Genomic DNA, 52,297 nt, shown 5'->3' with positions numbered 1-52,297 from the left:
GGGGGTTGGAGAAGCCGTTATTTTAGGTGTGCTGGCGGCGTTTCTGGCGGTTTTTCCCATAGGTGCCCCGTTGGTATGGATACCTGCTGCCCTATGGCTGTTTGGTATGCACCACCCGGGAAAAGGCATTTTACTGCTGCTATATGGTGTTTTGATTATCTCGGGGGCAGATCATCTTATTCGCCCGCTGTTTATTGCACGCGGCAGTAAGCTGCCCTATCTGCTGACAGTGCTGGGCGTTATTGGCGGCCTTCTGGCTTTTGGTGGCGTAGGTATTTTTCTGGGGCCAATTCTGCTGGCTATTGGCTTTACACTCACAACAGAATTTGCAGCGGATGAAGCCGCACAACCTCTTGCGCAGGATGAAAAAAGGACTCTGACATCATGAGGCGTCCACTCTCTCGGCTGGTTGAGTTTGCGCGTCGCAAGTCAGCCCATTCCTTTGTTGCCTGCGATATGGAGGGCGTGCGGGTTATCAGCTGGAACCTGCTGCGCCGCACTGGGGCAACCGTGCATGACATTGCCGCCCTTATCGAGGCTGAAAAGCCCGATGTGCTGCTTATGCAGGAGGCCACGGTAGAAATAGACGTGCTGCCAGATGTAATTGGTGGCCACTATGCGCGTAACCCGCAACCGGGGCGTATTCATGGGGTGGCATGTTGGAGCCGTATTCCGTTTGCACGTGCGCCCAGAGCCTGCACCATTCCTTCTGGCCCGCTGTTTAAGCGCCATGCCCAGATTATTGAGTATGAGAAGTTTTCCCTGGCCAATGTGCATCTGTCTCATGGGCAGATGTTAAATCGTAAGCAGTTGCGGCGCTTGGCCACCCTGCTTTCTCCCCCATGTGCCATTTTGGGGGATTTCAACCTGTTGGGCCCAACATTGGTGCCGGGCTTTAAGGATGTTGGGCCTAAGGCCCCCACACATCGGATGGTGGATTTGCTGCCTATTAGAATTGATCGGTGCCTGGTGGAAGGCATGCAGTGTTTAAGCGCACGTGTTCTGCCGGTTTTTGCCTCGGATCATCGGCCTATCGCCGTTACTTTACGGCCTTTGATCGGGCTGTAATTTTTACAGATAGGGCATGAACAATCTGGCAAATGCATCCCGGATCTGGATGATCTTGTTACGGTTATCCAGATCATAATGTGTGAGCCGTTTGTTGCGGTGCTTGGTGATAAAATCATCCAGCATTTCGGCCAATACGGTATCGTAGATTTCCATATTGATTTCAAAATTCAGCCTGAGGCTGCGAATATCAAGATTGGAACTTCCCACACAAGACCATGCGCGATCGACCACCATTAACTTGGAGTGGTTAAAGGGTGGATTGGCCAACCAGACGCGCACGCCAGCATTCAGCAAAGGTGCAATATTGGCGGCACATGCCCAATCCAGCGGTAGATGATTGCTCTGGTGGGGGATAACAAGATCAACCTGCACACCACGAAGGGCCGCCAGCCCCAGTTCGGACATAAGGCGTTGCCCCGGCAGAAAATAAGGTGTCATCAACCTTACGTTTTTGCGGGCCAGCGTAATGGCCTGCAACATGGTGTATTCTATTTTTTCCAGATCCGTATCCGGCCCAGCCGTAACAATACGTGCTAGCGATTCACCCGTGCTTTTGTGTTCCTGAAAATACAGATCACCATGTAGGCGTTCCTGCGTGGTAAAATACCAATCCCACGCGGCGGCCTCGGCCAACTGGCGCACCACCGGGCCTTCCACTTTAAAATGCGTGTCCGATACCGGGTGCTTGGGTTTGCGGGAAACCATGTTTTCATCCGCAATATTCAGCCCGCCTAAAAAGCCAATACGCCCATCTACCACCAGAATTTTACGGTGATCGCGCAAATTGATGAAAGGCATCCGCCACGGCAGCAAAGAATGCATAAAGCGCGCACACGGCACCCCTGCCCGCCGCAACCGATGGTAAAGGGGAGAAAGAAAATAGCCGCTACCTATGCCATCAACCAGCACACGCACCTGCACGCCACGTTTATGGGCGGCAACCAGTTTATCTGCAAACAGGCCACCAACTTTGTCATCTCTAAAAATATAAGAGCACAGCAGAATGCTTTTGCTGGCCTTGTCGATGGCATCCAGCATATGCGGGTATGCGCCATCTCCATCATGCAATGGAATGATGGAATTACCACCGACCAGAGCACGACTGCTTAGCTTGCCTACCATAAGGGCTAATGGCGCAAACTGGCCTTCTAATTCCCTGTTCCAGGATGAAGGCTGGTCTATTTCCAACCGGCGGGGGGAGCGATCTCCAACCAGCTTTTTGGCCAAGCGGGTGACGCGATTGATGCCAAACATCAAATAAAGGGTTGTGCCCAGCAGCGGCATAAAAACACATGCGCCTATCCACCCGATAGCAGATGCCGTGTTGCGTTTTGTAAGAAGAATGTGCAACCCGACAGAAACAACCAGCACAAACCTGATAACTGTAAGCACAAGCGTAAAAGGTGAAATGGACAAGTCTGGCAACATGATAGGTAAAATGCTCACACAAAATGGGCTGGGCTATAAGATACCGAACAAAGTGGCTGCAAAACAGGGGCCAGCATTTTTGCAGAAACAAAGAAACGGCAGTGTTGCTTACACGCAAGGTGTGGCTGCCGAACAGCAAGCCTGCGACTGGCTGGAGCAGGATGGATGGACCGTGCTTTTACGCAGAGCCCGCACCCATCGGGGTGAAATTGATATTGTGGCCAGTAAAGCAGCAGTTTTGTGCTTTGTGGAAGTAAAAAAACGGCGTTCTATAGAAGAAGCCTTGGTAAGTTTACAGCCAGCGCAACAGCGGCGCTTGTTCCGCGCGGCGGAATGTCTGCTGCAAAAGCACCCTTATTGGCAATATGAAGAAATGCGTTTTGATCTGTTTGTGTTTGATGATGCAGGCAGAATGGAACGGTTGGAGAATGTTATCCGCCAAATGTAAAAAAGGCGCTTCTGCAACAGGAGCGCCTTTAAAACATTCGTGGATGTAAAAGAGAAAAAATCAGGTGCGGTGGCGGTGTTTGACACTATGTGCAGAAACCGCATGCGCCGGATGGTAGCTTACAAGCCGCACCATGCTATGGGCCTTGTCATGCTGGGCTGCGGCCAGAACAACACGGTGTGAAGACTTGGCTACAGCAACATGGCGAACATGATGCACAACCGGTGGCGGCGCTGCTGTAAGCGCCGCAAAAGTCAGCTTGCTGGCTTCCAGATCAGAAATGATGCGTTCTGCCCGAGCAGAGGAAGAAGTGGTGACCAACCCTACGCCAAGTGCTGTAAGAGCAAGAGCGCCACGTACAACCGCAACTCGTTTCATTAATCTGATCCCAACCTGTTTCTCTTTTCTTTAGGGACTATACAGGCCCACCCCCACTTGACAACCCAAAAATCAGGCTGGAGCGTTACAAGGAATGTTTTTTTCCTTGAACAGGTTCTGCAGTTCACCAGACTGATACATTTCGGTGACAATATCGCACCCGCCAATGAATTCCCCTTTTACGTAAAGCTGAGGAATTGTCGGCCAGTTTGAGAAATCCTTAATGCCCTGACGGATGGCCGGATCAGCCAGCACGTTTTCGGTTTTGAAAGGCACGCCAAGGTGCTGGAGAATCTGCACGACGCGCGCAGAAAAACCGCACTGAGGGAAATCGGCATCCCCTTTCATGAACAGCATCACGGGGTTGGCTTCAATGTCCTGCTTGATGCGCTGCTGTGCTGTATCTGTCATGGTCTGATATCCTTAAAGCTAAGTGATTAGGGAGCAGAAGTTGTAAGCGCCAGCGCATGCAGCTTGCCGCCCATGTGGCCCTGCAGGGCCTGATAGACAAGCTGATGCTGCCGCACGCGTGAAAGGCCCCGGAAGGCTTCGCTCACCACGGAACAGGCATAATGATCACCATCCCCTGCCAGATCATCAATCTTGATCTGGGCATCCGGAAAAGCCTGCCGGATATAGGTTTCGAGTTCTGTGGCGGACATTGCCATCGGTCTGCTTCCTTCCCGCTTGTTTTGTTAGTTGCCCATCAGCGTCGGGAAAAACGCTTCATGGGCCGTTTTCAGGCGTGCTGCGGATATGGTGACGCCGCTGGGCAGAATCAAATCATTTCCGCCTGAGCGGGCAATAATACGTGCTGGCACACCAGCAGCCTGAGCGCGCTCGCAAAGGGCTTTGCCGTCTGCCACACACGCCAGATAGCGGGCCTGATCTTCACCAAACCAGAAGGCTTCTGGCCGAATGCCGGAATCTGGGCTTTCCAGTTCACACCCAATGCCGCTTGCCATCACCATTTCTGCGGCGGCAACCATAATGCCACCATCAGCAATGTCATGGCATGCGGTAATGGTGCCATCCAGAATGGCGCTGCGCACAAAGTCACCATTGCGTTTTTCAGCAGCCAGATCGACCGGCGGCGGCGCACCTGCTTCCTGACCAAGAATTTCACGCAGCCAGATGGTCTGGCCAAGTTCGCCCTTGGTTTCACCAATCAGCACCACCTCAGATTCCGGCTGCATGCCAAGGCCAACAGCCTTGTTCACATCATCCAGAACGCCCAATGCACCAATAGCAGGTGTGGGCAGAATGGCGGTGGTGGAGCCATCGGGGTTTCGTGTTTCGTTATAAAGAGACACGTTGCCGCTCACGACCGGGAAATCCAGCGCTGAACAGGCTTCCCCCATCCCTTCAACCGCAGCCACAAACTGGCCCATGATCTCGGGTTTTTCCGGGTTGGCGAAGTTCAGGTTATCCGTTACGGCCAGCGGGCGGGCGCCGGTGGCTGTAAGGTTACGCCATGCCTCGGCAACAGCCTGTGCGCCACCCGTTTTGGGGTCTGCCTGACAGTAACGCGGGGTGCAATCTGTGGTGATGGCCAGACCGATGTCTGTATCTTCCACCTTCACAATAGCCGCATCCGCAGCACCCGGACGGCGGACTGTCTGCCCTCCTACGGTGCTGTCATACTGGTTCCATACCCATGCGCGGGAGGCCAGATCTGGCGAACCCACAAGCTTGAGCAACGTGGCATCCAAAGAAAGCGGTGCATGCACGCCTTCCAGCGGAGCCGGTGCCTTGGGTGGTGTTGCAGGACGATCGTAAATGGGGGCCTGTTCTGCCAATGGGTCTAGCGGAATATCGGCTTCCAACTGCCCTTTGTGCTTGACTACAATGTGGCCGGTATCTGTCAGATGCCCGATAATGGCAAAATCCAGTTCCCATTTTTCAAAGATCTTGCGGGCCACGTCTGTCCGGTCAGGGCGCAGCACCATCAGCATGCGTTCCTGGCTTTCAGACAGCATCATTTCATAAGCCGTCATGTTCGGCTCACGCTGTGGCACGGCATCCAGATCAAGCTCGATACCTACACCGCCCTTGCCTGCCATTTCCACGGAAGAGGATGTCAGGCCAGCCGCGCCCATGTCCTGAATGGCCACAATGGCATCTGTTGCCATCAGCTCCAGACAGGCTTCAATCAGCAGCTTTTCAATGAAGGGGTCACCCACCTGCACCGTGGGGCGCTTGGAAAGTGCATCTTCATCAAACTCGGCGGAAGACATGGTGGCACCATGAATACCATCGCGCCCTGTGCGGGAGCCCACGTAAACAACCGGGTTGCCAACACCTGCCGCTGCGGACAGGAAGATGCGGTCCTTACGGGCCAAACCAACCGTCATGGCATTGACCAGCGGGTTGCCATCATAAGCCGGGTGGAAGTTAATTTCCCCGCCTACAGTCGGCACGCCAACGCAGTTGCCATAGCCCCCAATGCCACGCACCACGCCATCAATAACGCGACGGGTAACCGGGTTTTCCGGGCTACCAAAACGCAGGGCGTTCAGGTTGGCAATGGGGCGTGCGCCCATGGTGAACACATCGCGCAGAATACCACCAACACCCGTGGCCGCACCCTGATAGGGCTCGATAAAGGATGGGTGGTTATGGCTTTCCATCTTGAAGATGGCAGCATAGCCCTGCCCAATATCCACCACGCCAGCATTTTCACCGGGACCATGAATAACCCATGGTGCCTTGGTTGGCAGCGTGCGCAGCCACTTGCGGGAAGATTTATAGGAGCAGTGTTCCGACCACATCACAGAGAACACGCCCAGCTCTGTCAGGCTGGGGGTGCGGCCCATAATGGACAGCACACGGCCGTATTCCTCGGATGTCAGCCCGAATTCACGGGCAAGGGATTCATCAACGGTTACAGGCTTATTCACCGGACTACAGCCTCCACCAGACCTTGGAACAACGGCAGACCATCTTCACCGCCCATCAGAGGATCAACCAGATCTTCCGGATGAGGCATCATGCCGCAAATGCGTTTGTTTTCGCTGAGAATGCCCGCAATGCTGTTAACGCTACCATTGGGGTTGCTGGCGGCATCATCCGCCTGCACGTTGCCTTTGGCATCGGCATAGCGGAACGCCACAAGGCCTTCGCCTTCAAGCCGCTCCAGCGTGGCGATATCTGCCGTGTAATTGCCATCACCATGGGCCAGCGGGGTGCGGAAAACATCCCCCTTTTTCCACTTGTGAGTGAAAGGCGTGTTTTCTGCTTCCACCTTCAGGTAGCAATCTTGAGAGAGGAAGCGCAGGTTAGCATTGCGCAACAGTGCACCGGGCAGAAGCCCCGTTTCCGTTAAAATCTGGAAACCATTACACACACCCAAAACATGGCCGCCCTTCTGGGCAAAGGCTTTGATAGCCCCCATGATGGGAGAATGCGCGGCCATGGCACCACAGCGCAGATAATCGCCATAGCTAAAACCACCAGGCAGCACGACCAGATCGGTATCTCCCAGATCTGTTTCATGGTGCCAGATCATGCGCGGGGCCTGCCCTGTAACGCGCTTGAGGGCAATGGCCATATCGCGCTCCCGGTTCGTGCCGGGGAATACGATAATTGCTGCTTTCATTTTTTCACACTGCACGGATAAGAGGCATGCAGGGCGGCAAAAACGCTTTCACCAACCGGCTTGTCCAGTGTTTCAGAATGCGCTTTCAGCCAGGCGAGAACCTTGGAACGCATAACGGGCATGGTTTCTGTGGTAGGTACACAAAAACCTGCAGGTGCAGATGGATCACCCTCGTTCCGATCATTGATCTTGGAAAGAGAGACACCATCCGTCAGGCCGCCAATATAGGCATCGCAAATGCCAGCACTAGTAGCGCGCGTGCAAAGGCGGGCAAAGTTGCCTGCCTTCATAGGCGCAATGCGCTGGGCATGGGCAAAGCCCGGTGCCGCGCATGCCAAGGCCAGAGTTACAAGGAGGGTGCGCTTCATTCCACCACCTCTACAGAGTAATCTTCAATTACCAGATTGGCCAGCAGATCACGCGCCATGGCATCGGCCTTTTTCTGGGCTTCCTCGGCTTTCGCGCCGGGGAGATCCAGCTCAATCACCTTGCCCACGCGCACATCCTGTACGCCGTCAAAGCCGAGTGTCTGCAATGCGTGGCTAATAGCCTTGCCCTGCGGATCCAGAACACCGTCCTTCAGCATGACGGTTACACGTACCTTCATTTTCAAGCTCCCGTTGCCACCAGCGTGGTTACTGGACCGTTTCCGGCCCCTTCATATCTCCGCCTGCCCCGTTTTCTGGCAGGATACCCATGCGGCGCGCCACTTCCTGATAGGCTTCTTTTACGTTGCCCATATCGCGGCGGAACCGGTCTTTATCCAGTTTTTCGTTTGTGTGCATATCCCACAGGCGGCAGTTATCTGGCGAGATTTCATCTGCCAGCACAATCTGCATATCTTCGCCTTCCCAGATACGGCCAAACTCCAGTTTGAAGTCTACCAACTGGATGCCAATACCGCTGAACAGGCCGCACAGAAAATCATTTACCCGCATGGCCATGCCGGTAATTTCTTCCATATCGTGCGGGCAGGCCCAGCCGAAGGCGATGATGTGGTCTTCTGAAACCAGAGGATCACCCAGCGCGTCATTCTTGTAATAGAATTCCACAATCGGGCGTGGCAGGCGCTCCCCTTCGGGAATATCAAAGCGCTTGGAAATGCTGCCAGCGGCAATATTGCGCACAACCACTTCCAACGGAATGATTTCCACTTCCTTTACCAACTGCTCACGCATGTTGATGCGGCGGATAAAGTGCGTGGGAATGCCGATTTCCTGCAACCGCAGCATCAGAAATTCACTGATACGGTTGTTCAGAACGCCTTTCCCGGTAATTACGCCGCTTTTTGCGCCGTTCCCTGCTGTGGCATCGTCCTTGAAATATTGCACAAGGGTGCCAGGTTCGGGGCCTTCAAAAAGGATTTTGGCTTTACCTTCATAAAGCTGACGCCGACGGGCCATGATGATCCTTACCTGTCGAAAAAGGGTAAAGCCAGTTCGGGCAGAACTGGCTGTTGTTCAAGGGGCCAGCCAGTATGGCCCCTTACATGCTAGGATATGGTTCATAGCAGGCTTCCGGGTAGGAAGATATATCCTGCTATGACAGGGGAGCCTGCTTACTGGCGGGGCCCTGTTTCACCAAAGATCTTTTCGTACTGCGTATCCAGCGCCTTCAGGTGCTGGCGGCTATCCATTGCTGCATCCAGAACGTCGGGGGAGATACGGCCAGAGATTTCCGGATCTGCATCCAGATTTTCACGGAAGGTCTTGCATTCCGGCGTGCCCAGTTTGGTCCATGTTTCCATGGCGTTACGCTGCACGATCCGATAGGCATCCTCGCGAGAAAGACCCGCTTTGGCCAGTGCCAGCAGCACTTCGCCGGAATGTACAACACCGCCAAGGCTTTCAATGTTGGCGGCCATGCGGTCTGGATACACCAGCATTTTGGAGATCATGCCAGACAGACGCACAAGGGCAAAATCCAGCCCGATGGTGGCATCCGGGCAGATGTTCCGTTCTACGGAAGAATGGCTGATATCGCGTTCATGCCACAGGGCTACGTCTTCAAGCGCCGGAATAACGGCGGCACGTACCAAGCGGGCCAGACCTGTCAGATTTTCTGTCAGCACCGGGTTGCGCTTGTGCGGCATGGCGGAAGAGCCTTTCTGGCCCTTATGGAAGAATTCTTCTGCTTCACGCACCTCAGAACGCTGGAGATGGCGCACTTCAATGGCCAGACGTTCAATGCCGCTGGCAATAACGGCCAGAGCACAGAAGTAAGCGGCATGCCGATCACGCGGGATAACCTGCGTGGAAACGGTTTCCGGCTTCAGGCCCAGACGTTCTGCCACATAGGATTCAACGCGCGGGTCCAGATGCGCATAGGTGCCTACAGCACCAGAAATGGCACAGGTGGCAATTTCAGCACGTGCAGTTTCAAGCCGTTCTTTGTTACGGGCGAATTCTGCGTAATGGCCAGCCAGCTTCAGCCCGAAAGATGTGGGTTCGGCATGAATACCGTGGCTGCGGCCAATGGTGAGGGTATGTTTGTGTTCGAAAGCGCGTGTTTTCAGCGCATCCAGAACACCATCCAGATCTTTCAGCAGCAGGTCTGTTGCCTGCACAAGCTGCACGGCCAGACAGGTATCCAGCACATCGGATGATGTCATGCCCAAATGCACAAAGCGGCTTTCCGGGCCAACCTTTTCTGCCAGCCATGTCAGGAAGGCAATGACGTCGTGCCGGGTTTCGGCTTCAATTTCATCAATGCGGGCCAGATCAGCATCAGAGAAGGCGGCCATGGCGGCATCGCCTTTTTCGCGCACAACCTTGGCGGCTTCCTTTGGCACGGTGCCATATTCAGCCATGGCTTCACACGCCAGCGCTTCAATTTCAAACCAGATGCGATAGCGGTTTGTGGGAGACCAGATGGCGGCCATGACGGGGCGAGTATAACGCGGCACCATAACGCAGAATTCCTTAACCAAAACAATAAAGCCAACAGGTGGCGTCTCTCTAGCGGATTTCGTGCCTTTCGTCTGCCCGCAAAGCGGAAAACTTTGACTTTTTGTGTTCCTTCCCGAAACTGCCGCCTTTTCGGGCGCATTTTGCGCCCTGTTTTTCGAATCGGAGCTCACGTGAACGGCTTTCTGGATTCCTTCAGCCTGACAGCATTTGTCGCCTTTTTGCAGGTTGTGCTTATTGATGTGACACTGGCGGGGGATAACGCCGTTGTTATTGGTATGGCGGTGCGGTCTCTTTCTGGCGCACAACGGCGGAAAGCCATTTTTGCCGGTGTAGGGCTGGCGGCTGTTATCCGTATTCTGCTGGCACTGGTGGCTGTAAGGCTGCTGGAAATTGTGGGCCTTACGCTGGCCGGCGGCTTTTTGCTGCTTTGGGTATGCTGGCGCATGTACCGCGAAATGCGGGAAAGCCATGCAGGTGATGATGCAGGCCCTGCGCCACCAGCCAGCTTGGGGAAAGCGATTTTCCGTATCCTGATTGCTGATTTGTCCATGAGCTTGGACAACGTGCTGGCTGTTGCCGGTGCCGCGCGGGAACATCCGGGTATTCTTATAGCCGGTCTGGCGCTTTCCGTGTTGCTTATGGGGCTGGCGGCTTCTGTTATTGCCCGCCTGCTGGATAAATATAAATGGATTTCCTGGGTTGGCCTGCTGATTGTTCTGGCCGTTGCTATTGAGCTGATTGTGAAAGGTGGTGGCGAAGTTTGGGGGCATTTGCCCCACTGATTGGAGGCTGGTGCGGAAAGCACTTGCCAAGGCGCGGGAAACGCGCTGATTCTGCGGTATGAGACGTTTTGCGATTTCGTACCGATACCGCCTTGTGGCTGCTGTTTCTCTGGCGTGTGTGGGGCTGAGCGCCTGCTCGTCCTCCTCGCCAGAGCAGCAAGGAGCCTCTGAAAACCGTTTGGCATGGCCAACGGAGCAACAGGCCGCCCAAGGCACACCCCCTACAAGTGATGTTGCCAGCCGGTTGACGGTTTGGCTGGGGTTGGTGAAATCCTCGCAGAACAGTACGCAGGCTTATGCTGATTTTCTGCAAACACGTCCGGTGTGGCCCCGTTGGCAGTTGCTGACATCACGCATGCAACTGGCATTGGCCAGGGAAGCAGATCCGGCAGTGCTGGCCCGGCTTTGCGCCACACAAAATCTGACATACGGCCCTGCCCTTGCGCAGTGTGCCACGCAGGTTCCGGCCTCGGCAGATTTAAGCAAACGCTTGAATACAGAAGCCGCACAGGCTTGGGTAAATGGCAATGATGCCAGCTCCGCTGCCACGGCGCTGCAAAGCAACTTTGCATCTGCCATAACGCCAGAACGTTCTTGGTCGCGGTTTGATCGTGAAGAGAAAAATGGGTTGGTCGCGGCAGCCAAGCAAACCCTACCCTACCTTTCTGCCCAAAAGCAGCCGCTGGCGCAGGCCCGCCTGGCTTTTCGTGCGGATGATCCGGCAGCAGAAACACTGGCTGCTGCCCTACCCGCTAATCAGCGGTCTGACCCGTATCTTATTCTCGATCATGCACGCTGGCTGCGTAAACAGCAGCGTTATGATGAAGCCGTGGCGTTATGGAAAAGCGCTGGTGTAGATGCCGAACGCAGCACACATGGTGCCTCATTCTGGCGGGAACGAGATACGCTGGCGCGTGAACTGATTCAGGCTGGTCGTGCTGCCGATGCTTTTGCCGTGGCCAATGATACCGCGACCACACCAACAAACAGGCTGGATGCACAGTTTCTTTCCGGTTGGATTGCCCTGCGCCTGCAGCATGATCCGGCCACAGCGGAAACTTTTTTTCGTCCGCTCGCACAGTCCTCAGCCCTTATTACGCGTAGCCGCGGCTTTTACTGGCTTGGGCGGGCACGTGCTGCCGCAGGAGATTCTGCTTCGGCCCATGCAAATTGGCAGCAGGCAGCGGCCCTGCCCGGCACATTTTATGGGCAAATGGCAGCCGCTGCACTGGAAGGCCGCAACAATGTGCTGCTGGACCCCGCCAATGTGCCAGAGGAAACGCGCACGCGCCTGAAAGCCGAGCGTGACCCGGAAACAACCACATCAGAAGATGTTTACGTTTCAGGCAGTGAGCTGGCACAGGCAGCCCAGATCCTTGTTTCATGGGGAGATCGCCCCCATGCGCGAGATTTTATGAACATGCTGGAACAGCAGGTTACAAGTACGCCGCAGCGCCTGGCACTTTCTTCCTTGTCTGCACAGTTGGGTTTGCCGGATATAGCTGTAACAGTCTCCCGCCATGCTGGCCGAGATGGTGTATTTCTGCTGCGCTCTGGCTGGCCTCTGCCTTATACGCCGCCATCCAGCACTTTGCCTGCGGGCGTTGCGCTCGGTTTGATGCGGCAGGAAAGTAACTTTAATCCTGATGCAGTGAGCCCTTCCAATGCTATTGGGCTTATGCAGCTTAAACCTTCCACTGCAGGAGATATGCTGCGTGTAACGGGCTTACCGGCCTCTGCTGCAACGGCTGCCGGGCTGCATGATCCGGAAAACAACATGCGTTTGGGCACCGCTTATCTGGAACATATTCAGTCCCGCTTTGGGGCTGTGGTGCCGTATATGGCCGCAGCTTATAATGGTGGGCCTACCCGTTTGGCACGCTGGCTGAGCACCGCTGGCAATCCAGCCCAGAACGGTGCTTCGGCCGAAGAGATGATCGACTGGATTGAGAGTATTCCCTATTCCGAAACGCGGAATTACGTGCAGCGTGTGTGGGAAAACATGACCATCTATGTGGCATTGGGGAACCAGTAAAATGGATATGGCACGGCTGATAGCAACATTTGGTGGGTGTGGGCTTTCTCCCCGCGCGCCGGGTACGGTTGGTTCTTTGGCGGCACTGGTGGTGGGGTTGCCTTTGTTAAAGCGCCCGCGACTTTTGGTGGCAGGTATTGCTGCTGTAACCGTGGTGGGCTGGTGGGCCACAAAACGCAGCGGCAAAGGCGAAGATCACAGTTGGATTGTGATTGATGAAGTGGCTGGCATGTGGATAGCCCTGCTGGCATGCCTACCTAAAACAGAGGAACAGGCCCATGAAAAATGGTTCTGGATGTACCCTCTGCTCTCGTTCGCCTTTTTCCGCTTATTTGACATTACAAAGCCCGGCCCGGTGGGTGTGCTGGATAAGCGGCACGATGCCACAGGTGTGATGGGAGATGACGTAGTTGCAGGCGCCATGGCGGCGTTATGTGTAAAAGGCGTGCGTACGGTTATGGCGCGCGCATCACACTAAGCGGAAGGTTTTGGCAATGTCTGCCGCTCATGCCGGTTTTTCAGAACTCTCTGTGCTGGCTGCTGCTGAACGCACCCTCACCCGCTTGCGGCAAGTAGATGGACATGTGGTTACGGCAGAAAGCTGCACAGGTGGCTTGGTTGCAGCCATGTTGACGCATTTTTCTGGTTCTTCCGATGTTACGGAAGGCGGGTTTGTAACGTATTCCAATACCATGAAGCAAAAGGTGCTGGGGGTTCCGGCCAAAATATTGGAAAAGCATGGGGCTGTAAGTGCGCAAACCGTGGAAAAAATGGCTGAAGGGGCATTAGAGGCCTCTCCGCTCGCGACTGTTTCTGTCGCCATTTCGGGTATTGCTGGGCCGGATGGAGGATCAGCAGAAAAACCCGTAGGACTTGTATGGTTTGCAACGGCCATGAAAAACGGCGCTGTTATCTCGGACAAGCAGGTTTTTTCAGGCAGCCGGGAAGATGTGAGAGCGCAAGCGGCATTGCATGCGTTTGAGCTGATTTTACAGCGTTTGGGCTAATGCTTACAAAAAATACTGCTGCCGAAACAGATGCCGGCAGCAGCACGTACGTTCAAATTACTGAACAGGAACAGGAGCCGGCAGCGGAGCATTTGTTGGCACCGTAGCGGTAGGCGCTGTGGGCAGAGCTGGCGCTTTTACGCCTGTGCCTGCAGCGACCGGAGCCGGAATGCCAGATGCAGAAACGCCCGGTGCAGTAAGAGCCGGTGCAGATGGAGCTGTTACGGCAGGAGCTGCGCCAGCAATGGCAGGCACCTGATTGTTCTGTGCAGCTGCCAGGCTTTTGGCGTTCAGATCTGCTGTTTCAGCATCACCATTGTTCTGTGCGGCTTTTTCACCTGCAGCACATTTGCCTTTCAGGCAATGTTCATGGTGATGGTGCGCATGCATGCCATGATGCGTTGCGGTTTCAGCAGCCATAGCTGGCGCAACAGCCAGAGTTGCAGAAGATGCCAGCAGAGCTGCCGCAAAAAGTTTTTTCATATGGATATATTCCTTCAATAAGGTTGAATCGCCTTTTCACAGGCAATTCCCATATTCCACAACAGGTTACAGAAAATTGCCTGCATGCATCATAAGCAGGGTTTCAACCGAAACAAAGGAATAAACCAAAGAAAATACCCACTCCCCCCTCAGGTGGCGGGGTGCTCACTGGTACAGGCTGTTGCCGTATTGGTGACTGGCGTTTGTGGCGGCCCGTATACTTCCCGCGCGCGTTTGATAAAGGCAGAAACCATCAGCCGTGTGGCTTCTGTAAACACAACACCAATAGCCGCCTGTAAAATGCGTGAACGAAACTCAAAATCTACAAAAAACTCTACAAGGCAGCCTTCAGGCGTTGCTGTGAATTTCCAGATATTGCGCAAATACCTAAAAGGCCCGCGCTCATACCGAACGGTAATGGATGATGGACGGTCCAGAGTCACGCGCGATGTAAAACTTTCCCGGAACGGGCCAAAACCAATGGTTAAGTCCGCAACAAGTTCTGTGGCGGTGCGAGTGCGCACTTTGGATGCAACACACCAAGGCAGAAACTTGGGATACTGGCCAACATCGGCAACAAGATCAAAAATCTGATCCGGGCGATAAGGTAAAACACGCTTTTCTGCGTGCTGTGGCATTACTGATCCTCCTTCAGGCGGGCATTGCGTGCATCACGCAGTGCGGCAAAGTCGGCATCGGCATGGTAGGAGGAGCGCGTAAGCGGGCTGGAACTTACCTGTAAAAAACCTTTTACGCGTGCCATTGTGCCGTAATCCTCAAACTCTGCCGGGGTAACAAAACGTGCAACTGGGGCATGTTTGACTGTAGGCTGGAGATACTGGCCCATTGTAATAAAATCTACATCTGCCACGCGCAGATCATCCATGACCTGAGCGAGTTCCATTTTTTCTTCCCCCAAACCAAGCATCAGCCCGGATTTGGTAAAGATGGATGCATCAAGCTGTTTAACCCGATCCAATAACCGCAGAGACTGGTAATAACGCGCCCCCGGCCGAATGGTCGGATACAAGCGTGGCACGGTTTCCAGATTGTGGTTGAAAACATCAGGCCGTGCTTCAACAACCACTTCTAACGCGTTCTTTTTGCGTAAAAAATCTGGTGTCAGGATTTCGATTGTTGTTTCTGGTGCCGCTGCACGGATGGCGTGAATAACGCGGGCAAAATGGTGTGCGCCCCCATCTTCCAGATCATCCCGATCTACCGATGTAATAACAACATGCCGTAGGCCAAGGCGTGCCACGGCTTCTGCCACACGGGTGGGTTCATCCGCATCCAACGCATGCGGCAGGCCGGTAGTAACATTGCAGAAAGCGCAGGCCCGGGTGCAGATTTCCCCCATGATCATCATGGTGGCATGGCGCTGAGACCAGCATTCCCCAATGTTGGGGCATGCGGCTTCCTCACACACGGTTACCAGTTTGTTGCTGCGCATCAACGCGCGTGTTTCGTGGTAAACTGGGTGGTTAGGTGCCTTAACGCGTATCCAGTCCGGTTTGCGGGCTATGGGGTTGTCTGGCCGGTGTGCTTTTTCTGGATGACGCAGCTTGTTGGGGCTGCTGCCTCCTGTTCGATGATCAATCACAACGCGAATAGACATATCTTTGCCCGCTTTTGCCAAGGGTTACCACAGAACTGGAACGCTCCTGTCGTGGCGTCAAGGCAGGAACGCTCCAGATAGTGCTTTGGCAACATCAAACCCTTGAGATGATACACCAAAACTAGAAGTGAAGCGCCCCGCCATAAGCGGCCAGAACGGCTTCGTGCATGGATTCAGAAATGGTGGGATGAGGGAAAATGGTTTCCATCAGCTCGGCTTCAGTCAGCTCTGCTGTGCGGGCAATCACAAAGCCCTGGATCATTTCCGTAACTTCCGCACCAATCATATGCGCGCCCAGCAGTTCGCCTGTCTGGGCATCAAATACGGTTTTCACCATGCCTTCAGGCTCACCCATGGCAAGTGCTTTACCGTTAGCCATAAGCGGGAATTTGCCAACGCGCACCTTGTAACCGGCTTCCTTGGCACGAGCTTCTGTATACCCAACAGAAGCCACCTGAGGCCGACAGTATGTGCAGCCCGGAATTTTTGTAACATCAATAGGATGCACGGTTTTACCAGCAATGGCTTCAACACACATAACAGCTTCATGGCTGGCTTTGTGTGCAAGCCACGGGGCTCCTGCCAGGTCACCAATAGCGTAAACACCGGGTTCACCCGTGCGGCACAGATCATCCGTGACCACATGTGTGCGGTCTACTTTGATCTTGGTGCCTTCCAGCCCGATATTTTCAACGTTGCCGACAATACCCACGGCAGAAATAACGCGGTCTACGGTAATGGTTTCCGTTTTGCCGCCTACTTCCACTGGCACAGTTACATCGTTCTTGCCCTTTTTCAGCGCCCCAACCTTGGCGCTGGTGAGAACGCGCATGCCCTGTTTTTCAAATTCCTTGCGGGCCAAGGCGCTGATTTCTTCGTCTTCCACGGGCAGAATACGCGGCGCAACTTCCACCAGCGTTACTTCCGAACCCATGTTGCGATAGAAGGAAGCAAATTCCGTACCGATAGCGCCAGACCCAATGACGAGCAGCCGCTTGGGCAGTTCATCTGGCACCAAGGCTTCCCGGTAAGACCAGACAAGCTTACCGTCTGCTTCCAGCCCCGGCAATGCACGCGCACGTGCACCTGTAGCCAGAATAACGTGCTTGGCGGTAAGGGTTTGTGGTGCACCACTTTCCGGCTGCACCAGCACCTTGCGCTTACCGCCAGCAGCAACGCCATTCAGCTTGCCAAATCCTTTAAAAACAGGAACTTTGGCTTTTTTCAGCAGGTGCTGCACACCAGATGCAAGCTGTTTGGAAACAGCACGGGACCGTGCAACAATTGCTTTAAAATCAAAGCTTACGCCATCAGCTTTAAAGCCATATGTGCCCAGATCATGCAGTAGATGGTTGATCTCGGAAGCACGCAGCAAAGCCTTGGTGGGAATACAACCCCAGTTCAGGCAGATGCCCCCAAGGTGGTTGGCTTCCACCACTGCAACGGAAAGCTTAAGCTGTGCTGCCCGAAGTGCCGCTACATAACCGCCCGGCCCACCGCCAATAACGATGATATCAAAATCAGTCTGGCTCATAATATGCCTGATCCTCAGAAAGCCGTGCGGTTAGAGAACGAGTGAAAGCGGAGATTCAACCGCTGTGCGGAAAGCAGAAAGCCAACGCGCAGCCGCCGCACCATCCACCACACGGTGATCCACCGAGAGGGTAACGGTCATGACTGTAGCAATAGCCAGCTCATTCCCTTTTACCACAGCCTGTTTTTTACCTGCTGCAATAGCCAGAATGGCAGCCTGCGGCGGGTTAACAATGGCGGCAAAGTCTTTCACGCCGTACATCCCCATGTTGGAGATGGAGAACGTGCCACCCTGGAATTCTTCCGGCTTCAGCTTGCCAGCGCGGGCGCGGGCAATCAGATCCTTGGCTTCCTGACTGATATCTTTCAGGCTCTTGCGGTCTGCCTGTTTGACAATAGGCGTGATCAGCCCATCATCCAGAGAAACCGCAACCGAGATATCTGCATCTTCGTGCAGGATCATGGCATCTTCGGTGTAAGACGCGTTTACTTCCGGGACCTGCTTAAGGGCAACGGCAGAAGCCTTAATGAGCATATCGTTTACAGACAGCTTGAAGGCATCAGCCCCTTCTGCTGGAGACATGGCATTAAGCTGCGCACGCAAAGCAAGAAGTGCATCCAGTTCTACATCTATGGAGACATAGAAGTGCGGAATGGTGGCTTTGGATTCACTCAGGCGGCGTGCAATAACCTTACGCATAGTGGTGTGCGGCACCGCACTGCTGCCACCTGATGCAGGCAAGGCAGAAGCCACCTGCCCTGCACTTGGGGCTTTGTTAAGAGCGGCTTCCACATCCCGTTTAACAATACGGCCATTTGGGCCAGTGCCTTGAATGGCTGCCAGATCAATATTCTTCTGGCGTGCAATGCGCCGCGCCAGTGGAGAGGCCACAACCCGGCCAACAGGCTTATCTGCCCGCTGTGCAGGTGCGGCCTGCGCTGCCACTGGTGCAGAAGCAACAGGTTGCGGCACAGGGGCTGGCTCAGCAGACGCCACGTTTTTAGGCGTGGCGATGTTATCTGGCACCGCCTCACCTTCTTCCACCAGAATGGCGATAGGTGTGTTGACCGCAACACCTTCTGCGCCTTCCTGAATAAGGATGCGGCCCAGAATACCTTCCTCAATGGCTTCTACTTCCATTGTGGCTTTGTCGGTTTCAATCTCGGCCAGAACATCACCGCTGTTTACGGTGTCCCCTTCCTTTTTCAGCCAGCGGGCCAGTTTGCCCTCTGTCATGGTAGGAGAAAGGGCGGGCATTAAAATTTCAGTCGCCATCTGTCATTCCCTCACATCAGGCCAAGTGCGGCTTTAACCACATCTTCAGGCTGTGGCAGGGCCAGTTTTTCCAGATTGGCGGCAAACGGCATAGGCACATCCACACCCGTTACACGGGCCGGTGGAGCATCCAGCCAATCAAACGCATGTTCGATTATCTGCATGGCAACTTCTGCGCCAATGCCTGCAAACGGCCAGCCTTCTTCTACTGTAACCAAGCGGCTGGTTTTCTTTACGCTTTCTACAATTGTATCTGTATCCAGCGGGCGCAGGCTGCGCAGGTTGATAACTTCTGCCTCAATACCCTGTTTGGCCAGCTCAGCCGCAGCATCCAGTGCCGTGGTGACAGCAATGGAGAACGCAACAATTGTAACATCCGAGCCAGTACGTTCGATCTTGGCCTTGCCGATGGGCACAATGAAGTCTTCATCAATCGGGCATGGGAATTTGCGCCCGTAAAGAATTTCGTTTTCCAGCACCACAACAGGGTTCGGGTCGCGGATAGCAGCGCGCAGCAGGCCTTTGGCATCGGCGGAAGACCAAGGCACAACCACTTTCAGGCCCGGAACATGGGCGTACCAGCTACCGTAGCACTGAGAATGCTGTGCACCCACGCGAGATGCCGGGCCGTTTGGCCCGCGGAACACAATGGGGCACCCCATCTGGCCGCCAGACATATACAGCGTTTTGGCTGCGGAATTGATGATGTGGTCAATAGCCTGCATGGAGAAGTTCATGGTCATGAACTCCACCACGGGCTTGAGGCCAGTAAGGGCAGCACCCACGGCCATGCCAGTAAAGCCATGCTCAGCAATAGGCATGTCAATTACGCGCTTTTCGCCAAATTCCTGCAACAGGCCTTGGGAGATTTTGTAAGCACCCTGATATTGGGCAACTTCTTCACCCATCAGGAACACGTCTGGATCACGCTGCAATTCGGCGGCTAGAGCATCACGTAGCGCTTCACGCACAGTGATTTCCTGCGTCTCACCCCAGTCTTTTTCTTCTTCAACAGGGGCAGATACCGGCGCGCTTACAGGGGCCGAGGCTACAGGCTGTGCTACGGGTAGAGCTTCTGCGGAAGCTGCACTTTTAGGCGTGTCGATGTTATCTGGCACTGCCTCACCTTCTTCCACCAGAATGGCGATAGGTGTGTTAACGGCAACGCCTTCTGTGCCTTCTGCTGTAAGAATACGGCCTAGAATACCTTCTTCAATGGCTTCTACTTCCATTGTGGCTTTGTCGGTTTCAATCTCGGCCAGAACGTCACCGCTATTTACAGCGTCCCCTTCCTTTTTCAGCCAGCGGGCCAGTTTGCCCTCTGTCATGGTAGGAGAAAGGGCGGGCATTAAAATTTCAGTCGCCATGTTTATGCTCAAGCCTCCAGAACAACATCCGTATAAAGTTCGGCCGGATCTGGTTCCGGGCTGGTCTGCGCAAATTCCGCAGAGTCGTTCACGATGCCCTTGATCTCGGTTTCCATGGTTTTCAGTTCTGCTTCTGTCACGCCAGAATCCAGCAGGATGTGTTTAACGTGTTCAATAGGATCACGCGTTTTGCGGACTTCATCCACCTCATCTCGCGTGCGGTATTTTGCCGGGTCAGACATGGAATGGCCGCGATAGCGGTATGTCATCATCTCCAGCAGGTAAGGCCCCTTCCCTTCACGGCAATGCTTTACGGCTTCTTCTGCTGCCGCATATACGGCGGCAACATCCATGCCATCCACCCGCTTGCCGGGAATGCCCCATGGCTCGCCATTTTTGTAGAGTTCGTGCGATGCAGATGCCCGCTCAACAGCGGTGCCCATGCCGTAACGGTTGTTTTCAATAACAAAAATACAGGGGAGCTTGAGCAGAGCAGCCAGGTTGAAGCTTTCGTAAACCTGACCCTGGTTGGCTGCGCCATCACCAAAATAAGCTACGGAAACTTCATCCGTATCACGGTATTTGTTGGCAAATGCCAGCCCGATACCCAAAGAAACCTGAGCGCCAACAATGCCGTGGCCACCGTAAAAGTTCTTCTCGCGGGAGAACATATGCATGGAGCCACCCTTACCGTGGGAATACCCGGTAGAACGGCCCGTAAGCTCTGCCATCACGCCACGGGGGGTCATGCCAGCCACCAGCATCTGCCCATGGTCTCGGTAAGATGTAATCAGCTTATCGCCATCTTTCAGGCTCATCTGGATACCAACCACCACAGCTTCTTGCCCAATATACAAGTGGCAGAAACCGCCAATCAGGCCCATGCCGTAAAGTTGCCCGGCTTTTTCTTCAAAGCGGCGGATCAGAAGCATGTCATAGTAGGCTTTAAGAAACTGGTCTCGTGTTAAGGAAGGACCGTTATTTCCTGCCTTACCGACCTGTTTGGCGTTCGTTCCCATGCGTGATGAACCTTCTGCGATATGTAAACAGTTCGTAATAAATGGTGCGTAACAGCGGCATCAGTTTCCGGATATTTAGGTATTTCCTAAAGCTCCAGTAAAACCGCATGGTGTTTCGCGTGATTCATTATGCAGCGTTGTAGTCTCCTGAGCGCCCTCCACTTTTGTGGAGGAGCTTTATATTTTCTATCTGCATGCCGCGGTCAACTGCTTTGCACATATCGTAAAGTGTAAGGGCCGCGGCAGACACGGCGGTTAACGCTTCCATTTCCACCCCGGTTGCGCCGGTTGTTGTAACAGTTGCGGTAATCTCGATCCTGTTATCATTCGGCGCCAGATCTACAGTAACACTGCTCAGGCTAAGCGGATGGCAGAGCGGGATAATATCTGCTGTTTTTTTGGCGGCCATAATGCCAGCAATACGGGCCGTTGCCAGAACATCACCTTTTGGGGCCGCGCCTGAAAGGATCATTTCCAGTGTTTGGGGCTGCATAATAATTGCCCCGGTGGCAACAGCCTTGCGACGTGTGGCAGCCTTGGCGGAAACATCCACCATATGCGCATGCCCTGCCGCATCCAGATGTGTGAGTGCTGGAGAGGGCACGTTAGGCCAGCCCCAGAAGTTTTTTGGCGGCATCGCCCGGGTGAGGATCTCGCAGGAGGGATTCACCCACCAGAAAGCCTGTTACACCGATGCTGGAAAGCTGCACGATATCTTCATGCGTTTTGATGCCGCTTTCAGACACGATAATCCGATCTGGCGGCACAAGCGGAGAAAGCTCCCGCGTGGTGTCTAAGCTGGTTTGAAGTGTTTTGAGGTTGCGGTTGTTGATACCGATCAGGAAGGTATCCAGCGCAAGGGCGCGGTTGAGTTCTTCCTCATCATGCACTTCTACCAGCACATCCATATCCAGCCCTTTGGCATGGTCAACCAGTTCCAGCGCCATTTCATCGGACAGAATGGACATAATCAGCAGAATGCAATCTGCCCCGATCATGCGGCTTTCATAAACCTGCCACGGATCAAGGATAAAATCCTTGCGCAGAACTGGAAGGGAGCATGCAGCCCGCGCCTTGCCCAGATCTTCGTTATCCCCATGAAAGCAGGAGCTTTCGGTCAGCACGGAAATACAGGCTGCACCGGCTTGCTCATATTCTGCGGCAATTTCTGCGGGATCATAGGTTTCACGCAGGATGCCGGCAGAAGGAGAAGCCTTCTTGATTTCTGCAATCAGGCCAACGGCCCGGTCCGCAGCTTTTTCCTTCAGCGCCCGGCCAAACCCGCGCGGTGCCTCTTTGGTTTCCTGCGCTTTTGCCGTGATTTCCTTAAGGGACATCAGGGTGGAGCGATGTTCAACTTCCAGCTTGGTGCGTGCGCAGATGCGGGAGAGAACATCCGGCAGTTCGTCAATCTTGCTGGCAAGAGTGTCCGAAGCAGAAGCTGCCGAGGACGCGAGTGGTGTATCGTTCATGATTATCCTGTCATGTCTCAGGCGCGTGCATCCGGGGCGGAAGCGCGCAAACCATTCAGCACTGCCAGAGCCGTGCCATCATCCAGTGGGCGTGCGGCCTGTACCACACTTTCCCGCAAGGCCTGCGGATCAATGCGTCCGTCCCGCAGGAGTGTTACCCGCCCTGCCACATGGAGTGCGCAGGCGGCGTTCAAAACCACTGTATCACGATATGCCCCGGGTGCGCCATGCAACAAAGCTTCCAGAGCTTGTGCATTATATTGGGCATCTCCCCCCAATATGGTGCTAACGGGGGCATGGGCAAGGCCAGCCATTTCCGGCGTAATGGAAAACGGGCAGATGGCACCATCTTCTAGCGCTACAACCTGTGTTGGGCCAGCCAGTGTAATTTCATCAATACCGCCCTGCCCGTCTGATGGCAGGCCGCACACGGCCCAGACTTTCTGGGAGCCCAGATTTTTGAGCACATTGACCATCGGCTCTAGCCATGCGGGTGAGAACACACCCACAAGCTGCCGTTTAACACCTGCCGGGTTTACCAAAGGCCCCATCAAGTTAAACAGCGTGCGCACCCCAAGGGCTTTACGCACCGGAGCCGCAAAACGCATAGCGGGATGATGATGCGGGGCAGACAAAAAGATGGCCTTATGCGCCTGCATCTGCTCCGCCAGAACTTCAGCTTGGGCAGAAAGCGGCACACTCAGCGCGGCCAGCACATCAGACGCGCCGGACCGGGAGGAAATGGCCCTGTTGCCATGTTTGGCAACAGGCACACCAAGCGCACCCAACACAAAGGCCACAGCGGTGGATACATTCAACGTGCCGTAATTGTCTCCGCCGGTGCCGCATACATCTATTGTATCGGCAGGCATGGCGGGCACGCTGTGCATACGGGCCCGTAAGGCTGTTACACCACCAAGCAGTTCTTCCTGCGTTTCACCGCGCACGCGTAAGGCCATAAGAAAAGCCGCAATGCGCTCTGGCGCAATCAGGCCATCCATAATCACGCCAAAAGCGGCTTCTGCTTCGGCTGCGCTGAGTGCTTGTCCCTCAGCAACGCGCGCCAGAATGGAGGAAAAAAACTGTTCACCTGCCTGCTGAGACGTGGTCTCCTGAGTGGTAACAGACATCAGGCAACGGCCTGTTTTTCTTTCCAGGCAGCAGCGATGGAAAGAAAGTTTTTCATCAGATCGTGGCCATATTCCGAGGCAATGCTTTCTGGGTGGAACTGCACGCCCGAAATAGGATACTGCCGGTGGCGCACGCCCATAATCACGCCATCTTCTGTCCATGCCGTAACTTCCAGAGCATCTGGAATGCTGGCGGGTTCAAGCGTGAGGCTATGGTAGCGCGTGGCATTGAATGGGTTGGGTAGCCCTGCAAAAACATCTTGCCCGTTATGGAAAACGGGGCTCACCTTGCCGTGCATGGGCGTAGGTGCGCGTACGACTTCTGCGCCAAACACCTGCCCAATGGCCTGATGCCCCAAGCACACCCCAAAAACAGGCACCTTACCGGCTGCGGCAGATATCAGATCACAGCAAATGCCTGCTTCATTGGGGGAACATGGACCGGGAGAAAGCACAATGGCTTCTGGCTTGAGGGCCAGAGCATCTTCCACACTCAGGGTATCATTGCGGCGTACGTCACACTGCACACCCAGTTCACCCAAGTAGTGAACGAGGTTGAAGGTGAAGCTATCATAATTGTCGATCAGAAGGATCATGGCCGAATGATGACCTTATGTGCTGTTGGGGTCAAATAAGAATGGAACAGAAGCGGCATTAGGACCGCCCTGCCCTTGCCTGTTCCAGCGCAGCTTCTGCAGCGCGGAATACAGCGCGGGCTTTATGGCGTGTTTCTTCATATTCTGTTTCGGGCACACTGTCTGCCACCACGCCACAGCCTGCCTGCACATGCATTTGCCCGTCTTTTACAACAGCCATACGCAGCCCGATACAGGTATCCATATTGCCACCAGCACCAAAATAGCCAATGCACCCGGCATAGGTGGCGCGGCGGGTGCGCTCGACTTCATCAATAATTTCCATGGCGCGGATTTTAGGCGCCCCCGTAAGCGTGCCTGCGGGAAACGCGGCCACAAGAGCATCCAGCGCTTCCAGTTCCGGTTTTAGCGTGCCCTGCACGTTGGAAGAGATGTGCATGACGTGGCTGAAACGCTCAATGACGAATCGTTCCGTCACTTTCACCGTGCCGGGAATGCTCACACGGCCTACATCATTACGGCCAAGGTCTATCAGCATCAGGTGTTCGGCCAGTTCTTTCTGATCGGCCAGAAGGTCTTTTTCAAGGCGCAGATCTTCCTCGGCCGTTTTGCCGCGTGGGCGTGTGCCCGCAAGTGGGCGTACCGTCATGGTGCCGTCCTGCAAGCGCACCAGAATTTCGGGCGAGGACCCGACAAGTGAGAACTCACCAAAATCCAGATGAAACAGGAATGGCGCCGGATTGATGCGCCGCAGCGTACGATACAGCGCCAGAGATGGCAGCGGAAACGGCGTGGAAAAACGCTGGCTGGGCACAACCTGAAAGGCATCGCCGGCGGCAATATAATCCTGAATACGCTCCACAGCCTGACAGAACTCATCCTTGCTGAATGAAGAACGCGGTTCGGCGGGTTCGGGCAGGTTTTCCGGGGATTTAGGCAAAGGCGGAAGCGCCCCTGCCAGACATTCTCGCGCACGGCGGAGCAGGTCTTGCGCTTTATCCCAAGCTTGTCCTGCGGTTTCATCTTTTTGCGGGCGAACCGGTGCGGCTAGAATGAGTTCGTCACTCACCGTGTCAAACACAGCAAAAAGCCCGGGACGCATAAGGATGGATTCAGGCAGGTTCAGATCATCCGGGGGCGCATCTGGCAGATGCTCCATCTGGCGCACCATGTCATAGCCCAGATACCCAAACAGACCCGCAACCATGGGGGGTACGCCCTCGGGCAGTTCCAGACGTGTGGCGTGGATAAGCGCACGCAGGCTTTCCAGCGGTTTTTCTGTAAGAATGCGTGGAGCACTATCCGGTTTTTCCGGGGTTTCATCCAGCGTGATCTGCCCGTTATGGCAGGTCCAGATGATATCCGGTTTGAGGGCGATAACAGAATACCGCCCGCGCGATGTGCCGCCTTCCACACTTTCCAGCAGCAGAGTGTTTTTGCCAGTGCCGCCATCAAAGCGCGCAAGGCGCAGATAGGCTGAAACCGGCGTAAGCAGATCCGCAGCTTCTACAGAGAACACAACAGAAGGCTGACCTTGCGCCCAAGCAGCTTCACATTCCTGCCGAGAGGGTGAAGGCGCAATGCGTGCGGTAATGCTCATGGCGTGGCTTCTCCTCCAAATCCGGCAGCAGACAGTGTGGCCATCACGGCGCGTTCGTTAATATGGGGCGGCGTGCGCTTGCTTAATGCTTCAACATAACTGGCAACCAGATCATCGCTATCGGCCTGTGCCAGAGAGTCTTTCAGGCGCTGCACGCCATCAGCAGGAGCTGGTGGGTTGGGCACGAACAGTTTTGTCACAACAGCCACAAGGAAGTGACCATCATCTTCCGCCATAACTGCCTGTCCGGGCTGCATGCGCGGCAGATAGTCCATTAGTGCGTCTGGTATGTTTTTGTTGGGCTTGGCGTAGGAGAATGCTGCATCCCGCGTCATCTGTGCGCCCGGTGCGTTTGTTGTGCCCAGAGCCTGCTTGTTCTTGGTTGCCAGATACAGGTTTGTTGCCTGCTCATTTGCTGCATGCTTGCGGGCTTCGGCCTGCCATGCGGCCAGAACATCTGCATGTGCCTGCTCAAAGGTGCGTGGTGCTGCGGGTGTTGCGGTATCTACTTCCACAGCAAAGCTGCTGTTGTCTGGTCCATCAACAAGCGTTGCACGAGCACCGGGTTTTTGCGTGAAAATCTGGTGGATAATGGCTTCACGCAGCTTGCCTGATGCTGGCAGCGGTGCGGGTTCCTTATCCGCAGTCATGCCCTGTGCATCCAGCGTGCCTGCGGCAGCAACGGCACCCAGATCAGCCGGAATGGCATCTAGGCCTTTACCTGCAAGAGCATCCTGCAGTTTGCGTTTGCGTTCACCTGCAACAGATGGTGCAACGGCGGACCGATACTGTGAGAGGATGTCTTTTTTTGCATCCTCATACGGCGTGCTGTGCGGGGCCGTTATTTTGGTGACGCGAAAAACAGCCCATCCGCTTTCTGTTTTAAGTGGACCACTTACCTGCCCTTCAGGCGCCTGAAAAACAGCCTGCCGCAATGTGGCGGAAGGAATGGTGGATGGGCGCGCATTTGGCATTTCTACCGCAGCTGCATCTTTTGCGCTGTTCTGGATAGCCTGCCAGTTGCCCCCTACTTTCCACGCATTGGCAATGGCGGTTGCCTGCGCCTGATCTTGCAGAGTGATTAGCTGAATATCGCGTGTTTCTGGCACATCGTAGCGAGATTTCTGCTCATCATAAATGCGCTTGATGTCAGCTTCACCCAGAGTGATGCTGTCTGCCACCGTTTGCGGGGAAAGCACCACAATTTTGGCGTGGCGCAGTTCTGGCGTGCGGAACATCCACGGGTGGTTGTTGTAATAACGCTGGAGCACAGCATCATCTGGCGCTTTGGGTGTGGGCTGTGCATCAAACGGAATGCTCACAAAATCTACCACGCGCGTTTTTGCACCGTAGGTTAGAAAACGCTGGAGCATTGTGTCGGACACGCTGCCAGCCTGTGCCAAAGGCTGCAAAATGGTGCGGGTTGTCAGATCATTGCGCACCATGTCCAGAAAGCGCTGTTCGGTCAGCCCGCGGTCACGCAGTTTCTGATTGAAGCTGGCGCGGTCAAACTGGCCATTGGCCCCTTTGAAATAAGGAAGTGAGAACACTTCATCCCGCACAGCCGAATCAGGCACGGCCACTTTCAGTTTCTGTGCAGTGTTCAGCAGTTCTGCCTGCCCAATCAGGCGGTGCAGAATCTGGTAGGCAACCTGCCGCTGCATGGCCAGAGGAATTTGCGATGGATCGGTAACCCCCATCTGGCGTGCAATGGTTGGCAGTTCAGATTGTAGGGCTGTGGCCAGATCATCGGCAGAAACCTGCTGTTGCCCCACTTTGGCAACAACATCCGTTTCTTCCCCCATATAGCCCATAACATCGCCTATTCCCCAGCCGACAAACGCCAGAAAAATGACAATTGCAGTCACCCGGCCCAGCCAGGACTCAACAAAAACGCGACGTAGATAGGAAATCATGACCCGATGGATCCACAGCTATGCTTAAAAAACATCATACCACAAAAGGGTATGCACAGGCGCGGCACCATAAGGGTAGCTGCGGTGCTTGACCAGACATAACCGTGCCTGCACGCCAGACAGGCAAGAATAAGCCACCTGCTCTCTTGCCCCAAAGGGTGCGTCTATGGTTTAGCCTTCATGGAAGAACCATATTGTAAAACGCGCGTGCCCGTTGGCATGGCGCGCTACAGGCAAGGAGCAGGGCATGACCAGACAGATTATTGTCGGCAACTGGAAAATGAATGGCCTAAGCCGTGATTCGCAGGAACTCGTCAAGGCTATTACCAGCGGCCTGCCCGCCAACAGTGCGGATGTTGTGGTGTGCCCGCCCTTTACCCAGCTTGGGCTGCTGACAGATATGCTCAAACCCACACCCGTAAAACTGGGTGCACAGGATTGCCATCAGGAAGTTTCTGGCGCGCATACGGGTGATATTTCTGCCCCCATGCTGGCCGATCTGGGTGTGTCCTACGTTGTTCTGGGCCATTCAGAACGCCGTCAGGAACACGGTGAGCTGGATGAAACGGTGCGTGAAAAAGCCATGGCTGCCGCCAAAGCCGGGCTAACCCCTATTGTCTGTATTGGTGAAACAGAAGATCAGCGCGAAACTGGTGAGCACTTTGATGCGCTGGGTTGGCAGATCAAGGGTTCCCTGCCCGATGGTTTTAACGGTATTCTGGCATATGAGCCCATCTGGGCCATTGGTACGGGCCTTGCTGCCACCACCGATCAGATAGCCGAAACCATGAAATTCCTGCGTGAAGAATTGGTGCGGCAGTTTGGAGAGGCTGGAAAAGTCATCAAAATCCTGTATGGAGGGTCCGTAAACGCCGGGAATGCGGCCACCATCCTGCCCATTCCTGAAGTGGCGGGTGCGCTTGTTGGCGGCGCCAGCCTTAAGGCGGACGCGTTTCTTTCCATCGTCAGTGCAGCATCTGCTGCCTGATTTGCTGTTCTGATCTGGAATCTGACATGACCACAGCCCTGCTGATCCTGCATTTCTGTGTGACCATAGCCCTGATTGGCGTTGTGCTAATTCAGCGGAGTGAAGGCGGTGGCCTTGGAATTGGCAGCAGCCAGGGCATGGGGGCTTTCATGTCCGGCCGTGGAACAGCCAACCTGCTTACGCGCACAACGGCTGTGCTGGCTGGTGTGTTCATGCTGCTTTCCCTGTTGCTGGCCATGCTTTACAAAGGCTCTGTTACGGGTGAAGGGCACGATATTCTGGCCCAGCCCCCGGCAGCCACCACGCCCGCACCAGTTGCCCCGGCAACAACGGCTCCGGCTCCGCAGCCAGCTGCTCCGGCGCATCCGTAAAATGCAGGTTTCTCTCTCCTTTCCGCCTTGTGTGAGGAGAGAGCCCTTTTATCCCTTCAGCTCCGCATGTCCTGTGGCATGCGGTAGTTTGCGTTTGTCCATCTTTACCCGCCCGGCCTTGTCCGTGTAGGAAGTCTGCTCATGACCCGCTTTGTTTTTATCACCGGTGGTGTGGTATCCTCTCTTGGCAAAGGCATTGCATCTGCTGCCCTTGCTGCCCTGTTGCAGACGCGTGGCTACAAAGTGCGCCTACGCAAGCTTGATCCCTACCTGAACGTTGATCCCGGCACCATGAGCCCCTACCAGCATGGGGAAGTGTTTGTGACCGAGGATGGCGCTGAGACAGACCTTGATCTTGGCCATTATGAACGCTTCACAGGGGTGAACGCTTCCAAGGAAGACAACACCACAACAGGCAAGATTTATTCAGATGTTATCGCGCGTGAACGGCGTGGTGATTATCTGGGCGCAACCGTGCAGGTTATCCCGCATATTACGGATGCCATTAAAGATATTGTTGTGGCCAATACGGATGATCTGGATTTCGTGTTGGTGGAAATTGGCGGCACAGTTGGCGATATTGAAAGCCTACCGTTTCTGGAAGCTATCCGTCAGTTGCGCAATGATCTGGGTCCGGATCAGACCATGGTTGTGCACCTTACGCTGCTGCCATGGATCCCTTCTGCGGGTGAGCTGAAAACCAAGCCAACCCAGCATTCCGTTAAGGAATTGCAGAATGTGGGTATCCAGCCGCAGATTCTGCTGTGCCGGTGTGACCGCCCCATTCCGCCAACAGAGCGGCGCAAGATTGCCAATTTCTGTAACGTGCGGCCAGAAGCCGTTATTGCCGCACGGGATGTGGACACCATTTACTCCTGCCCCCTCTCCTACCATGCAGAAGGTATGGATACCGAAGTGCTCCGTTACTTCGGTCTGCCGCATGCAGAAGAGCCTGATCTGACAGGGTGGGAAAAGATTGTAGATGCCATCCGCCACCCGGATAACGAGGTGCGTATTGCAGTGGTTGGCAAATACACAGCCCTGCTGGATAGCTACAAATCCCTGAACGAAGCCTTGCTGCATGGTGGCATTGCCCACCGCACCAAGGTTGTTCTGGACTGGGTGGATGCCGAGGTTTTTGAAAAAGACCCTGCATCACTGGAAGCCAAACTGGGCGATGTAGATGCCATTCTGGTACCCGGCGGGTTTGGTGAGCGTGGGTCTCAGGGCAAGATTGAGGCCATTCGCTTTGCGCGTGAAAAAGGTATTCCGTTCCTTGGAATATGCTTTGGCATGCAGATGGCGGTTATTGAATGTGCCCGTAATCTGGCAGACCTGCCCAATGCATCCTCCACCGAATTTGGCTATACGGAAGAGCCTCTGGTAGGCCTGATGACCGAATGGGCACGTGGCAACGAACGCCTGCGCCGGAGCGAAGGCGGAGAACTAGGCGGCACCATGCGTCTTGGCGCCTACCCTGCCAAGCTGATTGAAGGCTCTCGCGCGGCAGAAGTGTATAATGCAACTTCCATCCGCGAGCGGCATCGTCATCGGTATGAAGTGAATATCCATTATAAGGATCAGCTTGAAAAAGCCGGGATGAAGTTCTCTGGTCTTTCACCAGATGGCATTTTGCCAGAAGTGGTGGAATACCCAGATCATCCGTGGTTCATTGCAGTGCAGTATCACCCGGAACTGAAGTCTCGCCCATTTGCACCGCATCCGCTGTTTGCCGGTTTTGTTGGCGCTGCGCTGGAGAAGGCTAAAAAAGCATGACGCAGGCATTGGGTTCAGATTTCCAGCTTGGGTCTTTGTACATCGGGAACGATCAGCCATTTGTGCTGATCGCCGGGCCGTGCCAGATTGAATCTGCGGCCCATGCCATGGAAACAGCCACAGCGCTGAAGGAAATCTGCCAGAAGGCTGGTATCGGGCTGATTTACAAAAGCTCGTTCGACAAAGCCAACCGCACCAGCATTTCCAGTGCACGCGGCATTGGCATGGCAGAAGGGCTGGATATTCTGGCAAATGTGCGCAACACGCTGGATATTCCGGTGCTGACAGACGTGCACGCGCCAGAACAGTGTGCGCCTGTGGCTGAAGCTGTGGATGTGCTGCAAATTCCCGCTTTTTTGTGCCGACAGACAGATTTGCTGCTAGCCGCCGGGAAAACAGGCGCTGCGGTGAATGTGAAAAAAGGCCAGTTTCTTGCCCCGTGGGACATGAAGCACGTAGCCGCCAAAATTGCCTCTACCGGCAATAATCGCATCATGCTGTGCGAGCGCGGCACCAGCTTTGGTTATAATACGCTGGTAAACGATATGCGCGGCCTGCCCATTATGGCCCAGACCGGTTACCCTGTTGTGTTTGATGCCACACATTCTGTGCAGCAGCCCGGTGGCTTGGGGGGCGCATCTGGTGGCCAGCGTGAGTTTGCCCCTGTGCTCTCTCGTGCTGCTTTGGCAATTGGTGTAGCGTCTCTGTTTATTGAAACGCATGAGAACCCGGACCAAGCACCGAGCGATGGACCTAACATGCTGCCAATTAAAACCCTGCCTGCTTTGCTGGAGCAGTTTAAACAGATTGACGCTCTCATTAAGGGGTAAGCAGCCAGCTTGCTTTCCAGCAAAAAGCCGCAACCTGATTTTTCAGGCTGCGGCTTTTTTTGTAGCTTCTGCAAGGGAGAGATAAATTCTCTCCCTTGTTTATGCAGGTATTAGACGTCCAGATTGGCAACCTTAAGTGCGTTGCCGACAATGAAGTCACGACGCGGTTCAACAATATCGCCCATCAGGGTGGTGAAAACATCACCCGCTTCTTCCACATCGCCTACGCGTACCTGCAACAGTGTGCGCATAGCCGGATCCAGCGTGGTTTCCCAAAGCTGGGCATCATTCATTTCGCCCAGACCTTTAAAGCGGTTGATGGTCAGCCCACGGCGGCCCTGTGCCAGCAGTCGGGCGTAAAGATCAGCCGGGCCGCTAAGCTGGTGCTCGGTGGTATCGTTTTTCAATGCTACGCCTTCTGCAAAGTCTTTTTGCAGGCGGTTTGCTTGCATGGTTAGCCAGCGGGCATCGTTACTGGCCAGCATAGTTGGGTCAATGCGGTACACTTCCCCTACCCCACGCACATTGCGGGCCAGTTCCACACCGTCCGCACTTGCAACGGCTTTCCAGCTTTTTTCATTTTCAGCAGATGCGGTATCAAGGCGCTGCTGCAGTGCTGGCATCCGTTGCTGAAGCTGCTCCACATCCGTTGTCAGCGCGCCAGCCAAGGCTACCTGTTCGATAATCCAGGATGGGATGCGGTTGGAAAGGCGGTTAATAGCCTGCGCTGCCTGCCGGATGAATGGAAGATCAGCAGCCAGTTCTTCACCACTTACTACGCGTTTATCTGTATAAACAAAGCTGGCATTGTTCAGGGCCTTGTTGAGCAGATATTGCTCAAGTGCTGCATCGTCTTTCAGATAGGTTTCTTCATTCCCGCGTTTGGCACGGTAAAGCGGTGGCTGGGCAATATAGAGGTAACCGCGCTCAATCAGTTCCGGCATCTGGCGGAAAAAGAAGGTCAGCAGCAGTGTACGGATATGAGAGCCGTCCACGTCAGCGTCAGTCATGATGACAATACGGTGGTAGCGGAGTTTCTCAATAGAGAAGCCACCCTGCTCTGGTTCACCACGGCCAATGCCTGTGCCCAATGCGGTAATAAGTGTGCCAATTTCGGCAGAACCCAGCATACGGTCAAACCGGGCGCGTTCCACGTTCAGGATCTTACCTTTAAGCGGCAGAATAGCCTGAAAGCGTCTGTCACGCCCCTGTTTGGCGGTGCCACCTGCGGAATCACCCTCCACAATAAACAGTTCAGCTTTGGCGGGGTCACGCGCCTGACAGTCTGCCAGCTTACCGGGGAGTGATGAAACGTCCAGCACCCCCTTGCGGCGTGTCAGCTCACGTGCCTTGCGCGCGGCTTCACGCGCAGAGGCTGCATCCAACACCTTGGAGATAACAATTTTTGCTTCTTTGGGGTGGGTTTCAAACCAGTGGCTGATAATGTCCGCGGCCGCGGCATGCACAACCGGCTGCACTTCGGAAGAAACCAGCTTATCCTTAGTCTGGGATGAGAACTTGGGGTCTGGCACCTTAACGGACAGGACAGCCGTCAGTCCTTCACGCATATCTTCCCCTTGCAGGGAATGCGCATCTTTTTTGGCAATGCTTTCGGCATATTTGCCAACAACGCGCGTAAGCGCCTGACGGAAACCTGCCAGATGGGCCCCACCATCGCGCTGCGGAATGTTGTTGGTGAAGCACAGCATGGTTTCATGGAAGCTATCGTTCCATGTCAGTGCAAACTCTACCTTAATGCCGTTATCCGGGTTTTCCAGACTGCCAGTAATAGGTGGCGCAAACAGCGAAGTGCGAGACCGATCCAGCCAGTTTACAAAAGCTTCCAGCCCGCCTTCGTAAAAGAATTTTTCTTCCCGCACGGGGGTAACGCGTGCATCACGCAGCACAATTTCCAAGCCGGAGTTCAGGAAGGCCAGTTCACGCAGGCGGCGTTCCAGAATGGTGAAATCAAAATCCGTTTTGGGGAATGTTTCACTGCTGGGTTTGAAGGTAACTTCCGTGCCAGAGGGCTCGGAAGAAGGGCCAACTATTTCCAGCGGGGCATCACGCTCACCGTGCTGGAAGCGAATGAAATGTTCCTGCCCGTTACGCCAGATGCGCACTTCCATCCATTCGGAGAGTGCATTCACCACAGCGGCACCCACGCCGTGCAGACCACCAGAAACCTTGTAGGAGTTCTGGTTAAACTTGCCGCCAGCATGCAGGCGCGTCAGCACCACTTCCGCAGCGCTGATGCCTTCTTCAGCATGCATATCTGTGGGAATGCCGCGCCCGTTATCACGCACGCTAACGCTGCCATCTGCGTTGAAAGTGACGACGCAGCGAGATGCAAAACCAGCCTGAGCCTCATCCACTGCGTTATCAATAATTTCAAACGCCATGTGGTGCAGGCCGGAACCATCATCCGTATCACCAATATACATGCCGGGCCGTTTACGGACAGCATCCAGCCCCTTCAGCACAGAGATCGACGCGGCATCATACTCTTCGGAAACGGCAGATGGCGTGGGCTGAGAGAGGTCGGTCATAAGAACGGTACGCTCCGTACAGGAAAGAACAAAAAACCTTTTATTCTTATACCCTGATCAAACCTCTGGGGCCAGATTGAGCAGCATGTTTTATGGGCTTGAGGGCAAAAAAGCTCCGTTTTTCAGGGTTTCAAACTGGGCAGTCTGCTTAAGGGGGGCAAAAGGCGCCTGATCTGTGCCGGTGAGCAGCACGGTTGTGCGAAAATCCTGCACAATTTCCAGTAATGAGGCCCGGCGCGCGGCATCCAGATGCACCAAAGGTTCATCCAGCAGCAAAATAGGTGGTTGCCCCCGATAGTCTGTGACAAGCCGGGCATGTGCCAGCACAACGCCAATAAGCAAGGATTTTTGCTGGCCAGTGCTCGCCAGTGCGGCCGGTTGTCTGGATGTGAGATCTTCTAACAGAAAATCACTGCGATGCGTGCCAAACGTGGCACGGCCACGTGCGGCATCATCTTCGCGCAAGTCGGCGAGTTTTTCTCGTAGCCAGTCCTCTACAGCCAGTGCCGGAGATGTTTCCAGTTTTTGAGCTACAGCGCATTCCAATGTCGCAATAGCAGCGGGGAAAGCACCCAGACCATTTTGGGCGTAATGGCAGATCTGGCGCACGGTTTCCTGCCGAGCCGCGGCCACAGCCACAGCATGCCGCGCCATGGAGGCCTCCAACCCAGAGAGCCATGAATGTTCGGAAAAGCGTGTTTGCAGCAGCCGGTTACGTTGTGTCATGGCGCGATCATACGCAGCCAGTTCCCGCGCATGGTGGGGCGTAACTGCCATAACCAGACGGTCCAGAAAGCGCCGCCTGCCGGACGCGCCTTCACTAAACAACCTGTCCATTTGCGGGGTAATCCACACAGCAGCAAGCGTATCTTCCCACGCCTCCTGCCCCCGGATCTGCCGCCAGTTTAATAAAAAAACGCGGCGGGGCCTCTCCTGCCCGCCCTGTGTGCCGGTGCCGAGTTCAAGAAACTCATCTTCAGTTTCAATGCGCGCAGAAACACCCCAGTTGGTTGCACCCATGCGGCCGAATTGTGTAAGGGGTGCCGCCCGCAGCCCTCTGCCCGGAGAGAGAAGAGAAACTGCTTCCAGCAAATTGGTTTTGCCGCTGCCGTTTTCGCCTGTCAGCACCAACAGGCTTGCATCGGGAGACCATACAAGCCGTTCGTAATTGCGAAAATTGGAAAGCGTAAGTTTAAGAAGCCGGGGCATGCCACGCTGCTTCTGTTGGCCAGCCTGCATTTTGGCAGTGCAGGCTGGCCGTAAGTGTTAAAGCAAAAAAACGGATCACACGCGCATCGGCATGAGAACATACAGTGCGGATGGGCTATCTACATCGCGCACAATGGTGGGGGATGCGCTATCTGCAAACGCAAATTCCACCTCTTTTTCCACCTGATCAGTAATGTCGTTCAAATAGCGTGCCTGAAAGCCGATTTCCAACCCTTCTGCATCGTAGGAAATGCGGTTGTCATCCAGTTCTTCCTTGGCTACCCCCTGCTCTGCACTGCTGGCAGACAGAGTGAGCAGGCCGGGTTCTAGCGTTAGTTTGACCGGGCGAGAGCGTTCCTGGCTAATTGCGGCAACACGGGCCACGGCATCGGCAAAGTCTTTTTTGCCAACCCGCAAAATGCGTGTGTTGTTGCGCGGGATAACACGTTCATATTCAGGGAACGTGCCGTCAATCAGCTTGGATGTGAGTGTAACAGGCCCTGCCGTAAACTGGATACGCGTTTCAGAAAGCGCAATTTCCACTTCTTCCGGCGCTTCATCAATCAGCTTGCGTACTTCGGCCACTGTTTTGCGCGGAACAATAACGCCCGGCATCCCGGCGGCACCTGCAGGCAAATCAGCTTCTACACGGGCCAGACGGTGTCCGTCAGTTGCCACGGCGCGCAGCTTGGCTTCGCCATCCACTTCTGTGCCATGCAGGAAGATACCGTTCAGGTAATAGCGGGTTTCTTCGGTGGAAATGGCAAAACGCGTGCGGTCTATCAGCGAATGTAGTGTGGTTGCAGGCAGTTTGAACCGATGCGGGAAATCCCCTGCGCCCATGGATGGAAAATCATCCACGCTCAGCACGTTCAGGCGGGTAGCATAGCGGCCAGCACGCAGCAGAAGCGGGCCTTCGCTATCGGCCTGATCCAGCTCTACATCCACGCCATCGGGTAGTTTGCGCACAATTTCGTACAGAACGGCTGCTGGTGCAGTTGTAGCCCCTTCCCGCGTGATCTTGGCGGGAACTTCCTCAACCACTTCAATTTCCATATCCGTGGCTTTCAGGCTGAGCTGTCCGTTAGCTGCCTGAATAAGAACATTGGCTAGAATGGGTATGGTGTTACGCTTTTCCGCAACACTCTGGATATGGGCCAATGCCTTAAGCAGTGTTGCGCGTTCCGCCGAAAACTTCATCTAACCCTCTTTCCTGCAAGACAGGGCCTCTGTTTTGCAAGAGGCATCCGCTTTTTCCACCCCGAAAAGTAACAGGTGGGCATTATCAGTCAATCCCTTTGGAATCTCTACGTTTTCAGCTTTCCAGCATCCGCCGCAGGAGTTCCACATCTTCTGCAAAAGCTGCATCCAGCCCCATAAGTTCCGTAACGCGATTTACCGCATGCATAACGGTTGTGTGGTCACGATTACCGAACTTGCGCCCAATTTCTGGCAAAGAGCGGCTTGTAAGCTGCTTGGCCAGATACATGGCAACCTGCCGGGGGCGTGCAACATTGCGCGCCCTACGGGCAGATGACATGTCTGTGAGGCGGATATTCCAGTGTTCTGCCACTTTTTTCTGGATTTCCTCAATCGTCACACGGCGGTCGTGCGCCTTGAGGATATCGTGCAGCACTTCCTGCGTAGCTTCCAGCGTAACCGGCCGACCAAACAGGTTGGCATGCGCGATCAGGCGGTTGAGCGCGCCTTCCAGTTCACGCACGTTGGACGTGATTTTGTGTGCCAGAAACTCCAGAACCTTACCGGGCACCACAACGCCAGAAGCCGCTGCTTTTGATTCCAGAATGGAAATACGCAGTTCAAACGTGGTGGCGTGAATATCTGCCACCATGCCGCAGCCCAAGCGCGTGCGCAGCCGATCTTCCAGCCCTGAGAGATCGGATGGAGATTTATCAGCCGAAACCACAATCTGCCGTCCGGCATCAACCAGCGCGTTAAAGGTATGGAAGAATTCTTCCTGCGTGTTGTCCTTGCCGATCAGGAACTGCAAATCGTCAATCATCAGCACATCGACGGAACGCAGCTGTTCCTTGAACTCGATGGTGGATTGAGAACGGATGGCCGCAATAAACCGATACATGAACTTTTCGGCAGACATGTAGGCCACAGACACATTGCCGCTCTGGATCAGTTCGGCCCCGATGGCGTGCATCAGGTGTGTTTTACCAAGCCCAACGCCGCCATAAAGAAACAGTGGGTTAAACCCAACGCTGGAGGGTTTTTCTGCAACGCGGCGGGCGCAGGCATAAGCAAATTCGTTCGGCTTGCCCACCACGAACGTATCAAACGTAAAGCGGCTATCCAGCGCGGTAACCAAATCACTCCGCACTTCTGGCGCGGTACGTGCTGCTGGGGTTGCCTCTTCCTGTGCGGGTGTTGCGGCGGCGGTGCTGGGCACATTTTCCAAAGGTATGGGCGCAGGATCACCGGCGCGGGCAACCTGTAGCTCTACCCGGCGGATGCTGGGGATTTCCTGATTCCACAGTTCACTCAGGCGGTCACCATACTGGCTTCTCACCCAATCGCGCAAAAAGCGCGTGGGCAAAAGCAGGGTGATTTCATCGCCATCAATCGGGCCCAGCGCAATTTTGGTCAGCCAGGTGCGGTATTCAACTTCGCCAACTTCGCCCTTCAGGCGGGCGCAGATACGCAGCCACGATTCCTCAAGCCCCTTGCCGTCTTCAAGCCGGGAAAAGGCGCTTTCGTCATCGTCCACTCCGATTGTCATTTTTGCTCCCGAGCGGTCATTAAGGCGCGAATGGGTTCACGCAATTCACAAAACTGGCGGCAAGTGTGCTGCCGGTGCTGTGCAACATCTGTAACGGCCTTGGCGGCCTATGGTGCAGGCTTGCTTTTATCTTGCGGAAAGATAGCCCGAACAGCGCCAAGCCATCCAGCAAGGTAAAGCAGTGAGAGCAAATGGAGCAATCAATATTTCATGCTGCCAGCCCTGCTTGCACTTTATCCAGCCAAGGTGGTGATAAAAACAAAGCCGAACCATCTGGGTGATGATTCGGCTTTATCTCAAAGCGTCAGATGGCCACCATTTAGGTGGCCCCGCACTTTCCTCAGGCCGGAGCCAGTGCTTTCACACGGGCAGACAGGCGGGAAATTTTGCGGGCCACTGTGTTGTGGTGGATAACGCCCTTGGTGGCCGCACGCTGGATTTCTGGCTGAGCAAGGCGCAGTGCTTCGCGCGCAGCGCCATGATCACCAGCTTCAACTGCGGTTTCTACTTTCTTGATGAAAGTACGCATGCGGGATTTGCGGGCGGTGTTACGAGCAGTCCGCTTCGCGGTCTGCCGGATGCGCTTACGCGCCGAAGCGATATTCGCCATGAGTTTCTATTCTGTCCAGCACTTAAGAAAGATTAAAAGGGCAGACACGCCGGAACGCGCTACCCAAAAGAGTAAGCGGTGCTGTAATGCACCTAAGCGCCTTCCGTCAAGCTTCTTCCGTGCCGACCACTAGGATTTTACCCGTTTTTCTGCCTTTGGGGACAAAAAAATGTGGATCGTCCGGCTTGTGTTATCTGCTGCACGCCAGAACATGCAGGGGTGCCGGGGCAATTGGGGCATGGTTTGCCCGTTTGCCCATATACCCGCCATGCGTGCTGGAAGTATCCTAGCCCGCCTTCTGGCCGCACATAATCTTTCAGGCTGGAGCCACCCGCTTCTATGGCCTCTTCCAGCACATCTCGTATGGCTTGCGCCAATTTGCGGGCTTTGGGGGCTGTAAGATTACAGGCCGGCATGGTTGGGGCAATGCCAGCCCGAAACAGGGCCTCGCACACATAAATATTGCCCAACCCGGCCACAACCTTCTGATCAAGCAGAAAAGGTTTGATAGGCATCCGCCTGTTCTTACTGGCGGCTAATAGGGTTTTGGGGGTAAAATCAGGCTCAAGGGGCTCAGGCCCCATGCCTGCCAGCAATGGGTAGGTATCTTCCTGATCTGTGGGAACCAGATCCAACATACCAAACCGGCGCGGATCTATGTACCCGCAACGCTTTCCGTCCTGCAGAATCAGCACGACGTGTTCATGCGGTAACGGCTCGGTTGGAGAATCGAGAAGCACACGCCCAGACATGCCCAAATGCCAGATTATGGACATTCCACCAGACAGGCGCATAAGAATATATTTGCCCCGGCGACGAAAGCCTTCTATCCGGCGGCCTTTGATTGTTTGTGAGAAATCGGCAGGAATCCGCCATCTCAGGTCGTGACGGCGCACAATTGCTTCTTTGATGGTACCGTTTTGCAGGGCAATCTGCATCCCGCGCATTACGGTTTCTACTTCAGGGAGTTCCGGCATGGCTAAAAAGCAGGGTATAGGGGAACCCCATGACCGACAACAGCTTTACGCCCTCCCCCGCTTCTTCTGACGCAACAGTGGAAGAAACGGATTTCGGCTTCCGTTCCGTAAGGAAGGAAGAAAAGAAAAACCTTGTTCGTGACGTGTTCGATAGCGTTGCTGGCAAGTATGACGTGATGAATGACATCATGTCCCTTGGCATCCATCGGGTATGGAAGCGTATTTTTGTAACAGAGCTTGGCCCGCAGCCCGGCATGTCTTTGTTGGATCTGGCCGGCGGCACGGGTGATATCACCTTTGGCTGGCTAAAGGGCGGCGGCGGCTCTGCCATCATGACCGACATCAACAGCAGCATGCTGTCTGTTGGGCGGGACCGGGCCATTGATCGTGGTTTTGTGTCTGATCTCTCCTTTTGCGTTGTGGATGCAGAAGCCATTCCGCTGCGTGATATGTCAGTAGATCGGGTTTCCATCGCTTTTGGCCTGCGTAACTGCACAGATAAAATGGCAGTGTTGCGTGAAGCGCGGCGCGTGCTCAAGCCTGGCGGACGCTTTCTGTGCCTCGAATTTTCTCGCGTTCAGGTAGCAGCTCTGGCCCCTATTTATGATGCATGGTCTTTTAAGGTGCTGCCTGCCATGGGCAACCTGATTGCCAAGGACCGTGACAGCTACCAGTATCTGGCAGAAAGCATCCGCACCTTCCCGGATCAGGAAACACTTGCAGAGATGTTCCGTGAGGCCGGGTTCTCTCACGTGCGGTATCAGTCTCTTTCCGGCGGTATTGCAGCCATTCATTCAGGCTGGCGCGTATAAGGCCAAAGGGTATGGATGTGGCTTTGCCTTCTCGTTCCATTCTGCTCATTGTGGGCGGCAGTATTGCTGCCTTCAAGGCGCCGGAGTTGGTGCGCCTGCTTAAAGGTGCGGGTATGCAGGTGCGCTGCGTGCTGACGGAAGGTGGAAGCCAGTTTGTAACGCCCCTTACCCTGCAAGCGTTAACTGAGGAGCCGGTTTATACAGACCTGTTCTCTTTAACGGCTGAGCAGGAAATGGGGCATATTGCACTTTCCCGCTGGGCAGATCTTGTTCTTGTCTGTCCTGCATCTGCCAATTTGCTGGCGCGCATGGCGGCGGGTCTGGCGGATGATCTGGCCAGCACGCTTTTATTGGCCACAGATGCGCCTGTTATGGCTGTTCCCGCCATGAATGTGAGAATGTGGGAGCACGCCGCCACGCAGGATAATGTGGCCACGTTGCAGCAGCGCGGTGTGCACGTTGTGCCGCCCGCCATTGGCCCTATGGCGTGTGGTGAGTTTGGTGCAGGCCGTATGCCAGAACCCGCCGATATTCAGGATGCCGTATTGGCCTTTTTTCGCCATCAGCAACAACAGAATGGCCCCTTGGCGGGTAAATCTGTTCTGGTAACGGCTGGCCCTACGCATGAACCGCTTGATCCTGTGCGGTATCTGGCTAACAGGTCATCTGGTAAGCAGGGTTATGCCATTGCAGCAGCATTGGCAGACCTTGGGGCAACAGTTACGCTGGTAAGTGGCCCAACTACGCTACGCGCTCCTGCCGGTGTTACATATGTTGCGTGCGAAACGGCTTGCCAGATGCTGGAATGCGTTAAGGCCGCCGCTCCGTTTGATGCTGCAGTCTGCACTGCAGCGGTAGCAGATTGGCGGCCTGAGGTGCAGGCTGGGCAAAAGATTAAAAAAATCAGCCGCGATGACGTGCCCGCTCCTATTCGGCTGGTAGCTAATCCGGATATTCTGGCCGAAATTTCGGCTCCCGGTCCGCAACGGCCCGCCCTGGTTGTAGGGTTTGCAGCGGAAACAGAAAAGGTTGAAGCGCACGCAACTGCCAAGCGCCAGCGCAAGGGATGTGACTGGATTGTTGCAAATGATGTAAGTGCTGGCACAGGTATTATGGGGGGTGATAGGAATCAGGTTGTTCTGATAACCGCCCAAGGAAGTGAACGCTGGCCGCATATGCCAAAGGAAGAAGTTGCACAAAGGCTTGCTTCCCGCATGGCAGATTGGTTTACAGAAACCTGATAGACTGTTTTTGAAATTTTTATAGAGGCTTGTTTATGTCTGCACCCATTTCTCCTTCGGCTGATCTTAGTGTGCAGGTGCAACGCCTCCATCATGCACAGGGCCTTCCCCTACCCACCTATGCCACGGCAGGTGCCGCGGGGATGGACCTGCTGGCCGCAGTAGCAGAACCCGTGGTGTTGCTGCCTGGCGCACGGGTGCTGGTGCCAACAGGGCTGCGTATTGCTCTGCCCCGTGGGTACGAACTTCAGGTGCGCCCTCGCTCTGGTCTGGCTCTTAAGCACGGCATCATTCTCCCCAACTCTCCCGGCACAGTGGATGAAGATTATCGCGGAGAACTGGGCGTTATTGTGCTGAATGCCGGGCAGGCTCCATTTACCATTGAACGCGGCATGCGTATTGCGCAGGCCGTTGTGGCACCCGTAACGCGGGTGGTATGGGCCGAATGTGATGAGTTGGATGAAACACAGCGCGGCGCAGGTGGGTTTGGCAGCACGGGAACCGGAGTGCCATGAACAGAAGCTGGATGAACCTTGTACCTAGGCCACAAGGTTCGTCTTCTCTGCCTTTACGTTATCTGAACAGCGCAGATGCCCTGCTGCTTTTGTGTCTGGCTGCAGCGGCAATAGCGCTTGGGGCGGCGGTAAGGCACATGCTGGGGCCATTGGTGGCACCCGCCAGCATGCCCATACATCTGGATATGTGGTACCTGCCCGGTTACGCGTTGCGTACAACCATACGCATGTTTGCGGCTTTGGCGTGCTCATTGGTGTTTACGTTTGTGTATGCAACGCTGGCCGCAAAAAGCAGGCGTGCAGGACAGATTTTGGTGCCGCTGCTGGATGTGCTGCAATCTGTTCCCATCCTTGGGTTTCTGTCTTTTACCATCACGTTTTTTCTGGGGTTGTTTCCGGGCCGCATACTGGGCGCAGAATGTGCGGCCATTTTCACCATTTTTACCAGTCAGGCATGGAACATGGCGTTGGGCATGTATCAGGGCTTGCGGTCTGTGCCGCCTGAGCTGGAAGAAACCGCCCGCTGCTTTGGTCTGACAAGCTGGCAAAAGTTCTGGCGGCTGGAAGTGCCCTGCACCATTCCATCCTTGGTGTGGAACGCCATGATGTCCATGGCCGGTGGCTGGTTCATGGTGGTGTATTCTGAAAGCATTACTGTTGGCAGCACGGATATCACCCTGCCGGGCATAGGCTCCTATGTGGGTATGGCCATAGACCAGCAGAATATTGGTGCTGTAGCCGCAGCCATTGTGGCCATGATGGTTGTTATTTTGGTGTACGATCAGGTGCTGTTCCGGCCTTTGGCGGCATGGGCTACACGCTTTAGGCTGGAAAGCGTTAACGCAACCCAAGTTGTGGAACCGTGGTTTTTGCGGCTGGTGCGCCGCACACGTTTGTTGCGGATGTGCGGGAACGCCCTGCTCTCTGTTGGCCGGCGTATTAGCTACCTGCCTCTTGGGTCTCGTCCCGATACCATGCGGGTCGATGCGGATGAGAGCACTGGTGGCCCGGATTGGCTGTGGTGGGGCTTGCTTCTGCTCGTCTGCATCGGGGCTTCATGGCAGGTGTGGGACTATGCCCATACGCATTACACACTTGGCCAGATTGCCTATGTGTTTGGGTTGGGCGGCATAACATTGGTGCGTGTGGTCAGCATGTTGGTGCTGGCTTCGTTAATCTGGGTGCCTGTAGGTATCTGGTGCGGGCTGGACCCAACTCGCGCCCGGCGGGCACAGATATTGGCGCAGTATGGGGCAGCTTTTCCGGCCAACCTGTTCTTTCCGGTATTTGTGGTGGTGATTGTGCATTTCCGCTTAACCCCAGATATCTGGCTCACTCCCCTGATGATTTTGGGGGCGCAGTGGTACATCCTGTTCAATGTTATTGCCGGGGCCTCCTCCTTCCCATCCAATCTGTTGGAAGTTGGCCGGAATCTTGAAGTAAAGGGCTGGTTCTGGTGGCGGCGCATCATCCTGCCGGGCATTGCGCCTTATTACCTTGTTGGCGTTATGGCAGCAGCAGGTGGCGCATGGAACGCAGCCATTGCATCTGAAGTGGCGCAATGGGGAGAAACAACCCTAACGGCTCATGGTCTGGGCGCTTATGTTGCGCAAAGCACTCAGCTTGGAAACATTAGCAATGTTGGGTTGGGTACGGTGGTGATGTGTGTATTTGTCATGTTCACCAACGCTTTGGTATGGCGCCCTTTGTCTGATTTTGTGGCGCGCCGCCTGAAACTGAACTGAACCGGATAGATAGCAATGGCATCTGGCCCAGAGAAAAAAACATTTCCATCCGGCTCTGTTTTGGCAGAAGCACGCAATGTCAGCCGTTTTTACCATAAGGACAGCGCCGCCGATGTGCAGGTGCTGGATAATATCAGCCTGACCCTGCATGCCGGAGAAATAGTGGGGCTGCTTGGGCGGTCTGGTTCTGGCAAGTCCACCCTGCTGCGTATTCTGGCAGGTTTGTTGCCGCCTTCATCTGGAGAGGTATTGTGGAAAGGGCAACCCCTACATAAACCCACGCAGGAAATTGCTGTGGTGTTTCAGTCTTTCGCTCTGTTTCCGTGGATGACGGTGGAGGAAAACGTAGCACTGGGTTTGGATGCGCGCGGTGTGCCTGCGGCAGAGCGTGATAAGCTGGTTGATGATGCCATAGATCTGATTGGGCTTGGCGGCTATGAAAACGCATGGCCCAAGGAACTTTCTGGCGGCATGCAGCAGCGTGTGGGGCTGGCACGCGCCTTAGTGGTGCATCCTGATCTGCTGCTGATGGATGAGCCCTTTTCTGCTCTAGATGTGCTGACAGCAGAAAATCTGCGGACAGACCTGATTGAGCTTTGGTCGGAAGAAAAGCTGCCGGTTCAATCTATGCTGATTGTGACGCACAATATTGAAGAAGCCGTGCTGATGTGTGATCGCATCGTGATTGCATCTTCCAACCCCGGACGCATTGCGCATGTGTTGCATGTGCCGTTTGCGCACCCACGCAACCGCGAAGATGCAGAGTTCCGCCAACTGGTGGACCACATTTATGCGTTGATGACGCAACGTGCCCCTATTGTTTCCGAAGCGGATCTGGCACGCCGCGGCGCGCCGCAGGGGGCTGCCCTCACCCGTTCCTTCCGGGCTTTGGTGCCTGTTTCCATCACTATGATGATTGGGATGATGGAAGCCTTGGCCGCACCCCCGTTGAATGGTCGGGCAGATTTGCCGGTATTGGCAGAAAAGCTTCAGCTTGAGCTGGATGATCTGTTCCCGTTGGGAGAATCTCTGGAGCTTCTGCGTCTGGCAGAGCTGGAAGATGGGGATATTCTTCTCACCAATGAGGGCGTGCATTTTGTTCTGAGTGATCTGGATGAGCGCAAGGCCATTATGGGCCACGCGCTGCTGCATAATGTGCCATTGGTGCGGATGATCTGCACCCTACTGGATGAACGGCCTACACACAGCATTAAGGCAGAACGCTTCCGCAGTGAGCTGGAAGACAGCATGTCTGCCGATTACGCACGCCAGACACTCCAGACCATTATTGGCTGGGGCCGGTTTGCGGAACTGTTTGACTATGATGAAGAAGGAGACCGCTTCTTTCTGGAAGATGAAACTTCCGAATAAGCAGTCTGCTCTTTATGCGGGGCTAAAGTAACGCGCAAATTCCTTGCGGGCTTTAGCCACTTTGGGGCTGATAATCACCTGACAGTACCCCGCCATGGGGTTGCGGGCGTAATAATCAAAATGCGCTTCTTCCGCAGGCCAGAAAGTGGTGAGAGGCTGAATTTGCGTCACCACAGGCTGATCGCCCCAGATTTTTTCCTGCGCGATGTCTTGCTTTGCACGTTCTGCAAGCTGCTTTTGCTGGTCGTTTTCATAGAAAATGACGGAGCGATACTGCGTGCCCTTGTCATTCCCCTGCCGGTTCAGGGTGGTGGGGTCGTGCATAACAAAGAAGATGCGCAGAATTTCAGCGTAACTGATAATGGCCGGGTCAAACTCCAGCCGGATCACTTCGGCATGGCCTGTCTGCCCGGTGCACACCTGCTGATAGGTAGGATGCTGCACCGTGCCGCCAGCATAACCCGGCGCAATGGAGAGAATACCCTTCATGCCGCGGTAAACGGCTTCTAGGCACCAGAAGCATCCACCGCCTAATATTGCTGTTTCCATGCTTCTGTTCTCCTTTCCTATGTGGGCAAAATAGCCTGCCAGCAATTAAGCCAGCAGGCTATATCGTCTCGCGCGGTTGTTACCCGATACGAGACAGAGCGGCCTTCAGGCGCACACATTCACCCTGCTGTGCTTCCAGGCGCTCCCGCATTTCCTGCACCACTTCTGGTTTGGCGCGCGTGACGAAGTTTTCGTTGCCAAGTTTCTTTTCGGTTTTGGCAACTTCATCTTCCGCCTTGCCCAGTTCCTTTTTCAGGCGCGCACGTTCGGCATCCAGATCAATCAGCCCTGCCAGCGGGATAATAAGGGTTGCCTCATCCACCACAGCCTGCGCAGAACCATGCGGAATATCCCCCTGCAACGGTGCAACTTCCGAAACGCGCGCCATACGGCCAATGGCTTCCTGCCAACGCTGCGCGTGCTCCAATGTTTGCGGCAAGGCGTCTTTCAAAAAGACCGGGGCCTTCTGTGCTGGCGGCACGTTCATTTCAGCGCGCACCGTGCGGATTTCCGTAATCAGGCGGATAATCTGATCGCACTCTGCCTGAGCGGCTTCTGCTCCGGCAGGTACAACAGGTTCTGGCCAGCTTGCAGAAATAAGGCTGCCTTCTTCCCCATATCCAAAGGAATGCCACAGCGTATCCGTTACAAACGGAATAACAGGTTGCAGCAGACGCAGGATAACACCCAGAACATAAGCTGCTACCGCGCGAATTTCGGCTGCTTCGGCTTCATCTGTGGAGTTGAATACGGGCTTTGCAAATTCCAGGAACCAGTCACAGAAGCGGTTCCATACAAAGCGGTAGCAGCTGAGCGCGTATTCATCAAAACGGTAGGAATCCAGCGCCCGTGTTGCTTCCGTAATGGCAGCAGCAGCTTCCGCGATAATCCACCGCCCTAGCGGAGATTTCACGGTTGCTGGGTCAAACCCTTCTACAGGTTTAACGCCGTTCATTTCGCAGAAGCGTGCAGCGTTCCAGAGCTTGGTGATGAACGCGCGGTAGTCTTCCACCCGTTTGCGGCCCAGTTTGACATCTCGGCCAATGCCGGTAAGCGCGCAAATGGTAAAGCGCATGGCGTCTGCACCGTACTGATCAATCAGTTCCAGCGGATCAATACCGTTGCCTTTGCTTTTAGACATCTTCTGCCCGTGCTCATCGCGCACAAGGCCATGAATGAAGATGTTGCGGAACGGCACATCGTGCATGAAGTGCTGGCCCATCATCATCATCCGGGCAACCCAGAAGAAGATAATATCAAAGCCTGTTACCAGCACATCAGTGGGGTAATAGCGGGCGAGTTCTGGTGTTTTATCTGGCCAGCCAAGTGTGGAAAACGGCCACAGAGCGGAAGAAAACCACGTATCCAGCACGTCTTCATCACGCCGCAGTTCTACGGGCTTGCCGTAATGGGCGTTGGCCTGTGCCTGTGCATCGGCGTCATCATGCGCCACAAACACGTGTTCATCCGGCCCGTACCATGCCGGAATACGGTGGCCCCACCAAAGCTGGCGCGAAATGCACCAAGGCTGGATATCACGCATCCATGCAAAGAAGGTGTTTTCCCACTGTTTGGGAATAAAGCTGGCGCGGCCAGATGTAATGGCCTCCACTGCTGGGCCAGAAAGCTTACCGGCATCGCAATACCACTGTGTGGTCAGGCGTGGTTCAATAACCGCACCGCCACGTTCAGCATGTGGTACCTGGTGGCGATGGGGTTCGATTTTTTCCAGCCAGCCATCTTCTTCCAGACGGGCAACAATGGTTTTGCGTGCTTCCTCGCGGGAAAGGCCAGACAGGCTGCGCACAAAGGCTGGGTCGGCCAACCCTTCAACAGCGCTCAGGTCCTGCTCAATTTCGTCCAGCACAACACGGGCCTGATCGTCCAGAACAGAGATCATGGGCAGGTTGTGGCGGCGGCCGACTTCGAAGTCGTTAAAATCGTGCGCAGGGGTAATTTTAACCGCACCCGTGCCTTTTTCCGGGTCCGAATGTTCATCCGCAACAATCGGGATCAGACGGCCGGTGAGTGGCAGGCGAACGGATTTGCCAATCAGGTTTTTATAGCGTTCATCTTCTGGGTGAACAGCTACCGCAGTATCACCCAGCATGGTTTCTGGTCGCGTGGTGGCAACCGTAATTGTTGCATCCCCGGCACCTTCAACTGGGTAGCGGATATACCACAGGTTACCGGCAACATCCTTGCTTTCCACTTCCAGATCGGAAATGGCGGAGCGGAAAACCGGGTCCCAGTTCACCAACCGGCGGTCACGATAAATCAGCCCTTCGTTGTAAAGAGTTACAAATACTTCCCGCACCGCGCGGGAAAGGCCTTCATCCATCGTGAAGCGTTCACGCGGCCAATCGAGCGACGCCCCAAGGCGGCGCAGCTGTTTGGTAATGCCGCCGCCGGACTGCTCTTTCCATTCCCACACGCGTTCGATAAACGCATCGCGGCCCATTTCCTGACGGGTTTTGCCTTCGGTGGCCAAGGTGCGTTCCACCACCATCTGGGTGGCAATGCCTGCGTGGTCTGTACCGGGCTGCCACAGGGTATCAAACCCCTGCATGCGCTTCCAGCGGATAAGAGTGTCCTGCAATGTCATGGTCAGGGCATGGCCCATGTGCAGGGTGCCGGTAACATTCGGCGGTGGAATCATAATGGTGAACGGCTTTTTGCCGCTGTTGGGCTGTGCAGAAAATGCCTTTCTGCTTTCCCATAATTCGTACAGGCGTGTTTCTATCTGGGCCGGCTCAAAAGACTTGTTCAGCATATGTATTCCACCACACAACGTAAAAAAGGCGGCAGGCATGTACTGCCTCCGCCTTTGCAGAGCAATCATCCGGTTTTAAGCAGCGCACCCGTTACTGAAATGTGTGCGTTCACCCAGTAACGGCGTGTCTGTTTTCCGGTATTACAGACCGCGCTGCGTCAGACGTTCCACTTCCTTACGGACAGCAGCCTGCACGATGCCTGCAAGATGTGCATCCAGCCACTTTTTAAGGAACACGCGCACTTCCTGGCGCACGATATCTTCAACAGTCAGAGACCCTTCATGTGAAATAGCCACTTTTCTCTCCTCATGCTCTCTTAGATACTTATCCTGCAGGGTTTTCTGCAGAACAGCGAATGAATTTGATGTATCTGACATGGTTTCGTCATTCAGGGGGATTGGGAGAGGACCAGACATATCGTGTTCTGCCTTTTCAGTTAGCGGGATCTGTCTCAGATCAGTTACGGATAGGATACCGTCATCATGAGCGATAGGTGATGACTGCACAAGAGCCGCGTCTTCTCCCATATTGACTGGATGATGAGCCGAATTGTCGGGCTGGCTGGCGTGATGATCCGGCTGTGTTTCCTGCACAAGTCCTTCCATCATGGAAGGTGAAAGAACCAGCATATCATCGTCTTCATCACCCTCAGCGGAGTCTGTGTCTGAAGAAGGGGGAGCCATGGCTGCCAGATGCTCATCATGCAGGGTCTGCCGGATAGAAGACAGCACATCTGCTACTGATTTACCTGTACCTTCAGATGGATCCTGTGACGATGCCATACAATAACCCCTGCCCTTACCCTTGCTGTTCAGCTTTTAGCGTCCTGGCTGGCTGACCGCATAATCGTTCAGCCCCCATAGACGGTCTTTTACAGCGTTATAGTAAGCTTTGTCATCATAAAGAGGAACATTCAACTTGAGATCGGCTGCCGTCAGGCGGCCAATGGCGGCTGCAACGTTGTACGAAGTCAGCACCATATTGCTCAGGCTTTGTACAAGGGCCACCTGTGCCTGTAACAGAGTTTGCTGTTGCTGCAAGACTTCTAGCGTTGTGCTGGTGCCGACAATAGCTTGCCGTTCCACCCCATCCAAGGCCACGGTGCCTGCCTGAATAGCGGCGCGGTTACTGTTGATTGCGGCCTGATAGGCGACCAGTTTCTGCCAGTTTGAAACAGCATCCTGCGCGGCTGTTCTGCGCTGCACATCAACTTCACGGTGTGCTGCTTGCGCCTGCTGCTTGGCTTGCCGCACGGCTGAATATTCTGAGCCACCCTGATAAACCGGGATATTGAAGTTGATGATGGCGTATTTGTTTTCGTCAATCTGGTTGTTCAGGCTTTGGTTAACAGAGCGCTGATAGGCCAAAGTGGCGGAAACTTTGGGCATAATGGCTGCCATTGCCACAGCTACGGCATCTTTTTGAGAAGATTCAGTAAAAAGTGCGTTGATAACATCCGGGTTGTTTTTAACGGCTAATGCTGCTGCCATCTGTTCATTTTTAACAGGCAATACCAGCGGCTGCGGCGGCACCAGATTAGGTGGCGGTGCCATGCCCACAATTTGCATATATGTGGCCTGCGCAGTTTGAAGTGTGCCTTCAGATTGCTGGCGGGTAGCCTTGGCTGTTGCATAGGCAGATTCAGCCTGCGCAACGTCTGTGCGGGTAATTTCCCCTACACGGAAGCGTTCATTCGTTGCGCGAAGCTGTTGTTGAAGCACGCGTTCGTTGTTGATGTTCAACTGTAAAAGCTGTTCATCTTCGATAACCGACACATATGCATTCACAACCTGCTTGAACACTTGCTGTTCAGCGGAAATCAGATGTGCACGGGCTGCCATAACCTTGTTGACAGCCTGATGTGTGGAGGCTGTTGTTTTGCCACCCGTATACAAAGGCTGGTTAACGCTTACGCCAGCCGCATAACCTGGAGTATTATATTTGCGGAGATATCCAGAAGATGGTTGATCTGCTTCCCCTTGATAATCGTTTGAGCCCTTATAATAAGAAAGTCCTACCGTGCCAGTTACAGTGGGCCGCCAGCCTGCCAAGGCGGTTGGCACCTGCTCATCTGTAGCACGTAAGGTGGCGCGCGCTTCCTGAAGGGTTGGGTTTGTCAGATAGGCTGCGGCAAGCGCTTCCTGCAACGTATGTGGCACAAAGGTTGGCGAACCGCTGCCATCGTATTTCTGTCCCCATGCAGTGGAACTGCATAGCAAAACAGCCATACCTACCCCTGCTCCGCAAATACGCCGCATCTGATACTCCTGATTCAGTTACCGTATTGCCGCTTAAGGCACTGCTCATGCCACGATACTGAACCTATTTCTACAAATTTGTAATCAGGTGCGGCAGAATATCTTTCTAAAAGTTTATTTCTAAAATTCAAAAGTAATGGGTGCGGCAAGATCTGGCAGTAAGGGAAGCTGTGTTTCAAAAAGGTTAGTGACAATAAAACTGGATGCACTTTTAGGCTCTCTCATGGCGATAAAGGCTTTTGCCAATTTGTTGGGAGAGGCCATTACGCCAGCCATAGTGCCGGACGCAGCAAGTTGTGCGGCACAAAAGGCAGGGAAACGCAGAATGGCACCATCAAAATAAATAACATCATAAGGTGCATTGCCTGCTGCTCCCTCGTTGAGAGGGGCGATGACCCATGAAACGCTAAGGGCTTCTTGCTGGCAAAAGAGCTGCCCCTGTTCGGCCAGACGTGTATTTGATTCAAGCGCAGTAACATTGGCGCCAAGAGCAGCAAAAAGTGCAGCCGTGTATCCGGTGGCTGCCCCCACAACAAGAACCCGCGCCTTTTCTGCCGGCATAACGGCCTGCACGAGGCGTGCTGTAAGCAACGGTTGTGGCAAAACACGCCCCTGCCCCAGAGGGAGCGTGATATCTGCATAAGCAACAGAGTGCTGGTCGGGCATAACACAACATTCACGGGGCAATTCCCGCATGACCGACAGTAATGAGAGGTTTGTAATTTCTGAAGGGCGAAGCTGATCGTCCACCATTAGGTTACGTGCTGTTTCCATATCTTTATCTTTTGGATACGGCATCGGGTAGGAATTCTGCTGTCTTGCGGCCTGAAATGTCACGTTTTCCCATCCCTTGCGGTTAAGGTTTATGCCCTTTGCGGTTCCTGCCAGATCAAGGGCAAAACATTTTGTGACACACTGATTTAAAATTCGCACAACACAACGGCTTGACCAATGCGCCAGAACAGGAGATAAGGCACCCCATCACCCGATGGTCTGGTGGCAGAATGGTGATGCAGCGGACTGCAAATCCGCGAATGTGGGTTCGATTCCCGCCCAGACCTCCATCTCCCTACGAATCTAAAAGAGAATGCTTGACATTTTCCGCAGAAAACTGCGGTTGTCAGCTCTTGTTCGTATGCCCCGTGTAGCCCTTATCAAAGCAAAAAGTTTGGTGAGTGTCGTGCTGGGTTTTGGGTATTGGTGTTAACAAACGCAGCAATTCATTGTGCAAATTCCTATAATCAGCTCTACAAGCTGGCAGATTCGGAAAAAACGTTCTCTGCCCGTTTGTCTGAGTGAGAGGCCGC

50 protein-coding genes and 1 tRNA gene are annotated in these 52,297 nt (G+C 54.5%); 17 read left to right on the top strand and 34 right to left on the bottom strand.

The window, feature by feature from the left end:
• The coding region (locus tag APA10_RS01655; protein WP_035367300.1) for an AI-2E family transporter at positions 1-388 on the top strand (388 nt) is incomplete at its 5' end.
• On the top strand, positions 385-1,068 hold the full coding sequence (locus APA10_RS01650; protein ID WP_003630606.1) for an endonuclease/exonuclease/phosphatase family protein: 684 nt from the start codon (positions 385-387) through the stop codon (positions 1,066-1,068). The genes APA10_RS01655 and APA10_RS01650, both read left to right, overlap by 4 nt.
• A gap of 3 nt (positions 1,069-1,071) precedes the next feature.
• Here APA10_RS01650 and cls read toward each other — a convergent pair whose 3' ends face one another.
• Positions 1,072-2,499: a cardiolipin synthase gene (cls, locus tag APA10_RS01645; protein ID WP_004449139.1), complete on the bottom strand. Its 1,428-nt coding sequence runs from the start codon at positions 2,497-2,499 to the stop codon at positions 1,072-1,074.
• Between cls and APA10_RS01640 the strand changes: the two genes are divergently transcribed.
• Complete coding sequence (locus tag APA10_RS01640; protein WP_174714320.1) at positions 2,498-2,947, top strand: YraN family protein; 450 nt, start codon at positions 2,498-2,500, stop codon at positions 2,945-2,947. The two genes, cls and APA10_RS01640, sit on opposite strands and share 2 nt — an antisense overlap.
• A 60-nt stretch (positions 2,948-3,007) precedes the next feature.
• Here the strand turns inward: APA10_RS01640 and APA10_RS01635 are convergent, their stop codons facing one another.
• The 9 genes from APA10_RS01635 to purB all read right to left on the bottom strand — a co-directional run bounded on the left by APA10_RS01635 (position 3,008) and on the right by purB (position 9,831).
• A complete protein-coding gene (locus APA10_RS01635; protein WP_003630610.1) occupies positions 3,008-3,325 on the bottom strand; it encodes a hypothetical protein in 318 nt (105 codons plus the stop codon).
• 72 nt (positions 3,326-3,397) lie between these two features.
• Entirely contained in the window at positions 3,398-3,736 is a 339-nt protein-coding gene (gene grxD / locus APA10_RS01630) for a Grx4 family monothiol glutaredoxin (RefSeq protein WP_003630611.1), read from the bottom strand.
• A 26-nt stretch (positions 3,737-3,762) separates the two neighbouring features.
• Positions 3,763-3,993, bottom strand: a complete 231-nt coding sequence (locus APA10_RS01625) for a BolA/IbaG family iron-sulfur metabolism protein (protein WP_006115272.1) — start codon at positions 3,991-3,993, stop codon at positions 3,763-3,765.
• 27 nt (positions 3,994-4,020) lie between these two features.
• Positions 4,021-6,225, bottom strand: a complete 2,205-nt coding sequence (gene purL / locus APA10_RS01620; RefSeq protein ID WP_003630613.1) for a phosphoribosylformylglycinamidine synthase subunit PurL — start codon at positions 6,223-6,225, stop codon at positions 4,021-4,023.
• Positions 6,222-6,923, bottom strand: a complete 702-nt coding sequence (gene purQ, locus APA10_RS01615) for a phosphoribosylformylglycinamidine synthase subunit PurQ (protein WP_003630614.1) — start codon at positions 6,921-6,923, stop codon at positions 6,222-6,224. The genes purL and purQ overlap by 4 nt, the downstream gene beginning before the upstream one ends.
• Positions 6,920-7,291 carry a Rap1a/Tai family immunity protein gene (locus APA10_RS01610; protein WP_003630617.1) on the bottom strand — a complete coding sequence of 124 codons (372 nt, stop codon included), beginning with the start codon at positions 7,289-7,291 and terminating at the stop codon, positions 6,920-6,922. Before APA10_RS01610 ends, purQ begins: the two co-directional genes overlap by 4 nt.
• Positions 7,288-7,530, bottom strand: coding sequence for a phosphoribosylformylglycinamidine synthase subunit PurS (gene purS / locus APA10_RS01605; RefSeq protein ID WP_003630619.1), 243 nt, complete (start codon positions 7,528-7,530; stop codon positions 7,288-7,290). The genes APA10_RS01610 and purS overlap by 4 nt, the downstream gene beginning before the upstream one ends.
• Positions 7,531-7,558: 28 nt before the next feature.
• Positions 7,559-8,326 carry a phosphoribosylaminoimidazolesuccinocarboxamide synthase gene (purC, locus tag APA10_RS01600; RefSeq protein WP_003630621.1) on the bottom strand — a complete coding sequence of 256 codons (768 nt, stop codon included), beginning with the start codon at positions 8,324-8,326 and terminating at the stop codon, positions 7,559-7,561.
• 155 nt (positions 8,327-8,481) lie between these two features.
• Positions 8,482-9,831 carry an adenylosuccinate lyase gene (gene purB / locus APA10_RS01595; protein ID WP_012812894.1) on the bottom strand — a complete coding sequence of 450 codons (1,350 nt, stop codon included), beginning with the start codon at positions 9,829-9,831 and terminating at the stop codon, positions 8,482-8,484.
• Positions 9,832-10,002: 171 nt separating this feature from the next.
• Here purB and APA10_RS01590 point away from each other — a divergent pair, with 171 nt between their 5' ends.
• Genes APA10_RS01590 through APA10_RS01575 form a run of 4 tightly spaced genes read left to right on the top strand, consistent with a single transcriptional unit; the run spans position 10,003 to position 13,656 of the window.
• A complete protein-coding gene (locus APA10_RS01590) occupies positions 10,003-10,614 on the top strand; it encodes a TerC family protein (RefSeq protein ID WP_003630625.1) in 612 nt (203 codons plus the stop codon).
• 58 nt (positions 10,615-10,672) lie between these two features.
• A complete protein-coding gene (locus tag APA10_RS01585) occupies positions 10,673-12,649 on the top strand; it encodes a lytic transglycosylase domain-containing protein (protein ID WP_035366276.1) in 1,977 nt (658 codons plus the stop codon).
• 1 nt (position 12,650) lies between these two features.
• Positions 12,651-13,127, top strand: coding sequence for a phosphatidylglycerophosphatase A family protein (locus tag APA10_RS01580; RefSeq protein WP_003630629.1), 477 nt, complete (start codon positions 12,651-12,653; stop codon positions 13,125-13,127).
• 16 nt (positions 13,128-13,143) lie between these two features.
• Positions 13,144-13,656, top strand: coding sequence for a CinA family protein (locus APA10_RS01575; RefSeq protein ID WP_003630631.1), 513 nt, complete (start codon positions 13,144-13,146; stop codon positions 13,654-13,656).
• A 57-nt stretch (positions 13,657-13,713) separates the two neighbouring features.
• On the opposite strand, the gene APA10_RS01570 is transcribed toward APA10_RS01575, so the two are convergent.
• From APA10_RS01570 to APA10_RS01510, 13 genes are all read right to left on the bottom strand, one after another.
• Positions 13,714-14,139, bottom strand: coding sequence for a hypothetical protein (locus tag APA10_RS01570; RefSeq protein ID WP_012812897.1), 426 nt, complete (start codon positions 14,137-14,139; stop codon positions 13,714-13,716).
• A 149-nt stretch (positions 14,140-14,288) separates the two neighbouring features.
• Entirely contained in the window at positions 14,289-14,777 is a 489-nt protein-coding gene (locus APA10_RS01565) for a type II toxin-antitoxin system RatA family toxin (RefSeq protein WP_003630635.1), read from the bottom strand.
• Positions 14,777-15,757: a lipoyl synthase gene (gene lipA, locus APA10_RS01560; protein WP_012812899.1), complete on the bottom strand. Its 981-nt coding sequence runs from the start codon at positions 15,755-15,757 to the stop codon at positions 14,777-14,779. Before lipA ends, APA10_RS01565 begins: the two co-directional genes overlap by 1 nt.
• A gap of 121 nt (positions 15,758-15,878) precedes the next feature.
• Positions 15,879-17,291 carry a dihydrolipoyl dehydrogenase gene (gene lpdA / locus APA10_RS01555; protein WP_003630644.1) on the bottom strand — a complete coding sequence of 471 codons (1,413 nt, stop codon included), beginning with the start codon at positions 17,289-17,291 and terminating at the stop codon, positions 15,879-15,881.
• Between the two features lie 30 nt (positions 17,292-17,321).
• A complete protein-coding gene (locus APA10_RS01550) occupies positions 17,322-18,566 on the bottom strand; it encodes a pyruvate dehydrogenase complex dihydrolipoamide acetyltransferase (protein ID WP_035367299.1) in 1,245 nt (414 codons plus the stop codon).
• Positions 18,567-18,577: 11 nt separating this feature from the next.
• Positions 18,578-19,933, bottom strand: coding sequence for a pyruvate dehydrogenase complex E1 component subunit beta (locus tag APA10_RS01545; protein ID WP_035367298.1), 1,356 nt, complete (start codon positions 19,931-19,933; stop codon positions 18,578-18,580).
• A gap of 8 nt (positions 19,934-19,941) precedes the next feature.
• Positions 19,942-20,952, bottom strand: a complete 1,011-nt coding sequence (pdhA, locus tag APA10_RS01540) for a pyruvate dehydrogenase (acetyl-transferring) E1 component subunit alpha (protein ID WP_003625541.1) — start codon at positions 20,950-20,952, stop codon at positions 19,942-19,944.
• A 127-nt stretch (positions 20,953-21,079) separates the two neighbouring features.
• Positions 21,080-21,556: a cyclic pyranopterin monophosphate synthase MoaC gene (gene moaC / locus APA10_RS01535; protein WP_003625539.1), complete on the bottom strand. Its 477-nt coding sequence runs from the start codon at positions 21,554-21,556 to the stop codon at positions 21,080-21,082.
• A gap of 1 nt (position 21,557) precedes the next feature.
• The gene (trpC, locus tag APA10_RS01530) at positions 21,558-22,424 is read right to left on the bottom strand and encodes an indole-3-glycerol phosphate synthase TrpC (RefSeq protein ID WP_003629968.1); all 867 of its coding nucleotides are present in this window, start codon (positions 22,422-22,424) and stop codon (positions 21,558-21,560) included.
• Positions 22,425-22,441: 17 nt separating this feature from the next.
• Entirely contained in the window at positions 22,442-23,554 is a 1,113-nt protein-coding gene (gene trpD / locus APA10_RS01525) for an anthranilate phosphoribosyltransferase (protein WP_003629967.1), read from the bottom strand.
• The gene (locus APA10_RS01520) at positions 23,554-24,150 is read right to left on the bottom strand and encodes an anthranilate synthase component II (RefSeq protein WP_003625532.1); all 597 of its coding nucleotides are present in this window, start codon (positions 24,148-24,150) and stop codon (positions 23,554-23,556) included. The genes trpD and APA10_RS01520 overlap by 1 nt, the downstream gene beginning before the upstream one ends.
• Positions 24,151-24,208: 58 nt before the next feature.
• On the bottom strand, positions 24,209-25,750 hold the full coding sequence (trpE, locus tag APA10_RS01515) for an anthranilate synthase component I (RefSeq protein WP_003629966.1): 1,542 nt from the start codon (positions 25,748-25,750) through the stop codon (positions 24,209-24,211).
• Complete coding sequence (locus APA10_RS01510) at positions 25,747-27,666, bottom strand: SurA N-terminal domain-containing protein (RefSeq protein ID WP_003629965.1); 1,920 nt, start codon at positions 27,664-27,666, stop codon at positions 25,747-25,749. The genes trpE and APA10_RS01510 overlap by 4 nt, the downstream gene beginning before the upstream one ends.
• Positions 27,667-27,913: 247 nt before the next feature.
• On the opposite strand from APA10_RS01510, the gene tpiA reads away from it, so the two are divergent.
• The 4 genes from tpiA to kdsA all read left to right on the top strand — a co-directional run bounded on the left by tpiA (position 27,914) and on the right by kdsA (position 31,631).
• Complete coding sequence (gene tpiA, locus APA10_RS01505; RefSeq protein ID WP_012812904.1) at positions 27,914-28,654, top strand: triose-phosphate isomerase; 741 nt, start codon at positions 27,914-27,916, stop codon at positions 28,652-28,654.
• Positions 28,655-28,680: 26 nt separating this feature from the next.
• The gene (secG, locus tag APA10_RS01500) at positions 28,681-29,025 is read left to right on the top strand and encodes a preprotein translocase subunit SecG (protein ID WP_003629964.1); all 345 of its coding nucleotides are present in this window, start codon (positions 28,681-28,683) and stop codon (positions 29,023-29,025) included.
• Positions 29,026-29,166: 141 nt separating this feature from the next.
• The gene (locus APA10_RS01495) at positions 29,167-30,801 is read left to right on the top strand and encodes a CTP synthase (RefSeq protein ID WP_003625521.1); all 1,635 of its coding nucleotides are present in this window, start codon (positions 29,167-29,169) and stop codon (positions 30,799-30,801) included.
• Positions 30,798-31,631, top strand: a complete 834-nt coding sequence (gene kdsA, locus APA10_RS01490; protein ID WP_003629962.1) for a 3-deoxy-8-phosphooctulonate synthase — start codon at positions 30,798-30,800, stop codon at positions 31,629-31,631. The genes APA10_RS01495 and kdsA overlap by 4 nt, the downstream gene beginning before the upstream one ends.
• 110 nt (positions 31,632-31,741) lie before the next feature.
• On the opposite strand, the gene gyrB is transcribed toward kdsA, so the two are convergent.
• The 6 genes from gyrB to mutM form a co-directional block, all read right to left on the bottom strand.
• A complete protein-coding gene (gene gyrB, locus APA10_RS01485; protein ID WP_003629960.1) occupies positions 31,742-34,180 on the bottom strand; it encodes a DNA topoisomerase (ATP-hydrolyzing) subunit B in 2,439 nt (812 codons plus the stop codon).
• 90 nt (positions 34,181-34,270) lie between these two features.
• Positions 34,271-35,419: a DNA replication/repair protein RecF gene (gene recF / locus APA10_RS01480; RefSeq protein ID WP_003629959.1), complete on the bottom strand. Its 1,149-nt coding sequence runs from the start codon at positions 35,417-35,419 to the stop codon at positions 34,271-34,273.
• Positions 35,420-35,464: 45 nt separating this feature from the next.
• Entirely contained in the window at positions 35,465-36,589 is a 1,125-nt protein-coding gene (gene dnaN / locus APA10_RS01475) for a DNA polymerase III subunit beta (protein WP_003629958.1), read from the bottom strand.
• Between the two features lie 115 nt (positions 36,590-36,704).
• Positions 36,705-38,138, bottom strand: coding sequence for a chromosomal replication initiator protein DnaA (dnaA, locus tag APA10_RS01470; protein WP_012812906.1), 1,434 nt, complete (start codon positions 38,136-38,138; stop codon positions 36,705-36,707).
• A 340-nt stretch (positions 38,139-38,478) separates the two neighbouring features.
• Positions 38,479-38,748, bottom strand: coding sequence for a 30S ribosomal protein S20 (gene rpsT / locus APA10_RS01465; RefSeq protein WP_012812907.1), 270 nt, complete (start codon positions 38,746-38,748; stop codon positions 38,479-38,481).
• A gap of 137 nt (positions 38,749-38,885) precedes the next feature.
• Entirely contained in the window at positions 38,886-39,725 is an 840-nt protein-coding gene (gene mutM, locus APA10_RS01460) for a bifunctional DNA-formamidopyrimidine glycosylase/DNA-(apurinic or apyrimidinic site) lyase (RefSeq protein WP_003629957.1), read from the bottom strand.
• Positions 39,726-39,754: 29 nt separating this feature from the next.
• On the opposite strand from mutM, the gene APA10_RS01455 reads away from it, so the two are divergent.
• Genes APA10_RS01455 through APA10_RS01435 form a run of 5 tightly spaced genes read left to right on the top strand, consistent with a single transcriptional unit; the run spans position 39,755 to position 45,409 of the window.
• Positions 39,755-40,537: a class I SAM-dependent methyltransferase gene (locus APA10_RS01455; RefSeq protein WP_003625501.1), complete on the top strand. Its 783-nt coding sequence runs from the start codon at positions 39,755-39,757 to the stop codon at positions 40,535-40,537.
• 11 nt (positions 40,538-40,548) lie between these two features.
• Complete coding sequence (gene coaBC, locus APA10_RS01450) at positions 40,549-41,778, top strand: bifunctional phosphopantothenoylcysteine decarboxylase/phosphopantothenate--cysteine ligase CoaBC (RefSeq protein ID WP_003629956.1); 1,230 nt, start codon at positions 40,549-40,551, stop codon at positions 41,776-41,778.
• Between the two features lie 35 nt (positions 41,779-41,813).
• Positions 41,814-42,293, top strand: coding sequence for a dUTP diphosphatase (dut, locus tag APA10_RS01445; protein ID WP_003629955.1), 480 nt, complete (start codon positions 41,814-41,816; stop codon positions 42,291-42,293).
• The gene (locus tag APA10_RS01440) at positions 42,290-44,038 is read left to right on the top strand and encodes an ABC transporter permease (RefSeq protein WP_003629954.1); all 1,749 of its coding nucleotides are present in this window, start codon (positions 42,290-42,292) and stop codon (positions 44,036-44,038) included. Before dut ends, APA10_RS01440 begins: the two co-directional genes overlap by 4 nt.
• Positions 44,039-44,053: 15 nt before the next feature.
• Positions 44,054-45,409 carry an ABC transporter ATP-binding protein gene (locus tag APA10_RS01435; protein ID WP_003625493.1) on the top strand — a complete coding sequence of 452 codons (1,356 nt, stop codon included), beginning with the start codon at positions 44,054-44,056 and terminating at the stop codon, positions 45,407-45,409.
• Between the two features lie 12 nt (positions 45,410-45,421).
• Here APA10_RS01435 and msrA read toward each other — a convergent pair whose 3' ends face one another.
• The 5 genes from msrA to APA10_RS01410 form a co-directional block, all read right to left on the bottom strand.
• Complete coding sequence (gene msrA, locus APA10_RS01430) at positions 45,422-45,958, bottom strand: peptide-methionine (S)-S-oxide reductase MsrA (protein WP_003629953.1); 537 nt, start codon at positions 45,956-45,958, stop codon at positions 45,422-45,424.
• A 79-nt stretch (positions 45,959-46,037) separates the two neighbouring features.
• Positions 46,038-48,731 (bottom strand): valine--tRNA ligase, encoded by a 2,694-nt coding sequence (locus APA10_RS01425; RefSeq protein ID WP_003629951.1) that lies wholly within the window; start codon positions 48,729-48,731, stop codon positions 46,038-46,040.
• 141 nt (positions 48,732-48,872) lie between these two features.
• On the bottom strand, positions 48,873-49,514 hold the full coding sequence (locus tag APA10_RS01420) for a DUF2497 domain-containing protein (RefSeq protein WP_003629949.1): 642 nt from the start codon (positions 49,512-49,514) through the stop codon (positions 48,873-48,875).
• A 36-nt stretch (positions 49,515-49,550) separates the two neighbouring features.
• Complete coding sequence (locus tag APA10_RS01415) at positions 49,551-50,990, bottom strand: TolC family outer membrane protein (protein ID WP_003629947.1); 1,440 nt, start codon at positions 50,988-50,990, stop codon at positions 49,551-49,553.
• Positions 50,991-51,110: 120 nt separating this feature from the next.
• Positions 51,111-51,788 carry a protein-L-isoaspartate O-methyltransferase family protein gene (locus tag APA10_RS01410; RefSeq protein ID WP_035365891.1) on the bottom strand — a complete coding sequence of 226 codons (678 nt, stop codon included), beginning with the start codon at positions 51,786-51,788 and terminating at the stop codon, positions 51,111-51,113.
• A 192-nt stretch (positions 51,789-51,980) separates the two neighbouring features.
• Here APA10_RS01410 and APA10_RS01405 point away from each other — a divergent pair.
• Positions 51,981-52,054 (top strand) — tRNA-Cys (locus tag APA10_RS01405).
• Positions 52,055-52,297 lie beyond the last annotated feature (243 nt).

The sequence above is a fragment of the Acetobacter pasteurianus subsp. pasteurianus LMG 1262 = NBRC 106471 genome (assembly GCF_000285275.1).
Lineage (GTDB): Bacteria > Pseudomonadota > Alphaproteobacteria > Acetobacterales > Acetobacteraceae > Acetobacter > Acetobacter pasteurianus.
This window is presented reverse-complemented; position numbering and strand designations above follow the sequence as displayed.

Coding starts and splice junctions, on each gene's coding strand:
- purQ (WP_003630614.1), bottom strand. CDS start 6,923: ATGAAAGCAGCAATTATCGTATTCCCCGGCACGAACCGGGAGCGCGAT.
- gyrB (WP_003629960.1), bottom strand. CDS start 34,180: ATGACCGACCTCTCTCAGCCCACGCCATCTGCCGTTTCCGAAGAGTAT.
- APA10_RS01625 (WP_006115272.1), bottom strand. CDS start 3,993: ATGGCAATGTCCGCCACAGAACTCGAAACCTATATCCGGCAGGCTTTT.
- APA10_RS01580 (WP_003630629.1), top strand. CDS start 12,651: ATGGATATGGCACGGCTGATAGCAACATTTGGTGGGTGTGGGCTTTCT.
- cls (WP_004449139.1), bottom strand. CDS start 2,499: ATGTTGCCAGACTTGTCCATTTCACCTTTTACGCTTGTGCTTACAGTT.
- secG (WP_003629964.1), top strand. CDS start 28,681: ATGACCACAGCCCTGCTGATCCTGCATTTCTGTGTGACCATAGCCCTG.
- tpiA (WP_012812904.1), top strand. CDS start 27,914: ATGACCAGACAGATTATTGTCGGCAACTGGAAAATGAATGGCCTAAGC.
- APA10_RS01610 (WP_003630617.1), bottom strand. CDS start 7,291: ATGAAGCGCACCCTCCTTGTAACTCTGGCCTTGGCATGCGCGGCACCG.
- APA10_RS01510 (WP_003629965.1), bottom strand. CDS start 27,666: ATGATTTCCTATCTACGTCGCGTTTTTGTTGAGTCCTGGCTGGGCCGG.
- APA10_RS01585 (WP_035366276.1), top strand. CDS start 10,673: ATGAGACGTTTTGCGATTTCGTACCGATACCGCCTTGTGGCTGCTGTT.
- coaBC (WP_003629956.1), top strand. CDS start 40,549: ATGGATGTGGCTTTGCCTTCTCGTTCCATTCTGCTCATTGTGGGCGGC.
- APA10_RS01420 (WP_003629949.1), bottom strand. CDS start 49,514: ATGGCATCGTCACAGGATCCATCTGAAGGTACAGGTAAATCAGTAGCA.
- lipA (WP_012812899.1), bottom strand. CDS start 15,757: ATGTCTATTCGCGTTGTGATTGATCATCGAACAGGAGGCAGCAGCCCC.
- kdsA (WP_003629962.1), top strand. CDS start 30,798: ATGACGCAGGCATTGGGTTCAGATTTCCAGCTTGGGTCTTTGTACATC.
- APA10_RS01425 (WP_003629951.1), bottom strand. CDS start 48,731: ATGCTGAACAAGTCTTTTGAGCCGGCCCAGATAGAAACACGCCTGTAC.
- msrA (WP_003629953.1), bottom strand. CDS start 45,958: ATGGAAACAGCAATATTAGGCGGTGGATGCTTCTGGTGCCTAGAAGCC.
- APA10_RS01550 (WP_035367299.1), bottom strand. CDS start 18,566: ATGGCGACTGAAATTTTAATGCCCGCCCTTTCTCCTACCATGACAGAG.
- dnaN (WP_003629958.1), bottom strand. CDS start 36,589: ATGAAGTTTTCGGCGGAACGCGCAACACTGCTTAAGGCATTGGCCCAT.
- dut (WP_003629955.1), top strand. CDS start 41,814: ATGTCTGCACCCATTTCTCCTTCGGCTGATCTTAGTGTGCAGGTGCAA.
- pdhA (WP_003625541.1), bottom strand. CDS start 20,952: ATGGGAACGAACGCCAAACAGGTCGGTAAGGCAGGAAATAACGGTCCT.
- APA10_RS01640 (WP_174714320.1), top strand. CDS start 2,498: ATGATAGGTAAAATGCTCACACAAAATGGGCTGGGCTATAAGATACCG.
- APA10_RS01575 (WP_003630631.1), top strand. CDS start 13,144: ATGTCTGCCGCTCATGCCGGTTTTTCAGAACTCTCTGTGCTGGCTGCT.
- APA10_RS01495 (WP_003625521.1), top strand. CDS start 29,167: ATGACCCGCTTTGTTTTTATCACCGGTGGTGTGGTATCCTCTCTTGGC.
- APA10_RS01435 (WP_003625493.1), top strand. CDS start 44,054: ATGGCATCTGGCCCAGAGAAAAAAACATTTCCATCCGGCTCTGTTTTG.
- rpsT (WP_012812907.1), bottom strand. CDS start 38,748: ATGGCGAATATCGCTTCGGCGCGTAAGCGCATCCGGCAGACCGCGAAG.
- trpC (WP_003629968.1), bottom strand. CDS start 22,424: ATGAACGATACACCACTCGCGTCCTCGGCAGCTTCTGCTTCGGACACT.
- APA10_RS01545 (WP_035367298.1), bottom strand. CDS start 19,933: ATGGCGACTGAAATTTTAATGCCCGCCCTTTCTCCTACCATGACAGAG.
- purB (WP_012812894.1), bottom strand. CDS start 9,831: ATGGTGCCGCGTTATACTCGCCCCGTCATGGCCGCCATCTGGTCTCCC.
- lpdA (WP_003630644.1), bottom strand. CDS start 17,291: ATGAGCCAGACTGATTTTGATATCATCGTTATTGGCGGTGGGCCGGGC.
- trpE (WP_003629966.1), bottom strand. CDS start 25,750: ATGAGCATTACCGCACGCATTGCGCCTTCACCCTCTCGGCAGGAATGT.
- APA10_RS01415 (WP_003629947.1), bottom strand. CDS start 50,990: ATGCGGCGTATTTGCGGAGCAGGGGTAGGTATGGCTGTTTTGCTATGC.
- APA10_RS01635 (WP_003630610.1), bottom strand. CDS start 3,325: ATGAAACGAGTTGCGGTTGTACGTGGCGCTCTTGCTCTTACAGCACTT.
- purC (WP_003630621.1), bottom strand. CDS start 8,326: ATGGCCCGTCGGCGTCAGCTTTATGAAGGTAAAGCCAAAATCCTTTTT.
- mutM (WP_003629957.1), bottom strand. CDS start 39,725: ATGCCGGAACTCCCTGAAGTAGAAACCGTAATGCGCGGGATGCAGATT.
- grxD (WP_003630611.1), bottom strand. CDS start 3,736: ATGACAGATACAGCACAGCAGCGCATCAAGCAGGACATTGAAGCCAAC.
- APA10_RS01570 (WP_012812897.1), bottom strand. CDS start 14,139: ATGAAAAAACTTTTTGCGGCAGCTCTGCTGGCATCTTCTGCAACTCTG.
- APA10_RS01440 (WP_003629954.1), top strand. CDS start 42,290: ATGAACAGAAGCTGGATGAACCTTGTACCTAGGCCACAAGGTTCGTCT.
- purS (WP_003630619.1), bottom strand. CDS start 7,530: ATGAAGGTACGTGTAACCGTCATGCTGAAGGACGGTGTTCTGGATCCG.
- trpD (WP_003629967.1), bottom strand. CDS start 23,554: ATGTCTGTTACCACTCAGGAGACCACGTCTCAGCAGGCAGGTGAACAG.
- APA10_RS01520 (WP_003625532.1), bottom strand. CDS start 24,150: ATGATCCTTCTGATCGACAATTATGATAGCTTCACCTTCAACCTCGTT.
- APA10_RS01410 (WP_035365891.1), bottom strand. CDS start 51,788: ATGCCGTATCCAAAAGATAAAGATATGGAAACAGCACGTAACCTAATG.
- recF (WP_003629959.1), bottom strand. CDS start 35,419: ATGCAGGCTGGCCAACAGAAGCAGCGTGGCATGCCCCGGCTTCTTAAA.
- APA10_RS01565 (WP_003630635.1), bottom strand. CDS start 14,777: ATGCCACAGCACGCAGAAAAGCGTGTTTTACCTTATCGCCCGGATCAG.
- APA10_RS01455 (WP_003625501.1), top strand. CDS start 39,755: ATGACCGACAACAGCTTTACGCCCTCCCCCGCTTCTTCTGACGCAACA.
- APA10_RS01650 (WP_003630606.1), top strand. CDS start 385: ATGAGGCGTCCACTCTCTCGGCTGGTTGAGTTTGCGCGTCGCAAGTCA.
- dnaA (WP_012812906.1), bottom strand. CDS start 38,138: ATGACAATCGGAGTGGACGATGACGAAAGCGCCTTTTCCCGGCTTGAA.